The following is a 43743-nucleotide window of genomic DNA, read 5'->3' as shown; positions in this document are numbered from 1 at the left end:
GGATGTGCAACCGGCGGATTGCGGTCCCTAGCCCCGCGTCCGGCGGCGCCCTGTTTCCCGCTTGGTTCGATCGGCGCGCACCCGGATCTGCGGCGGCGACAGTTGTCAAACGTAGCGCGACCTTCGCGAGCCATCAGGCAGTCTTTCCAAAAAGCGCTGAGCGGCAGCAATAGCCAGGAACCGGGTGAGTGCAGCATAGGATTTTGAACCATGGTCATCTGTTGCGAGTTCCGGTGGCTTTGCCCCCATCCTGGGCAGTGCTGTCGCGAGGCAGGGGCTTTCGGACGAAAGGTGGTGCGGGGTTGGACGCTCGACTGCGAGACCGCCGCTGAACTGCGGACCGCACGCCAGGTCGTGGCGGGTCACATGGACCTTTTTTCCTGGAACGGAAGTGGCCCAGATCGAGCGCATCGCAAACGGCCATTGCAAGTTGCGATGCGAGACCTGTCATTCCGGAAAAGAAGCCGAAGAAGCAGCTGACCGTGGCTGGCAACTGCAGGGAAGCGATCCGGAAGGCAACCCGAACTACAGGATCTATCGGCACGGCCGTGGGCACAGGCAGCGAGTAGCCCAAGCAAACATGCAGAGCGGTCGCTTTCAATGCACCGCATGCGGGGAGGGCTGGGCCACCGCGCAAAGCAACCTCTATGCCATTCGTATGGAGCTTCCGACTGGACTGAAGGTGGTCAAGCTCGGCTTCTCGCGCGACCCGCAGTCGCGGCTGCGTCACCAGCTCCTGCTTCAACCCGGAATCCAGGCAGAGCTTCTGCAGACCGTCCCGCAACCAACTCGCCATACCGCGCTGTGTTGCGAAAAGGCCCTGCACCGGGCGCTGAAGAAGTCTCATCCCGACGCGATCATCCCACACGCGCACTTCCAGGACTGGCGATCAGTCAAGACTGAGGTCTACGGGATCGAGATCGAGCCGCTCATCCTGAAGCGCCTCAACGAAATCCGTTAAGAAGAGCGGCGCCCGTGTACTTGGTTCCGGGACAGCTCTGCCTGACACCGGAAACTCCGCGGTGGCCCAGCCCCTTCTCCCGGAAGCAAAGCCCGCACGCTATAGTGCGCGGAGGGCCCCGGCGTGCGCCGCCACACCCACATTCCGGACAGCGCCAACTCTTCCCCCCGGATTCATCCCAAGACCCATTCCGGATCGCGCGCCTGTACCGGGCGCCATGATCCGTACAGTACGGAGACGCCAATGACCCAACCTTCCTCCCAATCTCCCCTTCCCAAGAAAACTGGCGCGAAGCGCCCGCAGTGGTGGGCCTTCGCCCAGGACTGCATCGCGCGATTGCGCGCAACCGAAACCAACATCGTCGACCTTGAACGATGCGCCGCCGCTGGCAACGCTCTGATGGCGTATGACGGCGGCGACAGCCCGAAACCGCCTGCGCGCCGCGCGGCCTCCGGGATGCAGTCGGCCGCCGTGACCATGGGCCGCGTCAGCAGTGCGTCCCATCTACCACCAGAGGAGTGGCACGCCATCGCGGCAGACGGCGGCGATCCCTTCGCCACCGCGGCGAACGGCACCACCCGCGCCGCAATCCCGCTTCCCCTGCGCGACGTGATCCTCGTCGCGCGCCTCGCCGCAACCTTCCAGAATGCAGAGGGCTGGGAGGCGTGCCTCCAACCCGGAGCGTTGACGGTCGTGGTGGGACTCGAACCCACCCTCTCCCTCGGAAAGTTGCTGACTGGCGACATGCTGCCGAATGGCTGGTCGACCCAAAGCCGGGCGCCTAGGTCCGCGCCGCACCCGGTGCTCCAGCTGCCCGACCGGCCGGTCATGGAAAAGGAACTGGAGCGCTTGCTTCACCATCCGGCGCCAATCCTGCTGCCAGTCGGGCGGCAGGAGCACCTGCCAGCTTCCTTCGGCACCGGCGAGACACGCGCGCGCGTTCTGGTCCTGGAAAAGGTGAATGCCGATATTCTCCTCTTTGCCCTGGGCGTCAGCCACAGCGCGACCGGAAGGATCGATGAGGAAAGCGTGCGGGCAATGTTGCCCGACGACGAGAGCCTGGCCAGTTTGGAGGCGGGACATCTGGCTATGGCGTGCCGCGCGCCTGCAGCTCAAGGGGTTGCCAAACGGATCTCGTTGATGACCAAGGCGGCGCCCCCCGGCGTGGTCGCGCGAGAGCGCTCCGGCCCAGCGATCATCGACGGCGCTACCCCTGCTCACGAGGCTGTCCGAAACATCGTGGCGGATCTCGCGGCATGGCAGGCTGGCGAATTGGACTGGAGCGAAATGTCACGCTCCCTTCTGATCCATGGCGCCCCAGGCACAGGCAAGACCTATCTTGCCCGGCAGTTGGCTGAGGCGGCCGGCATCGCTCTGGTCGAGGGCAGCTTCGCCGACTGGCAGGCCCGAGGATATCTCGGACATATGCTTGCCGCGATGATCAAGTGCTTCGACGAGGCGGCGGTTAAAGCGCCCTGCGTGCTCTTTGTTGATGAAATCGACGCGGTCGGGTCGAGCTTCGGCGGCGATCAGCGTGGGATGAGCTACCGGGTTCAGGTTGTGAACGGCTTCCTTCAGCAGATCGACCGTCTGGTCCGCACACCGGGCGTGATCCTGATCGGGGCCTGCAACCAGATCAGCAGACTCGATCCTGCGATCACGCGCCCTGGCCGCTTTGACCAGACCGTGCGAATGCCACTACCGTTGATCGCGGACATCAGCCGGATCCTAGGCAAAGTGCTGGCGGACAAGCTGTCCGAAAGCGAGATCGACACCCTGGCCCGCGCCGCAGTCGGCAAGACCCCCGCCGAACTTGATGCCGCATTGCGCGCCGCCACGGCCGTCGTCATCCGACCTGCTGCGCCGGCTACCTCAGGATCGATCAGCCCAACCCGGAACTGCTCCGCCGTATCGCCGTCCACGAAGCCGGTCACGCGCTTGCAGCCGAACTGCTGGTGCCGGGATCTGTCGTAAAACTCAGCCTCTCCGATCGCGACGGCCGGACCGAGCGCCGTTCGACGTTCGCCGAATTTACGGTCGAGGAAATCGAGACCGAACTGCTGATCCTCATGAGCGGTCGCGCAGCCGAGAGGCTGCTGCTGGGCGATATCTCTGGCGGCGCTGGTGGAGATAGGGAAAGCGATCTTGCCTTGGCAACCAGCTTGGTCCTGCAAATGGACCGGGAGCTTGGCCTTGGCTGTAACGGCGACGGCTGGCTGGGGCCCTCCGAGATGCAAAGGCTGACCGAGCAGGAGAAGCAGAGGGTCCGTGCAAAACTGGGGCAGGCGGAACGCAAGGCATATGCACTGCTCGGATCGAGAAAGGACACTCTTGTGAATATCTCGAACGACCTGGTGCAGCGGCGCGAAATGAACGCCTCAGCCCTGGCACAGTGGTTTGAGGGAACGCCGTCCGACGTCGTGTCTCATACGCCGGTGGACACGGCATGGCAGACCCGGCTCGCAAGACCTTGGGCACCCGTAGTCTCTTGGCTCAGCGAAGGTCCACGTGATTCCGCAAAATTCTCTTTGGGAAAATCCGTGCCAAACTTGAGTGCCCGAAAGCAACGGAGGCAAGATCGCCCTCTTGCCCCCGTGGAGAGGGAATTCTCCACAATGTCAGGGCGCAATCCACATATTTCCAAGCAGTTTCCAGACATGACATGTCCCGTCAGGCGCTCGTCATCGACTAAACTTTCAGGACGCCTTCACACAGGACAACCGCCAGAAAGGGAGGGAACACATGTCCAGACGCACCCCCTTTTGGCCGTCAAGGAAGCAACCGCGGCGCGGATATTGGATATGCGCACGAACGAGTTCAGGAACCTCGTCCAAATCGGCGCGCTGCCGCAGCCCATCGACCTCGCTGGGCAGGTGCTGCGGTGGCGGGTGTCTGGCCTGGAAGCCATCCTGACTGGCACCGTTCCCGACGAAAGCTTCGAAAGTTGAAGAAGCTGGAGCTTCCCTATCTGGACACCATCACCGTGAAGGGGCGTACCTACCACTACTTCGGGAAAGGCAAGACAAGGGTACGTCTCAAGGCGGCGCCCGGCAGCGACGCCTTCCTGCGGGCATACTGGCATCTGCGTCGTGGGCAATCGTCTGCGGCGTCCCGGACGACTTGGGACCCACTGATCGCCAGCTGCTACCAGAGCTCGAAGTACAAGCGCCTCAGCAAGGGGACCGCAGCCAACTACAGACGGCATTGCGAAGCGATCCGTGAGAAGAATGGAGCAAGGGATGTACGTTCCTTCCGGCGCAAACACGCAATCGAGGCGCGCGATGCCTTGCAGGATACCTGGTCGAAGGCCAACGAGCGCGTGGCCGTCCTCTCGATCCTCATGCGCCACGCCGTTAACCTCGAATGGATCGACCGCAACCCAATCGTGGATGTCGAGAAGCTGACGGGCGGCGAAAATGAGCCATGGCCCGAGGACAAACTTATGAGCCATGGCCCGAGAACAAACTGCTCGCCTTCGAAGCAGTATGCGAAGAGCACAGCGTCGAACCCATCATCTATGAACTGGCGATCGGCACCGGCCAGAGGCTTGGTGACTGCATCTCGATGAAATGGGACGACTTCGATAGCGAGTATATGAAAGTGGTTCAGGAGAAGACCTCAGCCAAGATCCAAGTGTACTGCCCGACGCGCCTTCAGCGTTTCCTGGAAACCATTCCCCGGAACGGAACCTTTATTCTTGCGAAGAACCGCACGCAGCACATGGGAAAACGTCAGGTGCAGAAGAGGGTCGAGGATATTCGGAAAGCGATCGGCGTTTTGTCGGGCCAAGGCCGCCTGGCGCCGCATGGCTGGCGGTACACGGCGGCGACCCAGCTGGCCGATGCGGGTGTCGACATGCGCGACATCCAGACCGTAACCGGCCACAAGACACTCTCGATGGTTCAGAAATATACCGCCCAGGCGAACCCAAAAGCGGCCTCCCGAAGGGCCCAGACGGCACGGGAACAGAGCAGAAACGAAACAGGAAAGCGCTAACAAACTGCCGAACTCGCCCGATCAATTGGGCGGCGGCATTACCACTACAGACATTTTCTCTTTGAAATCAAAGTGGTGCGGGTGAAGGGACTCGAACCCCCACGCCTTGCGGCGCCAGAACCTAAATCTGGTGCGTCTACCAGTTCCGCCACACCCGCACAGCAGCACCGAAAAGCCCCGATGCAAACCGCCGCCTTTCGATCCGCGCCCTTCTAGCAAAGCCCCCGGAAGCTGGCGAGCGGAAAAACCGCCCGTAAGGGCCGCTTCGACCCGCAGGCTCCGGCCGTAAGGCTGCCCCGAAGGGAGGCCCTGCGGCTCGCCAAAGGCGCTTTCGCCCGAAAGCCAATGGAATCGCCCGCGTGCCTCTTTCTTCTTGGCGAAAATACCCAATTTCTACCGCCCGAAGGGCGAGCACAGGAAAGCGTGCGCCGCAGGCGCTCTGCCGGATCGGCCTACAGATCGAGGGCGCGGAACACCGCGGGCAAGGCGTCGGGCAGATCCTCGGCGATCAGACCCGGACCGACCCGGCGCGCGGCGTCGGCGTGAAGCCAGGCGGCTTCGGCTGCGGCCTCGAACGCCGGGCGGCCCCGGGCCAGCAGGCCGGTCACGAGCCCGGCCAGCACGTCTCCCGATCCCGCCGTCGCGAGCCAGGGCGCGGCACGGTCGTAAAGCGCCGCGTGGATCGCGGCCCGGCCATCCGGGGCCGCGATCGCGGTATCGGCGCCCTTCAACAGCACCACCGCCCCCGACCGCGCGGACGCCGCCCGGACCGCCTCGATCCGCGAAAAGGCAGGGCCGCGCGCGGGGTGCGCCGCGAGCCGCTCGGCGAGATCGGGGAAAAGCCGGGCGAACTCGCCGCCATGGGGCGTCAGAACGCAGTGTCCATGCAGGCCCGCGACGGGTTCGGCCGTCTTCGCCAACAGGCGAAGCGCATCGGCGTCGAGCACGGCGGGGCGTCCGCTGGCAAGCGCCGCCGCAAGCAGCGCCGCCTCGCGCGGGCCGGTCCCCATCCCCGGGCCGAGGCACAGCGCCGAGAACCGCGGATCGTCCAGCAAGGCTGTCAGATCCTCCGGGCCATCGACCGCGCGCAACATCACCGCCGTCAGATGGCAGGCGCATTCGAGCTGCGCCGCCCCGGGCGCGGCCAGGGTCACAAGCCCGGCCCCCACCCGCAGCGCCCCGCGCGCCGCCAGACGCGCGGCGCCGGTCCGTCCCGGCCCGCCCGCCAGCACCAGCGCGTGGCCGTGGCTGTATTTATGCCCGCCGATGGCCGCCGCCTTGCCGATGACGCGCCCGGGGGCCTCGACCAGCGCGACCGCGCCGGGACAGGCAACGTCCTGGTCGAGCCCGATATCGGCGATGGCGATCCGGCCGCAAAAGGCGCTTCCTTCAGCGGTGAACTGGCCGATCCGGGCGCGGTGGAACGTCACGGTCAGCGCCGCCGGCAGCACGCCGCCAAGATCGCGCCCGCTATCGGTGCAAAGCCCGCTTGGCATGTCGACCGCCAGCGTCCGGCCGCCCGCCGCGCGGAAGACGTCCAGCGCAGCGGCGGTTTGCCCCGCAATGGCCCCGATCCCCCGGCTGCAGCCGCTGCCGAAAAGCGCATCAACCGCCAGATCGGCATCGCCGGAAGACACCAGCCCGGCCACGGTCTCGTCGTCCCAGGGCCGCACCCGGCCCATCGAGGCCCAGCTGTCATGGTTGCGGCGCGCGTCTGGCGGCAGCCGGTCGGGGGCTCCGAACAGGAACAGCTCGATCCGCCAGCCACGCTCGGCCAGCAGGCGGGCCACCACGAAGCCGTCGCCGCCGTTGTTGCCGGGTCCGCACAGCACCAGCGCGGCCTTGGGCCCTGCCTCGAGATCGGGCCATTCGGCCAGGGCCGCCGCGACCACGCCCTCGCCCGCGCGCTCCATCAGTGTCGCGCCATCTGCATCGCCACGCGCCATCGCGTCGGCCTCGATGGCGCGCATTTGGGCAGAGGTCAGAAGCTCGGCCATCGAAACCCTCAAAATTCGTTTCCAAAGCGCTCATTCCGCAGGCATGTCGCCCACTTCCCGGGCAGCGCCCCAAGAATCCATGAACGCCCAACTTGCGCGTCAGCCTAGCCAATTGTGCGCCTCGGGGGAAAGTGGTCTGTCGGGCGTCGAACCATACCAAGAGGGAGTCGCGCGCCGTGAAGAAGATCGAGGCGATCATCAAACCCTTCAAGCTCGACGAGGTCAAAGAGGCACTGCAGGAAGCCGGCGTTCAGGGTCTTTCGGTGATCGAGGTGAAGGGGTTCGGCCGCCAGAAGGGCCATACCGAGCTGTACCGCGGCGCCGAATATGTCGTCGATTTCCTGCCCAAGGTGAAGATCGAGATCGTCCTTCCCGACGATCAGGTCGAGGCCGCCATCGAGGCCATCGTCAACGCCGCCAAGACCGAGAAGATCGGCGACGGCAAGATCTTCGTCTCGCCTGTCGAGCAGGCGATCCGCATCCGCACCGGCGAGACCGGCGAGGACGCCCTTTAAGACACCCGTAACGCATGCGCCGGGTCCGCCCGGCCAGGACGCGACCAAACCTAAGTACAGAGGGGAAGAAGGTCACATGAGCAAAGACACGGTTCTCAAGACCATCAAGGACGAGGACGTCGAATACGTCGACATCCGCTTTACCGATCCGCGCGGCAAGCTGCAGCACGTGACGGTGATGGCCGACCTGGTGGACGAGGATTTCCTGGACGAAGGCTTCATGTTCGACGGCTCGTCGATCGCCGGCTGGAAGTCGATCGAAGCCTCCGACATGAAGCTGATGCCCGACCCGGACAGCGCCTATATCGACCCGTTCTATGCCGAGAAGACGCTTTGCGTGCATTGCTCGGTGGTCGAGCCCGATACCGGCGAAGCCTATGACCGCGATCCGCGCGGCACCGCCGAGAAGGCCGAAGCCTATCTGAAATCCTCGGGCATCGGCGATGTGGCCTATTTCGGCCCCGAAGCCGAATTCTTCATCTTCGACGACGTGCGCTATGCCGTGACCCCGAACAAGGTCGCCTATGCCATCGACGTCGAGCATGCCGCCTGGAACACCGACACCGAATACGAGTCGGGCAACCTCGGCCACCGTCCGACCTACAAGGGCGGCTACTTCCCGGTGAACCCGTCGGACGAAGGCCAGGACATCCGGTCGGAAATGCTGTCCACGATGAAGCGGATCGGCATGAAGGTCGACAAGCACCACCACGAGGTGGCGACCTGCCAGCACGAGCTGGGCATGATCTTCGACAGCCTGAAGAAACAGGCCGACAACCTGCAGAAATACAAGTACGTCATCCACAACGTGGCGCTGGCCTACGGCAAGACGGCGACCTTCATGCCGAAGCCGATGGCGGGCGACAACGGCTCGGGCATGCACTGCAACATGTCGATCTGGAAAGACGGCAAGCCGCTGTTTGCCGGCGACAAATATGCCGATCTGAGCCAGGAAGCGCTGTGGTACATCGGCGGCCTGCTGAAGCACGCCAAGACGCTGAACGCCTTCACCAACCCCTCGACCAACTCCTACAAGCGGCTGATCCCGGGCTTCGAAGCCCCGGTGCTGCGCGCCTATTCGGCCCGCAACCGCTCGGGCTGCATCCGTATCCCGTGGACCGAGAGCCCGAAGGCCAAGCGCGTCGAGGCCCGCTTCCCCGATCCGGCGGCGAACCCCTATCTTGCCTTCTCGGCCCTGCTGATGGCCGGTCTCGACGGGATCAAGAACAAGATCGATCCGGGCGAGGCGATGGACAAGAACCTTTACGACCTGCCGCCCGAGGAACTGGAAGGCATTCCCACCGTTTGCGCCTCGCTGCGTGAAGCGCTGGAAAGCCTTGCCAAGGACCACGACTTCCTGCTGGCGGGCGACGTCTTCACCAAGAGCCAGATCGAAGGCTACATGGAGCTCAAGTGGGAAGAGGTTTACGCCTTCGAACACACGCCCCACCCGATGGAATACAAGCTGTACTACAGCTGCTGATCGGGTCCTTCGGACCGAATTTCGGAAAGGGCGCCTTCGGGCGCCCTTTTTGCGTCCCCTCAGGGATCAGGCCGGGCGCGCCGGATCATAGCCGATCGGATGCGCCTCAAGCGCCGCGCGTTGGGCAGCGCTCAGGCTTTCGGTCGCTACGACATAGGTGTGGATCGAGAACACCACCGCCCGGGTCCGCGGCAGCCGCACCAGCACCTGGCGTTCGCTTCGAAGATAGGGCGCAGGACCGGCCACCTTGGCACGCGGCGCGGCCTCGGGGCGGGGCTGGAAAAGCGCGGGGTCGGTGTAGAAATGCGCATTGGCCCGCCAGAGCGGCCGTCCGGGCGCAAGCCCCGCACACAGCCGGTCGACCCGGGCGGCCAGCATCCCGTCATATTGCGGCACCGGGCCGTGCACGGCGCCCAACGGACGGCCGATCTTTTCGGCCAGCAGCCAGCTTGCCGGAAAGCAGAGAATGGCGCCGGTCAGAACCGGTCCCTCGGGGCCCGGCTGCAGCAGACAGAAATCCTCCTGCACCAACCGCCCCAGCCGGACAAGCGGCGGCCCCTCAAGCGGCACCCGCACCCCGTCGGGGCGCAGGACCTCCGCGGCGCCGATGACGGTTCCGGGACGCGGAGCCAGATCGGCCAGCACGAGATCGTAAAGCTCCCAGGCGGCGTCTTCGGCCTCGGGGCGCATCGCATGCACCGCCTCGCGATGGGTCGCGATCAGCCGGCCGCGCTCGGCCATCTGGGCGCCATAGGCCTCGTCGCGGATCAGCCAGAGATCCGGGGCAAGCGGCTGGATGCCCGGCAGGCGCCGCATCGCGGGCTCGGCCCAGGGGGTGTAGGGCAGCGTTGTCTGAAGGATCGGCGCAGCTTGGGTAATGGGCCGATCAGAGCCCGCGGCGGGCGTCTCGGCAAGTCCCGTCAAGGGACCGAGGCCTAGGCCCGGGGGGGGCCAAAACGAAAAGGGCGCGGCCCGAAGGCCACGCCCTTTCCGAAATGCCGTATCTTGGGGCGATCAGTCGCGGCCGATCAGCCGCCAGACCGCCGGAACCGCCAGCGCGGCCAGCGCCAGTTTCAGCGCGTCGCCCAGCAGGAAGGGCGTCAGGCCCCAGGCCAGGATCGGCTGGTCCCAGCCATAAAGCTGGCCGAGCCAGATCAGGCCCGGCACGTAGAGCACCACGTTGCCGACCAGCATCGCCACGGCCATCCGGCCCATCGAGCGGTCCCATCCGGCGCGGGCGAAGGTGCCAAGCGCCAGGGTGGCCAGCACGTAGCCGACCAGATAGCCGCCGGTCGAGCCCATCATGTAGGTCAGCCCCGACAGTTCGGCCGAGGACCCGGCGAAGACGTCGAAGCCCAGCGCGCCGACACCCATGTAGCCGAGGATAGTGATCAGACCCAGCCGCGGCCCGTAGGCGGCGCCCAGCGTCAGCACCGCGAAGGTGGTCATGGTCATCGGCACCGGGAACATCGGCACCTTGATATGGGCCGCCAGCGCCAGGATCGCGATCCCGGCCACGACCAGAGCCGCGTCCCGCGCCACGCGCAGCGCGCCGTTCCGGGGCATGATGTTGTCGACAAGGACCTTTTCGGTCAGGGCATACGCCATTACGGTCACTCCCGTTGCATCCGTTGCAACCCGTATTGCCCGAGCGGCGCTTCCGGCGCAAGGCCCGGCGGGACGCGACGGTGACCCCCGGCTAAGATTCGGGCCGGTATTCGCTCTCCATCGCATAATTCTTGCGCGGGCCATGCACCTCCCAGCGGCTCGACCAGCAGGGCCAGGCGGCGAAATCGTAGCGGACGCGGTAAAGATCGGGCGCGCAGTCGTGTCGCGCCTCGGGTCGGTCGCCCGGACCCAGCGCATGAAAGAAGCGGCCATCCTCGAAGAAGACCTCGATCCCCGCGGCGCCCGCGCGCCAGAGATAGCGCCGGGTCGCGACCGCCGGGGCCTGACCGGGAAGTTCGAGCCGCCCGGTCTCGTCATAGACAAGCCCCGCATCATCGCGCGCGAAGACCGCCCTGCCCGTCAGCCGCAGCACCTGCCCGCTCAGCCGGTCGTCGATCCGCCGCGTCAGCCGCCAGCATCCCTCGAAATCGCCAAGTTCCGGCACCCTGCCCCCGCTTCTTGCCGCGCCTGAGCGCAGGCGGTATCAGACCGCGAACCCACGTCCAAGCGAAGGCTGCGCCCATGATCCCCCGCTATGCCCGCCCCGAGATGACCGCCATCTGGGACCCCTCCACCAAGTTCCGCATCTGGTACGAGATCGAGGCCCATGCCTGCGACGCCCAGGCCGCGCTGGGGGTGATCCCGAAGGAAAACGCCGAAGCCGTCTGGAAGGCCAAGGACGTGGTCTTCGATGTCGACCGGATCGACGAGATCGAGGCCGTCACCAAGCATGACGTCATCGCCTTCCTGACCCATCTGGCCGAACATGTGGGCTCGGACCAGGCGCGTTTCGTCCATCAGGGCATGACCTCGTCGGACGTGCTCGACACCTGCCTGAACGTCCAGCTGATGCGCGCGGCCGATCTTCTGATCGCCGACATGGACAAGCTGCTGGCCGCGCTCAAGCGCCGCGCCTTCGAGCACAAGGATACGGTGCGGATCGGGCGGTCGCACGGCATCCACGCCGAGCCCACCACCATGGGCCTGACCTTCGCCCGTTTCTATGCAGAGATGGAACGCGGCAGGCGCCGCCTCGTTGCCGCCCGCGAGGAGATCGCAACCGGCGCCATCTCGGGCGCTGTCGGCACCTTCGCCAATATCGACCCCTCGGTCGAAGAACATGTCTGCAAGCAGATGGGCCTGAAACCCGAGACGATTTCCACCCAGGTCATTCCGCGCGACCGCCACGCGATGTTCTTCGCCACGCTGGGTGTGATCGCCTCGTCGATCGAGAATGTCGCCATCGAGATCCGCCACATGCAGCGGACCGAGGTGCTGGAGGCCGAAGAGTTCTTCTCGAAGGGCCAGAAGGGCAGCTCGGCGATGCCGCACAAGCGCAACCCGGTCCTGACCGAGAACCTCACCGGGCTCGCGCGGCTGGTGCGCATGACCGTGGTCCCCGCGATGGAGAACGTGGCGCTCTGGCATGAACGCGACATCTCGCACAGCTCGGTCGAGCGCGGGATCGCGCCCGATGCGACCGTGACGCTCGATTTCGCGCTGAACCGGCTCGCGGGCGTCATCGACAAGCTGGTGATCTACCCCGAGAACATGCTTGCGAACATGAACAAGTTCAAAGGACTGGTGATGTCCCAGCGGGTGCTGCTGGCGCTGACCCAGGCCGGTGTCAGCCGCGAGGATGCCTATCGCCTGGTGCAGCGCAACGCCATGAAGGTCTGGGAACAGGGCAAGGACTTCAAGGAAGAGCTGCTGGCCGATGCCGAGGTCACGGCGGCGCTGAGCCCCGCCGAGATCGAGGAGAAATTCGACCTCGGCTATCACACCAAGCATGTCGACACCCTGTTCAAGCGGGTCTTCGGCGAAAGCTGAGCCCGGCCGCGCGGCGCGTTTCGGGGCGGGAACGCGCCTGCTGATATTTCCGTGAACGCCTGGCCAAGCGATTCGGTGCTATCCTCCCTCCACCTTCAGGAGGGAGATGCACCATGACCACCAGGACGATCCTTGCAGCGGCGGCGCTTGCGCTCGTGCCCGCGCTCGCCTCGGCCGAATGCGGCTGGGAAAAGCGCATCAACGCCAATACCTGCGGCGAAGGCCAGACCTTCGACACGGCCACGGGCACCTGCGTGGACCAAAGCACCAGCTGATCCGGCCCTTGTGCGGCGCCCGGCCGACCCGGTGCGCCGCCCTTTTCTGCGAAACCACCGCAGTTCCGACAAATTTCCCTCACGATGACGGTCTCCGATAACCCCGGCTTAACACCCGGGGATTAACCCTCTTCCCCAAGAAGACGGAGACCCACGTGCAGAGTTTCGGAGCCCCTATCGCCTCTCCCGGCCTGACATCGCGCCAGAAGGCCGCGATCATCGTTCGCCTCGTGCTGAACGAAGGGATCGACCTTCCCCTGCATTCGCTGCCCGCGACGGTGCAGACCGATCTCGCCGACGAGATCGCGAAAATGCGCTATATCGACGGCAACACGCTCCAGGTCGTGATCGAGGAATTCCTGATCGAGCTGGAACAGTTCGGCCTCGCCTTCCCCGGCGGAATCGACGAGGCGATGCGTCTGCTCGGCGATCATCTCAGCCCCGAGGCCGCGGCCGCGATCCGCGCCCGCTTCGGCACCGAACGGGGCGGCGACCCCTGGGCGACGCTGGCCGGGCTCGACCCGACCCGGCTGACCGAGATCCTGCTGGCCGAAAGCCCCGAGGTCGCGGCGGTGGCCCTGTCGAAGCTGCCCAGCCAGATCGCCGCGGCGATCCTTGGCAAGATGCCCGGGCCCGAGGCCCGGCGCATCGCCTTCGCGATTTCGCGCACCGCCGAGGTGCCCCCTGCCGCGGTGGTGCGAATCGGCCGCGCCCTCGCCGACCGGATCAATTCCGCCCCCGAACCGGCCTTCGATCTCGCGCCGGAAACCCGGATGGGCGCAATCCTCGACGTGGCGCCCGCCGCCACGCGCGACGACGTGCTGGAAGGCCTGCGCGAAACCGATGCGGAACTGGCCGAAAGGGTCCGTCAGGCGGTCTTCACCTTCGCCGACATTCCCGACCGTCTGGACGAACGCGACGTGCCGGCGCTGACCCGGGCGATCGAACAGGCCAAGCTCATCACCGCGATGGCGGGTGCCGACGGCAAGACCGGACCGGCGGTCGAGTTCATCCTCAACAACATGTCCCAACGGATGGCCGGCCAGATTCGCGACGAAATCAACGATCGCGGCACCCCCGCCGCAGACGAGACCGAGGCCGCCATGGCCGACGTCATCGCCGCGATCCGCGGCATGGAGGCCGCGGGCGAAATCAAGCTCAGGAAGTCCAGCAAGGCCGCCTGATACCCGGCGGACAAGGCCGAACCGATGGGAGGGGCCAGACCGGCGCTGGCGCCCGGCGGCCCCTGCCCCCCTAGCAGGCCGCTGAAAAAGGTCTCAGCCGCGCCCCTGTCGGCTCGCTCGTCAGGCTCTAACGCGCTGGATTTTCATCAGCTCAACGAGAGAGCTCGAAAAATGACGCCCCTTAGCATCGAAAAGGCGATGGTCGGAGTTTTTCAGCAGCCTGCCAGGCCCGGCCAGACGGCATCGCGACCGAGGGCGGTTTTCAGGGACCGGCACGGTCATATGCGCGGATGATTGGTCCAAACACCCAAACACGCTCCGATCTTTCGGCCTGGCCTGCGAGAGCGCGCCAGAAGGGCTGAACGGCCGCAACCGGCCCTATGGGACGCCCGGGAGGCTGGGATGTGAATGGTCCGATAGGTCCGATCGCTGAGCCCGCCTTTCGAGGCCGCGCCACGGGGACGGTTTCACAGGACCTCGGCCAGATCTCCTTCCGGCGGGGGCTGGCCGCCAAGATCGGCCCGTCAGCTCGTCGGGTCAATGAGCGCGGCCCAGGACGTTGCACCCCGGCAACCGATCTGCAGGATCTGGCCCGAACGGAATGCCCACGCGGGGATGGCCGATGAAATTGACCCGACGGGTCTGCCCTCTGGGCACGGCCTAGACGCCGCGCCCCCGCGACCGATCCAACCGAACCTCCCCGGATGGCTTGACCCCGGGAGACCCGGCAATGAACGAGATCGTCTCTCGGGTCCGCCCTGCCACTCCGACCAACAGCGCCGTCCAGTGCGGCCAAGCCGCGGACCGCGGGCGGCGCAGCCTGCCTCGCCGGTCCCACATCCGGCTCGACGATCCGCACGGGCGGCCCCTTCGGGCGACGCAGCAACGTTCCAGGACCGGCGGCCGCCGAAGACCCCGAACCGTCCCGCCTCGCGCACAACCTGGCCGAAAGAGCCGGTGCTTGCCGGAAGGGCCGGTGCTTGTGGCAGGGGCGCGGGGCGACTATGTCTGCCAGCGCGGCGGGCTGACCCTGACGGGCGGCGGCATCGGGGCCGCATCAGGCATCGCGGCCCCGGTAAGCGGGCAAAGGCACGAAAGGAAACCGGTCCGATGGGCAAGCGGGACAGGCGCGCACGGCGGCTTGGCGACTGGCTGACGGACCGCGTCGCGCGGCTGCTGATCGGCACGGCGCTGGCCCTGCCCTATGAGCGCCGCGTGCCCTTCGGCGGGTGGGTCACGCGGCGGCTGATCGCGCCCGTTGCGGGCTATCGCGCCCGGGCCGAGGCCAATCTGACGCTGGTCTATCCCCAGATGCCTGCCGACGAGCGGCGTCGCATCGCCGATGCCGTGGCCGACAATGCCGGACGCACCCTGATCGAGAACTACTCGACCCGCGCCTTCCTCGCGCGCATGGCGGAGGCCGAGCCGCAGGGGCCGGGACTCGCGGCGCTCGAGGCAGCCCGCGCGGCCGGACGCCCCGCGATTCTGGTCACCGGCCATTTCGGCAATTACGAAGCGGCCCGGGCGGCGCTGGTCGCGCGCGGCTACGAGATCGGCGGGCTCTACCGGCCGATGGCGAACCCGTTCTTCAACGCCCATTACGTCCGCACGATGGAGGCCTTCGGCGGCCCGGTCTTTCCGCAGGGACGGCGCGGCACTGCGGGGTTCGTGCGGCATCTGCGCAGCGGCGGAATGCTTGTGCTGCTGACCGACCAGCATGCCCGCCGGGGAGCCGAGCTGCACTTCATGGGCCAGCCTGCACTGACGGCCCTGTCCGCCGCCGAACTTGCGCTGCGCTACGGCGCCGATCTGATCCCCTTCTACGCCACGCGCCGCCCCGACGGGCTGAGCTTCGATATCGAGATCGAGGCCCCGGTGCCGCCCTCGACCCCGCGCGAGATGATGCAGGCGCTGAACGACAGCCTCGAGGCGCGCGTCCGCCGCCACCCCGAGCAATGGTTCTGGATTCATCGCCGCTGGAAGGTCCGCTGACCGCGCCCGCCCCGGGGGAGCGTCTGCCGGAGAGCCTCAGCGCAGGCGCGCTGCCGCCAGGATCTCGCCCGGTCCGGGGCGCTGCAGGATGGCCACGACCGGTTCGTCTCCGGCGGCCTCGATGCTCATCGACAGCGGGTCGGCGCCGTTCCAGCGCGCCACCGGCGTCCAGGCGTCGACGATATTGGTATAGCGCAGCGACTTGCCCGCATTCTCGCCGCGCTCGATATCGACCATCTGCTCGGGCCGGTAGCGCACGATCTGCAGCACCGCATCTTCGCCGAAAGCTTCGGTCGAGACCGCCGACACCGTCACCGTGTCGCCCTGCCGGGCCAGGCTGAGCGAGACCGGGCTTTCGGTCACGGCATGCGCCTCGATCAGATGGGCCAGGTCCATCGGCCGGTAGCCGACCACGTGATCCTCGCCCTCGACCACCATCTGCGGCGTGTAGATCGACCGCTTGCCCGCGGCATGGGCATAGGCCTTCTGGCGCCGGGTGAAGGCCGGATCGGCGAAGACATCCTTCCAGCCGATATAGTCCCAGTAGTCCACATGCAGCGCCAGAGCGATCACGTCGTCGCGCTTGGCCAGTTCGGCCATCAGCGCATCGGCGGGCGGGCAGGATGAACAGCCTTGCGAGGTAAAGAGCTCGACCACCACCGGGCTCGGATCCGACCGGGCGGGACCGGCAAAGGAAACACACCCCGCCAACAGGACCGTAAGGACTGCGCGCATCAGACTCGCCTTGATTTCCCCTTCGCCCGATCTTCGTACCCAAGCGCCCGGACACCTGCCAATCAAGGATTCGGGAGGGGGCCGTGCGGATCGGCCGCGCAGGACCGGAGTTTGGCTGGACATTTCTGTGCACAACGGTATACAAATCTTGCCGCACCCTCTTGATCGCCCCCGGGGGATCGGGCAAGAGCGTGCAGGTAATTTCGTGAACCGCGCGACACCCTGATGGAGAACGATCTTTCATGCCGATCACCGTTGGACAGGACACAGCCAAGACCCGCAAGACGCTGAGCGTCGGACGCGCCAGCTATGCCTATTACTCGATCCCCGCGGCCGAGGCGGCCGGGCTCGGTGATTTCGGGCGTCTTCCCGCCGCGCTGAAGGTGGTGCTTGAGAACCTGCTGCGCTTCGAGGACGGCAAGACCGTCACCGTCGACGACATCAAGGCCTTTTCGGACTGGGCCGCGAATGGCGGCAAGGCCGCCCGCGAGATCGCCTATCGCCCGGCCCGAGTGTTGATGCAGGACTTCACCGGCGTTCCGGCCGTGGTCGACCTGGCCGCGATGCGCGACGGCATTCTGGGCCTTGGCGGCGATGCGCAGAAGATCAACCCGCTGAACCCGGTCGATCTGGTCATCGACCACTCGGTGATGATCGACGAGTTCGGCAACCCGCGCGCGTTCCAGATGAATGTCGACCGCGAATACGAACGCAACATCGAACGCTACACCTTCCTCAAATGGGGCCAGAAGGCGTTCAACAACTTCCGCGTGGTGCCGCCCGGCACCGGCATCTGCCACCAGGTGAACCTGGAATACCTGGCCCAGACGGTCTGGACCGATACCGATCAGGACGGCGCCGAAGTGGCCTATCCCGATACGCTCGTTGGCACCGACAGCCACACCACCATGGTCAACGGGCTGGGCGTTCTGGGCTGGGGCGTCGGCGGGATCGAGGCCGAGGCCGCGATGCTGGGCCAGCCGGTCTCGATGCTGATCCCCGAGGTCGTGGGCTTCAAGCTGACCGGCAGCATGGTCGAGGGCACGACTGCCACCGATCTGGTGCTGAAGGTCGTGCAGATGCTGCGCCAGAAGGGCGTCGTCGGCAAGTTCGTCGAATTCTACGGCGAGGGGCTCGATCATCTGCCGCTGGCCGACCGCTCGACAATCGCCAACATGGCGCCCGAATACGGCGCCACCTGCGGCTTCTTCCCGGTCGATGAGGAAACCCTGCGCTATCTGACCCAGACCGGCCGCGACAAGGACCGTATCGCGCTGGTCGAGGCCTATGCCAAGGCCAATGGCATGTGGCGCGATGCCGATTACGACCCGGTCTATACCGACACGCTGCATCTCGACATGGGCACGGTCGTGCCCGCGATCTCGGGCCCGAAACGGCCGCAGGATCACACCCCGCTGACCAATGCCGCGCAGTCCTTCTTCAACGTGGTGTCGGATTATCGCGGCATCGACGAAAGCGAGGAAGCGCGCGACATGCTGGCCGAGGCCCCCGCGCCCGATCTCGATGCCGATCCGCGCAAGAGCGCAAAGGTCGAGGGGCAGGAGTACGAGCTGCGCGACGGCTCGGTGGTGATCGCCTCGATCACCTCCTGCACCAACACCTCGAACCCCTATGTGATGATCGGCGCCGGGCTCGTGGCGCGCAAGGCGCGCGAACTGGGCCTGACCCGCAAGCCCTGGGTCAAGACCTCGCTCGCCCCCGGCTCGCAGGTCGTCAGCGAATATCTCGAGGCGGCCGGGCTGCAGGAAGACCTGGACGCGATCGGCTTCAACCTCGTGGGCTATGGCTGCACCACCTGCATCGGCAATTCGGGGCCGCTGGCCGAGGAGATCTCGAAGGCGATCAACGACAATGACCTGATCGCGACCTCGGTGCTGTCGGGCAACCGCAACTTCGAGGGCCGGATCAGCCCCGATGTGCGCGCCAACTACCTGGCCTCGCCGCCGCTCGTGGTGGCCTATGCCATCGCGGGCGACATGAATATCGACCTGACCCGCGATCCCATCGCCCAGGACAAGGACGGCAAGGACGTCTTCCTCAAGGACATCTGGCCGAACCAGGCCGAAATCGCCGAACTGGTCGAGAAGACCGTGACCCGCGACGCTTTCCAGTCGAAATATGCCGACGTCTTCAAGGGAGACGAGAAATGGCAGGCGGTCGAGACCACCGACAGCGAGACCTATGACTGGCCGGCGAGCTCGACCTATGTCCAGAACCCGCCCTACTTCCAGGGCATGGGCACCGAACCCGGCGAGATCACCGATATCGAGAATGCCCGTCCGCTGGCGATCCTGGGCGACATGGTCACGACCGACCACATCAGCCCTGCCGGGTCGTTCAAGGACACGACGCCTGCCGGCAAGTACCTGATCGAGCGTCAGGTGCCGGTGCGCGAATTCAACTCCTACGGTTCGCGTCGCGGCAACCACGAAGTCATGATGCGCGGTACCTTCGCCAATATCCGGATCCGCAACGAGATGCTCTCGGGCGTCGAGGGCGGCTATACCAAGGGTCCGGACGGTAACGAGACCTCGATCTTCGAGGCGGCGATGGCCTGGCAGGAGAAGGGCGTGCCTCTGGTGGTGATCGGCGGCATCGAATATGGTGCCGGGTCCTCGCGCGACTGGGCGGCCAAGGGCACGGCGCTTCTGGGGGTCAAAGCGGTGATCGCCGAAAGCTTCGAACGCATCCACCGCTCGAATCTGGTGGGAATGGGGGTGATTCCCTTCGAGTTCACCGACGGCGACACCCGCAAGACGCTGGGTCTGACCGGCGAGGAACGCTTCTCGATCAAGGGTCTCGCGGGCGATCTGAAACCGCAGGCCCAGGTGCCCTGCACCATCGTCTATGCCGATGGGACCGAAAAGACCGTGACGCTCAAATGCCGGATCGATACCGCCATCGAGAAGGAATATGTCGAGCATGGCGGCGTGCTGCACTACGTTCTGCGCAACCTCGCCAAGGCCGGGTGATCCGCCAAGCCGTTGAAAACAAATCGCCCCGGGCCAAAACCCGGGGCGATGTCATTTTCTGAAACAAAAGTTTTTGTTCCGGCAACCCGGTTCCGCTTTGCGCTGGATCAAGTTTGGGCTATGATAAGTCCATATTGAGGACGATTTTTGACAGATATTTCACAAGACATTTTCAGGGGGGAATTGGGGGACCGTCACAAGACGACAACGGCCTTGATTGCGTGAGACAGGTTGGCGGCTTCGCCGACCGTGGCCACCGCGGCTATTGAGCCGCACCTATTCATCCGACCTGTGCGCTGACGGCCAAACGGCCGTCAGTTCCTGTTGAGGCGCCGGGCTGCGACCTTCGCCCCGCGCAGGCGGGACACTGCCCCCCTTTTCAGGACAGTCCCCCAGTCAAGCTGCGATCCATACGACGATTTCTCCGCGCACGCGAACACCCAAACGCATCGCCGTTCCTTCGTCCACGCCCCGATCGCCGGGCTCTCCCGAATCCAGTCGTCCTTGAGATTGCCAGTGACCTGCTCCCCTCGGAGTCCGCGTTTATGGGTGAACTCTGTTCAGGGTTTGGTCCTCCTTCGACCTTTGGTATCACTCCACGGGGTGAGCCCGTCGAGGATCGTGTTGGGGGCGGTGACGGTTGTAGTCGTCTCTCCACGCCGTGATCAGGCCGCGGGCATGGCGCAGGTTCCAGCAGGGTCAACCCAATGGGCGCGGAGGCCAGCGTTTCTTTCGTCGGCAACACCGACCACACTGTTCCGTTCATGCGCAAGAACAGCGACCTCTTCGAAGCGCTGCCCAGCCAGTTCCACGATTCCGCCTTCAACGACCGCCTGCACGCCTGCCTGCCGGGCTGCGAGATCGACGTCATCCGCGGTGAAATGTTCACCAAAGGCTACGGCTCATCCGGACCGGACGAAGCCGGTCGAGGCGTTCGCGGACCTCCTCTGGTTCCCGACGGGTAGCAGGAAGACCGAAGCCTATCTCGGTGTGGCGGCCTTCGCCATGGCCATGCGCCGCTTGAAAAATGATCTAGGCGGCCTCGACGCTTCACGCGGTCTCGCTGTCATCATGCGCTACACACTGCGCCTTCTGACGCTACAACAATTCCCGCGGGCCACGACGCTGCTCTGCGCGATGGAGGTCAGCCGTCGTGCAGACGACAAGATCTGGGGCACGGAACCATTCATACTCGGCCTCTGGGTCGGCAATCGTGTCACGCCGGGCGCTACCGAGGCGTCACACAAGGCTGTCGAGGCCATTCGAAACAACGACCGCAACAAGTCAGGCATTGCATCACCAGCGCAGCTTACGATCTGTCCTTGGTGAGGTTCGGAGAGTGCAGGCGGGCGCGACATAGAGGTCGACAGGATTGCGGGCCGGACATTGATTCACTGCGGCGATAAGCTCGGCAACTGCGGTTTCTCGAATGCCAAATCCAGCGGGTATACGCGACGCTTGCGCCGCTGCTGGCCTTGATGACGCCGACCGGGCCGTTCTAGGGTCCAGACTCATTGAGTTTCACAGCCAGAACAAGACGGTCGCGGCGAGCATGATCGCAGAGAAGAAGGTCTCCGGGCACCGGTCATATCGAGTTGCGACGCGCCGCCAATCCTTCAGGCGGCCGAACATGATCTCGATGCGGTTGCGGCGCTTGTAGCGCCGCTTGTCGTATTTCACGGCCTTCTTGCGGGACTTCCGGCCGGGGATGCAAACCTTTATCCCCTTGTCGTTCAACGCTTCTCTGAACCAATCGGCGTCATAACCTCGATCGGCGAGCAGCCAGCCTGCTTTCGGAAGGTCGCCCAGCAGCGCCGCCGCGCCGGTGTAATCGCTCACCTGACCGGCCGACATGAAGAACCTGATCGGCAGCCCTTTCGCATCGGCAACGGCGTGCAACTTGGTGTTCATGCCACCTTTGGTGCGCCCGCTCTGGCGTCCGCGCCCCCCTTTTTACCCCAAGGCTTGATGCCGTGCGGTGCGCCTTGAGATATGTCGCGTCGATCATGATCGTCTTTTGCTCTGCACTCTCGGCGGCTAGGCCCACCATGATCCTGGCGAAGACCCCATTGTCGCTCCAGCGCTTCCAACGGTTGTAAAGGGTCTTTGCCCGGCCGTATTCCTTTGGTGCGTCGCACCACCGTAACCCATTGCGATTGATGAAGATTATGCCGCTGAGAACGCGACGATCGTCGACGCGGGGCTTGCCATGCCTCTTGGGAAAAAACGGTTTGAGACGCTCCATCTGCGCATCAGTCAGCCAGTAAAGATTGCTCATCGATCAGGTCTCCTTGCGGAGCCTGAATCACGCCAAAAGCCTGAAATCAATGGGTCTGGAGCCTAACAGGTAAGAACCTTCCTTGTGGGGGTGAAAAGACGCAGGCTTCACGTACCAGTGAACATCCAAGCACGAAACCCTTGTGGGCACCCCAAATCTACCGCGCGAAAACTGTCACTAGATCGGCAATAGATTTCCCTGAGCGGGAAAATATTCAGTGATTTCAAGAGCATATGGCGGAGAGACAGGGATTCGAACCCTGGAGACGGTTTCCCGCCTACACACTTTCCAGGCGTGCGCCTTCGACCACTCGGCCACCTCTCCGTGACAGGCTGTCTACCCTCGGCCGGGGGCGCGATGCAAGAGGAGTTTGGCTGCTCTCGCCCCCCCTGCCCCGCGACCCTCCGGCACGGGACCGGGCGGGATCCTGCCGGGCAGGACGCTAGGCGTCCAGAAGTACCGTCACCCGCCGGTTCTGACGGCCCTTCTTCTCGATCTTGCCAAGGCGGACCGGGCCGATCTCGCCGGTGCGGGCGACATGGGTGCCGCCGCAGGGCTGCAGGTCGACCCGGTCCTCGGCCGTGCCGATGCGGACAAGGCGGACACGACCCGTGCCGCGCGGCGGGGCTACCGACATCGTCTTCACGAGCCCCGGATCAGCGTCGAGCTCGGCCTCCGTGATCCACTCCTCGCCGACCGGCAGGTCGCGGGCGATCAGCGCGTTCAACGCCGCCTCGAGCGCCTCCCTGTCCTCGGGCGCCTCGGGCATGTCGAAATCGAGCCGCCCCTTGTCGGCGCCGATGGCGCCGCCCGAGACCGGCAGCGGAATGACCACCGACAGCAGATGCAGCGCGGTGTGGACGCGCATATGCCCGTGGCGGCGGTCCCAGTCGAGGTGCTGGACGACCTCGGTGCCGACCGGCGGCAGGGTCGCGCCCTCGGGGGCCAGCAACAGCGCCGCTCCTGCCTCGCCCTTGACGGTGTCGGCCACGATCGTCTCGCCGCCCGCCCAGACCAGCCGCCCGGTATCGCCGGGCTGGCCGCCGCCGCGCGGATAGAACAGCGGCGCCGACAGCTCCACGCCGCCCTCGGCATGGGCCACGACCGTCGCGGGCGCCTCTCTGAGATAGGGGTCCTTGCGGTAAAGCGGGTCGGTCATCGGGGTCCATCTCCTCCATCGGCGTCGGCGTCGCCGCCGAGATCGGCGAGCGGCTCGGGCTGGGGTTCGGCGCTCTGGCGCGGCAGGAACGGGCCCGGCGACTGCGGCGCGGGCCGTTCGCGCAGGGTTTCGGGGTTTCTCAGCCAGATGTCGCGCTGGGCGAAGGGGATCTCGATGCCTTCCTCCGCAAAGCGGCGGGCAATCTCATGGTTCAGTTCGGTTCGCACAGAAAGCCCGTAGTTGATGTCGCGCAGTATGACCCGAAGCTCGAATTCCAGCGCATCGGCGCCGAAGCCCTGGAACACCACCAGCGGCGCCGGGTTCACCATCACCAGCGGATGGCTTTCGCCGATTTCCATGAGGATCTTCTCGACCTTGCGGGTGTCGCTGCCATAGGCGACGCCGACCTTGAGGATCACCCGCCCGGTCAGGTTCTGCCGGGTCCAGTTCGTCACCTGCCCGGCGATCAGATCGGCATTGGGCACGATCACGTCGGTGCGGTCGAAGGTCTGGATCCGGGTCGAGCGGACCGAGATGTCCTTGACGATCCCCATCACGCCGCCAACCTCGATCCAGTCGCCCTGGCTGACAGGCCGCTCGATCAGCAGGATGATACCCGAGACGAAGTTCTGAACGATGGTCTGAAGCCCGAAGCCGATACCGACAGACAGCGCACCGGCGACGATCGCAAGCGAGCTGAGGTCGATGCCCGCGGTCGTCACCGACACCACCCCGGCCAGGAAGATCCCGACATAGCCCACGCCCGAGATCAGCGCGGTCTGCCCGCCCGGGTCGATCTTTGTCTTCGGCAGCACGGTCGAGCGCAGCATGCCCTGCACCAGCCGGGTCAGCGCGTAGCCCAGGGCGAAGACCACGACGAAGGTCAGGAAGCTCGTCGGCGAGATCCGAGTGCCGCCGATGCTGTAGCCGGCAGTGAAGCGCGCCCAGAGCTCGGTCAGGTCGGCGATGCGCGCGCCCCAGATCAGGGCCAGCACCGGCATGGACAGCAGCACGAGCATCATCCCGATCAGCACCGGGATCAGATCGCCGCCATTCTCGGGGTCCTCGACATCGCGGCCCATCAGGATGGCATAGATATCGGTCACGAAGCGCTGCAGCAGCAGCAGGAAGCCCACCAGCGCCAGCGTCAGGATCGAGGGATAGACGAAGAAATCGCCCGCCTCGGCATAGCCCACCGCCCCCAGGAGCGGTCCGATCAGCCCGGCCCCGATGGCCGCGCGGCCGAAGAAGGCGGCGACGCGGTTGCGATAGGGCCGCTCTTCGGGGCTTTCGGCGCCGTCGGCCCGGGAATGCGCCAGCAGAAGCTGGCCCATCCGCGACAGCATCAGCCCGGCCAGCAGCAGGATCGGAAAGCTCAGGACCGCGACCGCCTCGGCGGGATAGTTCTCGACCTTGGTCACTTCCTGGGCCAGCATCGCCAGCGCCAGGATCAGCCCGATGATCCAGGAATTGAACCGGCCCTCGGCGCGCCGCTCGGGCGGCAGGGTCAGGATGGCGCGGCTGACGCCCAGCTGGGCGAAGACGCGGCCGCCCAGCCAGCCCGCGGTGAAGATCGTGAAGCCGAGGATCGGCAGGATCTGCGCCACCCGCTCGGTGCGAAGCCCCAGCATCGCCGAGGATTTCAGCGCCCCCGCCAGCAGCACGACCCCCAGCGTCGGCACCACGATCTGCCCGAGCGACGCGATGCCGGAAAAGAGCGTCCGCCCCCGGCCCCGGCCGCGCTGGGCCAGAAACACCGACAGCATCTCCATCCAGCGGCGGCCCCGCACCGTCAGGAGGCCGGCCAGGGCCAGAAACAGCAGCGTCACCGGCAGCGCGCTTTGCATGGTCGCGCGCGCATTGGGATTTTCCCAGTTCGACGACAGCTCGTTGCCGACCTCGACAAGGGTGCCGCGGATCGCGGTCAGACCGGCGGCCCAGTTGACCGGGTTCACCGGCGACGGGCCCAGTTGCAGCAGCTGATCGGCCTGCCGTTCGCGGATGATCTGGTCGATCTCGCGGATCAGGCCGTCGGCCCGGCTGTAGGCCTCGACCGCCTTCAGGCTCGGGGCCTGCGCCTCGTTCAGCTGCTTGGTCAGCTCGGCGCGGCGCTTGGCGATTTCCTGCGGCTCGGTCTCGCCCTCGGCGGGCGGATCGCCCAGCGCCGAGATCTGGTCGCGCAGGGTCTTGACCCGGGCCGAGTTGATGTTCTGCGCATCGAGAAACCGCGTGCGCCAGTCGACCAGTTCGCCGCGCAGCGTGTCGAAAGCGGCCGTCGAGGCCTTGCCCTCGGCCAGGACCTTCTCGGCGCGCGAGGCGACCTTGTTCCACTCGGCGTAATCGGGGCCCTCCTGCTGGGCCTGGGCCTGGGCCAGCGCCGGTGTGGGGAGTGCGGTCGGCAAAACGGCTGTGGCCAGCACGGCCAGCAGCGCAACAAGGAAACGAAACTTCATCCGGCGAACACCTCCGGCATCGACCGTTTGGGGCTGTCCATCCAGGACGGCACGGGCAGGCCCTTCCCGCGCAGGAAGGCGGGATCGAAGAGCCGCGACTGATAGCGCGTGCCGGAATCGCACAGCATGGTGACAATCCTGTGGCCGGGGCCCATCTCGCGGGCCATCCGCATGGCGCCCGCGACGTTGACCCCCGACGAGCCGCCAAGGCACAGCCCCTCCTGCGCCAGCAGGTCGAATACCACGCCCAGCGCCTCGTCGTCGCCGATGCGGCAGCAGAAATCGGGCGTGAAGCCTTCCAGATTGGCGGTGATCCGGCCCTGCCCGATGCCCTCGGTGATCGAAGAGCCCTCGGAGGTCATCTCGCCCGTGGTGTAAAAGCTGTAAAGCGCCGCCCCATGGGGGTCGGCCAGGCCGATCTTCACGCCCCTGGGCTGCAGCGCCATCGCTGTGCCCGCCAGCGTGCCGCCCGAACCGACCGCGCAGATGAAGCCGTCGACCCGGCCGCCGGTCTGGTCCCAGATCTCGGGGCCGGTGCCCTCGGCATGGGCCTGGCGGTTGGCGGTATTGTCGAACTGATTGGCCCAGATCGCGCCATTGGGTTCGGTCTTCGCCAGCGCCTCGGCCAGACGGCCCGAATAGCGCACGTAGTTATCGGGGTCGCGATAGGGTTTCGCGGGCACCTCGACCAGCTCGGCGCCCGCAAGGCGCAGCATGTCCTTCTTCTCGCGGCTTTGCGTCTCGGGGATCACGATCACCGTGCGGAACCCCATCGAGGCGCCGACCAGCGCCAGCCCGATACCGGTATTGCCCGCCGTGCCCTCGACGATGGTGCCGCCCGGCGCCAGAGCGCCGCGCGCCACCGCATCGCGGATGATCCACAAGGCGGCGCGGTCCTTGACCGACTGACCCGGATTGAGGAACTCGGCCTTGCCGAGGATCTCGCAGCCGGTTGCCTCCGATGGCCCTTTCAGGCGCACCAGAGGCGTATTGCCGACCAGATCGGCCAGATCGCTCCGTATCGCCGCCATGTGCGTCTCCCTCTGCCTGCCGGTTTCGCCATTGCTACCGGCGCCCCGGAGGGAACTCAAGCCGGGGGCCGGAAGGCCTCACGGTGACGTGCAAGCCAGAGAAGCGACAGGATGAGCGGGGCATTGCCGATCTCGCCGGTATCGACCAGATCCATCGCCCGCGCGAAAGGCACCACATGGGCGCGGATGTCCTCGCCCTCGGCCGGCACCCCGCCCAGACCGCCCGCCTCGGCCCCAAGATCGGCCTCGCCCACGAACGAGTAGATGTATTCGGCCTTCGCGCCTGGCGAGGTGTAATAGCCAAAACAGCGATGCAGCGCCCCGATCGTCAACCCCGCCTCTTCGAGCGCCTCGCGGCGCACCGTCTCTTCGGGGGTTTCGCCCGGGTCCATCAGACCGGCGATGGCCTCGACCGACCAGACCTGGCTGTCGCCCCGCGCGTAAGGCCCGGCGCGCACCTGTTCGATCAGCAAGACCGCATCGCGGGCCGGGTCATAGGGCAGCACGGTCGCGGCGTCCCCCGTCAGGAAGGCCGCGCGCACCATCTCGTCGCTCATCCGCCCGTCGAAGCGGGTGTGCCGGAAGGTGTATTCCTCGACCGCGAAGAAATTCGCATAGGGCTGGACGCGGGCGGTCTCGACGATATCGCCCGGGCCGGTCGGCTTGCGCAGGGTGGCAGGTCCCGGCTGGCGGGCGCGCAGCGTCGAGGCGGCGCGGGCCAGGATCATCCGGTAGCGCCGCGCATTAACCTCGGGCGGGCGGTCTGGATAGCCCAGCATCACCTCGCGCGCGGCCTCGGTCACCAGATCGCCCCAGCGCGCGCGCCAGGCCTCGATATCCCAGGCCGCGCCGGGCACGAGCCCCGCGCGGTCATGGGCATAGACCCCGGCCTTGATCGGCCCGTCGGCGGTCTCGACCGTGACCTCCTCGCAATCGAAGCCATAACCGCCCTCGTAATAATCGAGCCGCGCGCGGTCTTCCGCCGTCAGCCCGTCGACCAGCAGCCCCTCGGCCTGCCTGCCGGGCTCGGGCAGGATCAGCGGAAAGCTTTCGCCCTCGGCCAGCCGCACGGCATAATCCGCGAGCCGCGCGGGATGCGTCGTCAGCCTGTCTGCGGGGCGGTCCAGCACCCGCGCCAAAAGCGGCAGATGGCACAGCGTGCCGTAAAAGAACATGCGTTCCATGTTCGCGTCCTTCAGGTCCAGAAATGTGAGACGGCTTCGACCGCCAGCCCGGCCAGAACGCCGCCGACCAGCAGCACGCCCATCGCCGCGGGCGAGGTGAAAAGCTGCAGCCCGTAGTCGGCCGCCAGCCCGATCCAGCCCAGCACCGCCGCGACCGGATCGCCAAAGCGCATCTCGACGGTGCGGGCATAGGCCCGGGCCCCGGCATGGATCAAGAGCGCGTAGAAGACCAGCACCACGGTCGTGCGCAGTCCCGCCGTGACCGCCAGCCCATAGCCCTGCCCCGCGAGCCGGCCCATGACGAACCAGCCAGCCAGCGCCCCCACCGCGGCGTTGACGGTAAAGAAATGGCCCAGATCCATGCCCTCGGGAAAGCTCGGCACCAGCGCGACGGAGGCGGACCAGGCCAGCCCTCCGTACAGAAGGAATGCGACAAGCTTGGCGGCGGTGGGCATGGGTCAGGCGGGCATTCGTCAGGTGGGCCGTGCAACGGTCAGTTGGGTCACGTCGCAGTTTCCGCTCTGGAAGGTGGCCGCGCAAGAGGCGAGGTAGAGGTTCCACATGCGCCGGAACCGCGCGTCGAACCCAAGCCGCGCGACATCGTCCCAGCGCTCGTTGAAGGTCTCGTGCCAGCGCCGGAGCGTCAGCGCATAGCTGTCGCCGAATTCCATCGAGCGCCGGATTTCCAGCCCGGCCGCGCTGGCCTGGGCGCGCAGCACGCCGGGGCTGGGCAGCATGCCGCCCGGGAAGATGTATTTCTGAATGAAATCGACGCCCTTGCGGTAAATCTCGTAGCGGCGCTCCTGCACGGTGATGACCTGCAGCGTCGCCTGCCCGCCGGGCTTGAGGCAGTCGGTCACCTGGCGGAAATAGGTCGGCCAGTATTTCTCGCCCACCGCCTCGAACATCTCGATCGAGGCGATGCCGTCATAGCGCCCGGTCTCGTCGCGGTAATCCTGCAGCTTGATCTCGACGCGGTCGGAAAGCCCGGCCTTGGCGATCCGCGCCACCGCATAGTCGTGCTGTTCGCGGCTGATGGTCAGCCCGGTGACCTTCAGCCCCCGCTGTCCGGCGGCATATTCGGCAAAACCGCCCCAGCCGCAGCCGATCTCCAGCACATGATCGCCCGGCGCCACGCCCATCTGGTCGACCATGGCAGCGTATTTCAGCTCCTGCGCGGCCTCGAGGCTTTCCTGCCCGGTGCGGAACAGCGCCGAGGAATAGGTCATCGTCTCGTCGAGCCAGAGCCCGTAGAAGTCGTTGCCGAGGTCGTAATGGTGCGAGATGTTCTTGCGCGCCTGGGTCTTCGAGTTTCTTTGCAGCCAGAAGCGCAACCGCTCATAGGCGCGGATCAGCCCGAGGCCGGGGAACCCGTCGAAGAGTTCGTCGTTATCCGCATGAACGAGATCCATGAAGGCCATCAGATCGGGCGTGGACCAGCCGCCCTCTACATAGGCTTCGCAAAAGCCCAGATCGCCCTCGCGGATCAGCCGGGCGAAGACATCCGGGTCGTGGATGTCCAGCTCGGCCACCGGGCCCGGAGCGCGCGCCTCGGCGCGAAAGCGCCGCCCGTCGGGCAGCACGAAGTCGAGCCGCCCGTGGCCCATGCGGCCTGCGATGTCGAAAACCTGTGCAAAATAGCGCGGCAGGTCGGCCTGCCCCCTGGTACTCGTCAGGACGGTCATCCTGGCTCCCTCGTTCCCTTATGGATTTTTCTGGTTCTGTCCTGCGATTGTGCAGATCGCGCGCCCCACCGCAACGGCCTAGGCCCCCCGCGCCTCATAGGCCGCCAGCGCGCGGCGGCGCCCGGCCTCGGGCGTGACGGCCGGGGCGGGATAGGCATCGCCCGGCAAAAGCCCCCAGGCGCGCGGCACCGCCTCGAAATAGGCCAGCGCGCGGGGGTCGGGGCTCTGGCGCCCCTCGGCGATCCAGGCATCGCGATAGGCGCCGTCGGGGTCGAATTTCTCTGCCTGTGTGATGGGGTTGAAGATCCGGAAATAGGGCGCGGCATCGGGCCCCGAGCCCGCCACCCATTGCCAGCCCATGGCATTCGAGGCCGGGTCCCAGTCGATCAGATGCTCGGCAAACCAGTCCAGGCCCACCCGCCAATGGATCATCAGGTTCTTGGTCAGCCAGGAGGCCGCGATCATCCGCGCGCGATTGTGCATGGTGCCGGTCACATACATCTCGCGCATCGCGGCATCGACGAAGGGAATGCCGGTCCGGCCCCGCTTCCAGGCTATGGCCTCGGGACTGTCGCCCTCCGTCGACCAGGCGAAACCGTCCCAGCCCTCGCGCCAGTTCCGCTCGGCGATATGCGGGCTGTGCCACATCAGATGCCAGGCGAATTCGCGCCAGACCAGCTCCTTGAGGAAGGTCTCGGCCCCGGCCTTGCCCGCGTCCATCGCATTGAGCCCGGCATGCCAGCAGGCACGCGCCGAAATCTCGCCGCAGGTCAGATGCGCCGACAGCCCCGAGGTGGCGTCGGCTGCGGGCCAGTCGCGCCGCTCGGCGTAATCGGCGATCTTGCGGGCCGCGAACTCGTCCAGCCGCTCCTGCGCCGCGGCCTCTCCAACCGGGGCGAACCGCGCCAGCACCGCCGCGCCCCGGCGGAGCGCCGCGCCCATCCGCCAGGTCCCGATCTCGTCGGAGGCGGGCCAGGTGTCGGGCCGGGGGATCATGCCCGGCGCGGGGGCGGGCTCCGGAACCGCGCGGTCGCGCACCGCCTTCCAGTAAGGCGTGTAGACCTTGTAGAACCCGCCCTGCCCGGTCTCGACCGCCCAGGGCTCGAACAGCAGATGCCCGGCGCAGGACCGCGCCTCGACACCGTCTTCGGTCAGAGCCGCCTTGACCGCCTTGTCGCGGGCGACTGAGGCCGGGTCGTAGGCGCGGCTCCAGACCACGGCGGCGGCACCGGTCCCGGCAATCACCCCGCGCAGCACGTCAAGCGCGGGACCGCGCCGCAGGATCAGTCGCGAGCCGCGCGCCGACAGCGCCTGCCCCAGGCATGCGACGCCCTCGCCCAGCCGCCATTTCGCCGCCGCGCCCAGCGCCTCGACCGTTTCGTCATGGATGAAAAGCGGCACGACCGGGCGGCCGGACGCAATGGCACCGGCAAGCGCTGCGTTGTCGCCGAGACGGAGGTCGCGGCGGACCCACCAGATCACGGGCACTTGGTCTGACATCCGGTTTCGTCACATTCCTGATCGGACCCCGCGCAGCAGCGCGGGCCGATAGCCCCATGAAGAGGCCCCTGCCCTCGCACGGGCCCTAGAGTTCCGAATCTAGCGCTTCGATCAGGCGGTCAACCTCCTCGGGCAGGGTGTAGTGCAGCAGGCTCAACCGCAGCACCCCCCGCGCCGGGTCGATCCCCATCGCCTCCAGCACCCGGCGCGCGTAGAAATCGCCGCCGCCCGCCAGAATGCCCCGCCCGGCCAACCGCTCGGCCGCCTCGGCCCCCGGCCGGTCGAGCGCGATCGACACGGTCGGCAACCGCGCAGGCCCCGCCTGCACGGGCCCCAGCACGCGCCACTCGGGGCGGGTCGAGAGATAGTCCAGCAAGGGCTCGAGCACGGCGGTTTCCTGCATCCGGATCATGCCCGCGACAATCCCCGCCCGGGCATGCGCATCGCGCCCGCCCCGGACATGGTGGTCGTAAAGCGCGTCGATATAATCCGAGATCCCGGCCACCGCCGCCACCTGGGCATGATCGGGACCGGCCGGATCGAACCGGCGCAACACGTCCTCGGCATTGAACCAATGGCCCTGATTGGGCAGCTGATAGGCCAGCTCGCGGCGGATCAGCATCACGCCCTGATGCGGCCCGTAGGTCTTGTAGGTCGAGAAAAGGTAGATGTCGGCGCCCAGCGCCGGGATGTCGGGCAGCCCGTGCGGGGCGAAGCTGACCCCGTCGACGCAGGTGAAGGCGCCCGCCCGCCGCACCATCGCGGTGATGCGGGCCACGTCGTTGACCTCGCCCAGAATGTTGGAGGCATGCGGGAAGCAGACCAGCCGCACCGTCTCGTCCAGCAAAGGCTCAAGCGCGTCGGGGTCGAGATGCCCGGTCTCGGGATCGACCTTCCACTCCCGCAGCTCGATGCCGCGCGCCGCAAGCCGCCGCCAGACGCCCGAATTGGCCTCGTGATCCTGATCGGTGACGACGATGGCCTGGCCCGGCTCGATCCAGGCGCCGAAGGCCTGGGCCAGTACATAGGTATTGGCGCTGGTCGAAGGACCGAAATGCAACTCGTCCCGGCCGACGCCCAGATGTGCGGCCAGCCGGGTGCGGGCCTCGTCCATCTCCTCGCCCGCCCGGCGCGATGCAGGGAAGGCGCCGTAGGGCTGAACCTTGCGCTCCTGGTAAAAGCGGTGCAGGCGCCAGATCACATAGCGACAGGCATAGGATCCGCCGGCATTCTCGCAGAACACCTTGTCGCGCAACTCCTTGTACCGGAAGGCCGGAAACTGGTTGCGAACAAATTCGGTATCAAGCGCAACCATTCCCCACCCGGACGCTGCGTGGCCATTCCAACCTGTCTAATCGGCCAAGTGCGGCCACGCAACGCCTTGAAATCCGGAGACTACACCCTAGCCCCCGCCCGAATCACCCTAATGGGCCTCGGCCTGCAGACCTCGGAAGATGGCAAAGCACATCATCAGCAGCACCAGCGTGAACGGAAGCCCGGTCGAGATCACCATCGCCTGCAGCGCCGACAGCCCGCCGCCGACCAGCAGCACGATGGCCACCGCGCCCTCGAAGGTGCACCAGAACACCCGCTGGGGCAGCGGCGCGTCGATCTTGCCGCCTGCGGTGATGGTGTCGATGACCAGCGAACCCGAATCCGACGAGGTGACGAAGAAGACGATCACCAGCACGATGCCGATCACCGAGGTGACCGAGGCCCAGGGCAGCGCCTCGAGCATCGCGAACAGCGACATCGGCGGGTTGTAGCTGTCGATCACCTGCGCCTTGACCGCGCTGTTCACCGGGTCGGACAGCACCTGGTCGATGGCCGCGCCGCCGAAGACTGCCATCCACAGCACGCAGACGAGGCTGGGGATCAGCAGCACGCAGACCACGAATTCGCGCACGGTGCGGCCGCGGCTGACCCGGGCGATGAACATGCCGACGAAGGGCGACCAGGAAATCCACCAGGCCCAGTAGAACGCCGTCCAGCCCTGCATGTAATCGGTATCCTCGCGCCCGAACGGGTTCGAGAGCGCCGGCAGATCCTTGACATAGGCCAGCATGCCCTCGCCGAAATCGGCAAGGATGGTGCCGGTCGGCCCGGCCACCAGCACGAAGATCAGCAACAGAGCGGCCACCACCATGTTGATTTCCGACAGCACCTTCACCCCGCCATCGAGCCCGCGCAGCACCGAGATCAGCGCGATCGCCGTGATCCCGGTGATCAGGAGGATCTGCACCGTCAGATCCTCGGGCACGCCGAAGACATGGCTGAGCCCGGCATTGGCCTGCTGCGCGCCGAAGCCCAGCGAGGTCGCCAGCCCGAAAAGCGTGGCAAAGACCGCGATGATGTCGATGACATGGCCGGTCCAGCCCCAGATCCGTTCGCCGAAGATCGGGTAGAAGGCCGACCGGATCGTCAGCGGCAGCCCTTTGTTATAGGTGAACAGCGCCAGCGCCAGCGCGACCACCGCGTAGATCGCCCAGGGGTGCAGCCCCCAGTGATAGATCGTCGCCGCCAGGCCCATCTCGCGCGCGGCATCGACATTGCCGGGGATCAGGCTGCCATCCTCGGCAAAGGGCGAGGGAGTGCCCAGCGGCTGGGAAATCGCCATGTGATAGACTGGTTCGAGCACCCCGAAGAACATCAGCCCGATGCCCATGCCCGCGGCGAACAGCATCGCGAACCAGCCCGAATAGCTGTAATCGGGCGTCGCCTCGGCACCGCCCAGCCGGACCCGGCCGACCGGCAGCACGATCAGCGCCAGACAGAACAGCACGAAGATGTTGCCCGCGCTGAGGAAGAGCCAGTCGAAGGTCGAGGTCAGGAACGGCCTCAGCCAGCCGAAGACCGCCTCGGCCTGGCCCGGCAAGGCCAACGCGTAGAACACGAAGGCCACGATCGAGAGGCCGGACACCAGAAAGACCGGGTTGTGAATGTCAAAGCCGAACGGACCCAGGCTGCCTTCGATATTGTCCTGACCGATTTCGTAATCGGTCTCGATCAGGTCGACCTCGCCCTCGGGCGCCGGAATTCCCTGATCGGTCAGGTCCTGGGACGTCTGATCGGTCATGTTTTCCCCTTCATGTCTGTGGCGGTCGCCGTCGGTCGCGACCGGTGTCTTCTTCGGTTTCTCGTTCGGGGCCGCCAGACCGGGGCCCGGCCCTATTGGGCGCTAGGGGCGCACCAGCAGGACCGAGGCCTTGGCATGGCTTGCCAGCCTGCCCCCGTGCGACGGGAAGACATGCTCGACCCATCCGGGCACATGGCTCGCCATCACCACCAGATCGGCGCCCGACTCCTCGAGCGCCCGAACCAGCGCCTCGTCGAGTTCGGCCGCCGGGTCCGGGCTGACCATCAGCCGCGAGGAGACCCGGTGACCGTGCCGCTCGGCCTCGGCCGCGGCAAAGGCATCGAGCTTTTCGCGATACGCCTCGGGCGATTGCGCGACCTCGCCCGGCTGCGGCGCGGCCACGGCGACATAGGTCACGCCGATGCCGTAATGCCGCGCCAGATCTCCGGCCACCTCACAGGCGCGCGTCAGCCGGCCGGCATGGGCAAGATCGACCGGCACCAGGATCTGCTTGAACATCGTGCCCTCCTTGCAGTTCGTCATATCTCCCTACGGAGCGGCCCGGACGCAGGACCTGCCCCGGATGGGCTGGGACATCTGTCGTGCCAGGACCGGCCGCGCCGGGAACGCCCTTGGAAAGGCGGCGCTTTCTCGCATCGAACCTTAGGACGTTTTCTTCGAAAGACCAAGCGCGGGGATGAAGGCGCCCGCGGGCAGCTTCTGCCACCCTCAAATCCGGACCCGCTTTATTCATTTAATTTCAATGCCTTGAAAGGATTTTTGCGTCGTCATCCCGGACAGGTGACAGCGCCGTCGGCGCTTCACCTCTCAAAGCAAAGGGCGCGGTGTTTGCCCCCGCGCGCCCATCTCCGCTGCTTGCGGCCAGAGCCTGCCCGGCGCCATTCCGGCTCAGGCCAGTTCACCTCCGCTCCGGCTCAGGCGTTGACGTCGACCACGACGCGCCCCTGCACCTGCCCCTTCAGGATGTCGGCCCCGAGCCCGGGCAGATCCTCCAGCGTCGCGCTGCGGATCATGCCCTTCAGCCGGTCCATCGGCAGGTCCGACGCGATCCGCTGCCAGGCACGCAGCCTGGCCTCGTAGGGCTGCATCACGCTGTCGATGCCCAGGAGGTTGACGCCGCGCAGGATGAAGGGCGTAATCAGCGCGCCCTCGATGGCCGCGCCGCCCGCAAGGCCCACAGCCGCCACCGAGGCGCCGTATCTCATCTGCTTCAGCACCCGGCCCAGCATCGCGCCCGCCACCGGATCGACGCAGCCCGCCCAGATCTCGCTTTCCAAGGGCTTCCGCGTCACCTCGGACAGGTCCTCGCGCGGCACGATCCGGCTGGCCCCGAGATCGCGCAGATAGTCCTCGGACCCGGGGCGGCCGGTGACCGCCGCCACCTCATGGCCCAGATGCGCCAGCACCGCCGTCGCCACCGAGCCCACGCCCCCCGAGGCGCCGGTGACCAGAACCGGGCCATCGCCGGGCTTCAGCCCCTGGTCCTCCAGCGCGATCACCGCCAGCATCGCGGCCATGCCCGCCGTGCCGACCGCCATCGCCGTCCGGGTCGACAGCCCGTCGGGCAGCGGCACCAGCCAGTCGGCCTTCACCCGCGCCCGCTGGGCATAGCCGCCCCAATGCACCTCGCCCACGCGCCAGCCGGTCAGCACCACCCGGTCGCCGGGCTTGTAGCGCGGATCGGCGCTTTGCTGGACCACGCCCGCGAAATCGATGCCCGGCACATGCGGCCAGCTGCGCACCAGCCCACCGCCCGATCCCAGACAGAGCCCGTCCTTGTAGTTCAGCGTCGAAAATTCGACCGCGACCGTGACATCGCCCTCGGGCAGCCGGTCCTCCGACAGATCCTGCACCGCGGCACGGGTCTTGCCCTCCGCATCCTTCTCGACGACCAGCGCTCTGAACATGACTGCTTTCCCTCTTTCCGTCCCCGGGCGTCCCTACCCGATCAGGTCCGGCATCAGAAACAGATCGGTCGGCGCGGTCAACACCCCGGCGGCGGTCAGCATCGCGTGGATCTGGCCGCGGTGATGGGTCTGGTGGTTGAACATGTGAACGACGCAGACCGCGCGCGGCACCACCATCTCGCGCCCCGCGGCCCCCGAATACCAGGCCAGATCGCCCGCAAGACCGGCCTCGGTCAGGCCCTGCGCCCAGCGGCTGATGCGGGCATCGGTGATCTGCCGCTTGGAGCGATATTCCGACCAGTCGGCAACAAAATGGGCGCTGTCGGACAGCCCCACATGGGGCGCCTCCCAGCCGTCGAGCCGCGACATCCAGATGTGATCGGCCCAGAGAAGATGCGCCATCGTGCCCTGGATCGACCCCCAGAAGGCACCGCGCCCGGCCTTGCGGGCGGCCTCGTCCATCCCGGCCACCTCTTCCATCATCGCGCGGTTCTGCCAGCGATTGTATCGCGCCATCAGCCGGCACCAGCCCGCCGTGACCATTGCCTGTCCCATCGGTCCCCGTCCTCTTGCCTGGCCCCCTTTTGGCAGACCCGCGACGCGGAGGCGAGTCCCGCCAATGGTCTTGAGCGGAGCCCGGCGCACCGCTAGCGTGACCTTGCACCCACTCCCAACGCGAGGGACCTCCATGACCGTTCGCCTGATTCTCGCCAGCACCGCGGCCCTGATTGCCGGGTCGGCCGCCTGGGCCACCGACGCCGATCTGCTCGTGTTCGACTATCCCGGCTTCGAGAACGCGGCCTTCCACACCAAGTACAAGGACAAGTACGGGGACAACCCGACCTTCACCTTCTTCGGCGACGAGGAAGAAGCGTTCCAGAAGCTGCGCTCTGGCTTCCGGACCGATGTCAGCCATGTCTGCGCGGGCTCGGTCACGAAATGGGTCGAATCCGGCATTCTCGAACCCTGGGACACCTCGAAAATCCCGGCCTGGGGCGATCTGAACGCCAACCTCAAGGGCACCGACGTGGCCGATACCGGTGCCGATGTTTATTTCGTGCCGACCGATTTCGGCTCGACCGGGATCGCCTATAACACCGAAGAGGTGCCAGCCGAGGACGTGGCCTCGCTCCAGGTCTTCAAGGACCCGAAATACGAAGGCCGCGTGACCCTGCCCGACAATGTCGACGACACCTTCGCGCTGGCCTATCTGGCGACCGGCACCACCAACTGGACCCATGCGACGGATTCCCAGTTCGACGCGGCCGTCGAATGGCTGCGCGAGGTGCATCCGAACCTGCGCACCTACTGGACCGACCCGGCCGAGCTGGCGCAGCTTCTGGCCTCGGGCGAGGTGCTGGTGTCCTGGGCCTGGAACGAGACCCTGCCCACGATGGCCGAACAGGACTTCCCCATCGGCTTCCAACGCGAGGCCAAGGAGGGCTCGTCGCTCTGGCTGTGCGGCTATGTCGATCTGAAGGACGGCCCCGGTTCGGAAGAGAAAGCCTATGACTTCCTGAACGCCATGCTCGACCCCGCCGCGACCCAGGCGCTTCTGGATGCGGGCTATGGCCAGTCGAACGACAAGGCAATGGCCGAGATCGGCGATGAGGCGCTGACCGCCGTCGGGCTCGGCCCGATCGACGTGCCGGTGCTGGCGCAACTGCCGATGCCGGGCGAGCTGCGCGAAAAGCAGTCGGCGGCCTTCGAGAAGATCAAGGCGGGCTTCTAGGGCCCGACGCCGCCGAGGCGGAAGCGAAAACCGGGGCGGCGCTCCTGCCGGGGCGCCGCCCTTTCCGTTGACGCGCAGGCCCTGCACCCCGGGCATGGCCGGTGAGCAGCGTTGTCCTGAGGTCCGCCGACCCAGTTCTTTTTTTGCGGATCAGGGCGGCTTGACGTTCCGGATCGCCGCGTGTCGCGAAACACGCGTGTTTCCGCGGCAGACGCACAACGAACAGGCGACCTTCAAAACGAATCGGATTAGTGTTAACAAGACCTTGCGGCCTTGCGTCGCGCGTCGGGCCGCCACAGCTTTGGGGCGCAATTCATGAGGTGACGAGATGACCAGATTTGCCCCGAGCGCCGCCTTCGTCCTTGCCCTTCTTGCCGGTCCCGCAGCCCTTGCCGCGCCGGGTTTCGGGCCGCTGATCGACCCTCCAGGTCTGGTCGAGGCGCAGGCCACGGTCGCGCCGCTTGTACTCGATATCCGCAGCGGCCCCGATGGCGCCGCCCCGGTCTTCGAGGCCGGCCATATCCCCGGCGCGGTCTCGGCGCCCTACGGGCTGTTCCGCGGCCCGGCCGACAATCCCGGCGCACTGATCCCCGAAGACCGGCTGACCGAGGTGCTGCGCAGCCTCGGCGTGACCCGGGACCGGCCCACCGTGGTCGTGCATCAGGGCAGCGACCCGTCCGATTTCGGCGCGGCCGCGCGGGTCTACTGGACGCTGAAATCGAGCGGGGTCAGCCCGCTTGCGATCCTGAATGGCGGCATGACCGCCTGGAGCGCTGCCGACCTGGCGGTCGAGACCGGCCCGGCGCTTGCCCCCGCGCCCAGCGATATCGAGGTCAGCTTCAGCCATGAGTGGCTGGCCACCACCGAGGATGTTGAGGCCATCGTCGCGGGCGACGCGCCCGGCGACCTGATCGATGCGCGGCCCCAATCCTTCTGGGCGGGCAATGCCAAGCATCCGGCGGCGGCCCGGCCCGGCACCCTGCCGCAATCGCGCTATTTCACCCATTCGGGCTGGTTCGGCAGCGACGCGCCCGCGCTGATCAAGCCCGATCTGGTCCCGGAGCTCGCCACCGCCAACGGCTTTGCCCCGGGCGACCGGCTGGTCTCGTTCTGCAATACCGGGCACTGGGCCGCGACGAACTGGTTCGCGCTCAGCGAACTGGCCGGGATCGAGGGGGTCAGGCTTTACCCCGAGTCGATGGTCGGCTGGACCCGGTCGGGGCATGAGACCGCGAACCTGCCCGGCCCGCTTCGCAATCTGTGGAACCGCGTGACCGGACGCTATTGACCCCATGACCGACAGCAGCCAGACGATGACCGCGTCTTCCCGTATCCTTCCCCGAACCGCCGGTCTCGGCCTGTGCGCACTGGCGGTTCTGACCGTGGCCGCGATGGCCGGGCCGCGCTCGGGCGCGCTGCTGATGATCGGGCTCGGCTTCGGGCTGGTACTCGAGGGGCTGCGCTTCGGCTTTACCGGCCCCTGGCGGCGGATGATCCTGCAGCGCGACGCCTCGGGGCTGGTGGCGCAGATGGTCTGCCTGGCGCTGGTCGCGACCGCGGCCTTCCCGATGCTGGCCAGCCATCCGGGCGAGCTTGTGGGAGCCCATGCCCCTGTCGGCTTTGCGATGGTCGGCGGCGCCTTCGTCTTCGGCGCCTGCATGCAGATCGTGCTGGGCTGCGGATCGGGCACACTGGTGAATGCCGGATCGGGCAATCTTGTCAGCGCGGTCGCCCTGCCCTTCTTCTGCCTCGGCAGCTTCTTCGGCGCCTATCACCTGGTCTGGTGGACCGAGCTTGGCGCGCTGCCGGTCGCCGCGCTGACCGGCACCGAGGGGCTGGCGCTGACGCTGGTGCTGCTGGCCTCGGTCGCGGGGCTTGCGATGGCGCTGGCCGATCAGGGCAAGCGCGCGATCCCGGCCCGCTACTGGCTGGCGGCGGTGCTGCTGGCCGGGCTGGCGATCCTGCATCTGGCGGTCGCGGGCCAGCCCTGGGGCGTGGTCTACGGTCTGGGGCTGTGGGTCGCGAAGGGCGCGACGGCGCTCGGCGCCGATCTGTCGGGCTCGGCCTTCTGGTCGGCCCCCGGCAATGTCGAGCGGCTGCGCGAAAGCGTGCTGACCGACGTCACCTCGCTGACCGATCTGGGGCTGATCGCGGGGGCTGCTCTGGCCGCGTTCTGGCGCGACGGGCTGACCGGGCGGATCGCCGATCACCCGGCGCGGGCCTGGGTCGCGGTGGTGATCGCAGGGTTCCTCTTGGGCTATTCCTCGCGGCTTGCCTTCGGCTGCAATATCGGCGCCTTCTTCTCGGGGATCTCGACCGGCAGCCTGCATGGCTGGGCCTGGTTCGCGGCCGCCTTCACCGGGTCCTGGTACGGCATCCAGCTTCGCCCCCTTCTGGGGCTCGAGGCGCGCAGATGACCCGGCGTCCGGTCGTTCTGACCCTTCTGGTCGCAGTGGCGGGGTTTCTCGCCATCGACCTCGTGCGGTCCGCCCCGCTTGATCCCTATCTTGCCCCGGCGCTTTTCGCGCTCGGCTCGGGTCAGGCGGCGGGCGGCGCCCATTGTGCGGCCCTTCCCGCGCGCTGACCCCCTTGAAGCGCGCGCCTCCCCGGCCTATCTTTGGACCGTCCCGCAAGGGACTATGGCAATAAACGCGCCCGTAATAAGCGGATCGGACCCGGGGGCGGTACCCGGCGGCTCCACCAAATATCCCACATTGGCGGGATCCTGGGGCCGAAACAGGATCGACGGACGTCTAAAGGGGTTAGCTTTTGCCCGGTGAGCTACCACCGTTATCGGTGCAAGCATGATAGTTGCCAATGACAACCGTGCTCCGGTGGCGCTGGCTGCGTAAGCAGTCCGCAAAACCAAATCTTAAGCCCTTGCGTCTAGCAACGTAAGGCGGGGTTCGCAGGTACCTGGCAACAGAAACCTGCACTTCCCCCCAGTGTCGAATGATGCATCTCGGGCAAGCCCGCCGCACTACCAGCCGCCGGTCAGCGCCCGCCGCAAAAGCCCCGCCCGGCGCACGACTTCCGCCTCGTCCAGCCCGCCGCCCAAGACGCGGTCGGGTCGGGCCGCGGCTCGCCTCAGGACCCCTTCGGTGCGCCAGGCCGTCCGCGCCGCCGGAACCGCACGCGCCGGAAGCCCGGTCGCACGCGCAGCGGCCAGCCGCGCAAGCCCCGACCGGGCCAGATCGGCAATGGCCTCCGGCCGATCATCCGGCAAGGGCCACCGTCCCCGCGCCAGAAGCGCGGGCACCGCCAGAAACCAGCCCGCAAGCCCCATGGCCAGGCCCAGATCGGCCAGCACCGCCTGCCCGTCTTCGGCGCCCAGTGCCCGGGCGGCCGCCCCCATCAGCCGGCCGGAGGTGGCCGCCAGATGCGCCTCGAGGGCGGCGCCATCGGCGAAGGGCTCGCGATAGGCGTCCCAACGCCGCGCCTCGACCAGCGGCACCAGATCGCGGGCGGCCTCGGGCGACAGCACCTCGGCCAGCGGCGTCGCCACCTCGTGGCGGCGCACGGGGCCGCCGCCCGCGATTTCCTCCAGCGCGTCCAGCCACCATTGCAGCCGCATCTCGGCGATCAGCGGCTCTTCTGTCACCCAGGGCGCGCGCGCCACCTCGACATTGAAGGCATAAAGCGGCAGAAGCCGCGCCCGCGCCGCGACCGGGGCCGCCATCACCGCCAGAAAGCGGTCGGGATCGCCCTTGCGGACGATCTCGGCGCAGGCCTCAAGCGTCATGGCCGCCCGCGTCGTAATCGGGCGCGCCGTCGCGCACCAGTTTCCAGATCACCGCGTCCAGCAGCGCCTCGAACGAGGCATCGACGATATTGGGCGACACCCCCACGGTGGACCAGCGCCGCCCCGCCCCGTCCTCGCTGTCGATGATGACCCGGGTCACGGCCTCGGTGCCGCCATTGGTGATGCGCACCTTGAAATCGACGAGCCGCATGTCGTCGATGAACGCCTGATAGGGCCCCAGATCCTTGGCCAGCGCCCGCCACAGCGCGTTGACCGGCCCGCGATCGTTGCCCTCGGCATCGAGGCTTTCCGACACCGACAGCTTGCGTTCGCCATCGACATCCAGAACCACGACCGCCTCGGACAGGGTCACCACCCGGGCGGGGTCGAGCCGACGCCGTTCGACCGTCACCCGGTAACGCTTGATCCGGAAGAAGGCGGGCAGCCGGTCCAGCACCCGGCGCGCGATCAGCTCGAAGCTCGCCTGCGCGGTGTCGTAGGAATAGCCCTGCCCCTCGCGCGCCTTCACCTCGTCGAGGATCCCGGCCAGCCGGGGGTCGTCCTTCGCCACCTCAAGCCCGGCCTCGGCCAGACGGCGGCGCAGGTTCGACTGCCCGGCCTGGTTCGACATCGGAATGACGCGGCTATTGCCGGTCGCTTGCGGCGCGACATGTTCGTAGGTCGTGGGGTCCTTCAGGATCGCGCTGGCATGGAGCCCCGCCTTGTGCGCGAAAGCCGAGGACCCGACATAGGGCGCGCTTTTCTGCGGCACCCGGTTCAGGATTTCGTCCAGCAGTCGCGAGGCCCGGGTGATCCCCGCCAGCGCCTCGGGCGTGATCCCGGTCTCGAACCGGCTGGCATAGGGCTCTTTCAGCAAGAGCGTCGGGATCAGCGTCGTCAGGTTCGCGTTGCCGCAACGCTCGCCCAGCCCGTTCAGCGTGCCCTGCACCTGCCGCGCGCCCGCGTCGATGGCCGCAAGACTGCCCGCGACCGCATTGCCGGTGTCGTCATGGGTGTGAATGCCCAGCCGGTCGCCGGGAATGCCCGCCGCGATGACCTCGGCGGTTATCCGGCCGATCTCGGGCGGCAGGGTGCCGCCATTGGTGTCGCACAGAACGATCCAGCGCGCCCCCGCCTCCAGCGCGGCGCGGCAGCAGTCCAGCGCATACCCGGGATTGGCCTTGAAGCCGTCGAAGAAATGTTCGGCATCGAACAGCGCCTCGCGGCCCTGCGCGACCAGATGGGCGACGGATTTTGCGATATTCTCGATATTCTCGTCCAGCCCGATCCCCAGCGCCGTGGTGACGTGGAAATCATGGGTCTTGCCAACCAGACAGACCGCCCCGGTGCCCGCGTTCAGAACGCCCGCCAGCACCTCGTCGTTTTCGGCCGACCGCCCGGCCCGCTTGGTCATGCCGAAGGCGGTGAAGGTGGCACGGGTCTCGGGCCGCGCCTCGAAGAAGGCGCTGTCGGTCGGGTTCGCGCCGGGCCAGCCGCCCTCGATATAGTCGACCCCCAACTCGTCCAGCACATGGGCGATGCGGATCTTCTCGTCGGTCGAGAACTGGACGCCCTGCGTCTGCTGCCCGTCGCGAAGGGTGGTGTCGTAAAGATAGAGGCGGTCTTTCATTGGGACGTTCCGCATTGAAGATCACCCCGCCCGGGCCTCTGGCCCGGGCAGCGCCCGACCCGTCCCCGAGGGGCGGGTGCTTTCACCGCCCTCCCCTCGGGCCTGGCGCTCGAACACAGCCACCGTATATTCATTCCAGTTCTACCCCATTGAGCGTGGCCAGATCAAAGCTGTCGAGAATTTCCGCGTCCGCATCCGCGTTCTTTGTCGCCCGTAGTTCCAGCCCACCGAGTAAAGCAGCCTTTCGCAGAGCATCAGCGGCTGGATAGTTTCGGTCGCGCCGAAGCCCTGCCCATCGAAAGGCAAGCTTCCAAGCCAGATCGATTTCGTCCGACGAGCGATTTCCACTCCATCCGAGACCAACCATCAGACCATCTTCAGACCTATCTTCCTTGCCTTTGCACCACCAATCAGAACTCGGCGTTAGACCAAGCAAATCGAGCGCTGCTCGTAATTGTGCCCCTTCGCCATGTGTCGCCAGCATATGAAGCCCTCGGATTGCTTCAGGCGTATTGAGATCGTTGACAAGGCTAGGAACAACGGAATGGAGGCCGTAGGGATTAGGCTGTTCAGGTTGGGACAACCTAAACCATGTGCGAAGGGTCTCTTTCGCTTCACGCGCCTTTTCGTCGGTCCAGTCCATCGGACTACGATAATGTGTCGACAGGAACACGAGGCGGATCACCTCGCCCGGCACGCCCTGCTCCAGCAGATCC

39 protein-coding genes, 2 tRNA genes, 1 other RNA gene and 1 pseudogene (1 of these 43 running past the window's edge) are annotated in these 43743 nt (G+C 66.7%); 19 read left to right on the top strand and 24 right to left on the bottom strand.

What is annotated here, in order from left to right; translation table 11 throughout:
* Nucleotides 1-391: 391 nt before the first annotated feature.
* The 5 genes from C8N38_RS06520 to C8N38_RS06505 all read left to right on the top strand — a co-directional run bounded on the left by C8N38_RS06520 (nt 392) and on the right by C8N38_RS06505 (nt 4957).
* Nucleotides 392-961 carry a hypothetical protein gene (locus C8N38_RS06520; protein WP_146176233.1) on the top strand — a complete coding sequence of 190 codons (570 nt, stop codon included), beginning with the start codon at nt 392-394 and terminating at the stop codon, nt 959-961.
* Nucleotides 962-1204: 243 nt separating this feature from the next.
* Complete coding sequence (locus tag C8N38_RS06515) at nt 1205-2935, top strand: AAA family ATPase (protein ID WP_108025060.1); 1731 nt, start codon at nt 1205-1207, stop codon at nt 2933-2935.
* A complete protein-coding gene (locus C8N38_RS06510; RefSeq protein WP_170120301.1) occupies nt 2917-3909 on the top strand; it encodes a M41 family metallopeptidase in 993 nt (330 codons plus the stop codon). Before C8N38_RS06515 ends, C8N38_RS06510 begins: the two co-directional genes overlap by 19 nt.
* On the top strand, nt 3906-4529 hold the full coding sequence (locus tag C8N38_RS21810) for a hypothetical protein (protein WP_245895543.1): 624 nt from the start codon (nt 3906-3908) through the stop codon (nt 4527-4529). The genes C8N38_RS06510 and C8N38_RS21810 overlap by 4 nt, the downstream gene beginning before the upstream one ends.
* Nucleotides 4526-4957: a tyrosine-type recombinase/integrase gene (locus tag C8N38_RS06505; protein ID WP_245895541.1), complete on the top strand. Its 432-nt coding sequence runs from the start codon at nt 4526-4528 to the stop codon at nt 4955-4957. The genes C8N38_RS21810 and C8N38_RS06505 overlap by 4 nt, the downstream gene beginning before the upstream one ends.
* A gap of 73 nt (nt 4958-5030) precedes the next feature.
* Here C8N38_RS06505 and C8N38_RS06500 read toward each other — a convergent pair.
* Together C8N38_RS06500 and C8N38_RS06495 are read right to left on the bottom strand one after the other, a co-directional pair.
* Nucleotides 5031-5115: transfer RNA gene (locus C8N38_RS06500), tRNA-Leu, on the bottom strand.
* A gap of 294 nt (nt 5116-5409) precedes the next feature.
* Nucleotides 5410-6954 carry an NAD(P)H-hydrate dehydratase gene (locus C8N38_RS06495; protein ID WP_108025054.1) on the bottom strand — a complete coding sequence of 515 codons (1545 nt, stop codon included), beginning with the start codon at nt 6952-6954 and terminating at the stop codon, nt 5410-5412.
* A 176-nt stretch (nt 6955-7130) separates the two neighbouring features.
* On the opposite strand from C8N38_RS06495, the gene C8N38_RS06490 reads away from it, so the two are divergent.
* Together C8N38_RS06490 and glnA are read left to right on the top strand one after the other, a co-directional pair.
* The gene (locus C8N38_RS06490; protein ID WP_075785018.1) at nt 7131-7469 is read left to right on the top strand and encodes a P-II family nitrogen regulator; all 339 of its coding nucleotides are present in this window, start codon (nt 7131-7133) and stop codon (nt 7467-7469) included.
* Between the two features lie 76 nt (nt 7470-7545).
* Complete coding sequence (gene glnA, locus C8N38_RS06485; protein WP_108025052.1) at nt 7546-8952, top strand: type I glutamate--ammonia ligase; 1407 nt, start codon at nt 7546-7548, stop codon at nt 8950-8952.
* 66 nt (nt 8953-9018) lie between these two features.
* On the opposite strand, the gene C8N38_RS06480 is transcribed toward glnA, so the two are convergent.
* The 3 genes from C8N38_RS06480 to C8N38_RS06470 form a co-directional block, all read right to left on the bottom strand.
* Entirely contained in the window at nt 9019-9876 is an 858-nt protein-coding gene (locus C8N38_RS06480) for a heme-dependent oxidative N-demethylase family protein (RefSeq protein ID WP_245895539.1), read from the bottom strand.
* A gap of 90 nt (nt 9877-9966) precedes the next feature.
* Nucleotides 9967-10518 (bottom strand): biotin transporter BioY, encoded by a 552-nt coding sequence (locus C8N38_RS06475; protein WP_245895558.1) that lies wholly within the window; start codon nt 10516-10518, stop codon nt 9967-9969.
* A gap of 133 nt (nt 10519-10651) precedes the next feature.
* A complete protein-coding gene (locus tag C8N38_RS06470; protein WP_108025046.1) occupies nt 10652-11065 on the bottom strand; it encodes a DUF6314 family protein in 414 nt (137 codons plus the stop codon).
* A gap of 77 nt (nt 11066-11142) precedes the next feature.
* On the opposite strand from C8N38_RS06470, the gene purB reads away from it, so the two are divergent.
* The 4 genes from purB to C8N38_RS06455 all read left to right on the top strand — a co-directional run bounded on the left by purB (nt 11143) and on the right by C8N38_RS06455 (nt 15901).
* Nucleotides 11143-12450 (top strand): adenylosuccinate lyase, encoded by a 1308-nt coding sequence (purB, locus tag C8N38_RS06465; RefSeq protein ID WP_108025044.1) that lies wholly within the window; start codon nt 11143-11145, stop codon nt 12448-12450.
* Between the two features lie 113 nt (nt 12451-12563).
* Entirely contained in the window at nt 12564-12725 is a 162-nt protein-coding gene (locus C8N38_RS21510) for a hypothetical protein (RefSeq protein ID WP_165828132.1), read from the top strand.
* A 155-nt stretch (nt 12726-12880) separates the two neighbouring features.
* Nucleotides 12881-13909: a flagellar motor switch protein FliG gene (locus tag C8N38_RS06460; protein ID WP_108025042.1), complete on the top strand. Its 1029-nt coding sequence runs from the start codon at nt 12881-12883 to the stop codon at nt 13907-13909.
* 1110 nt (nt 13910-15019) lie between these two features.
* The gene (locus C8N38_RS06455) at nt 15020-15901 is read left to right on the top strand and encodes a lysophospholipid acyltransferase family protein (RefSeq protein ID WP_108025041.1); all 882 of its coding nucleotides are present in this window, start codon (nt 15020-15022) and stop codon (nt 15899-15901) included.
* Between the two features lie 36 nt (nt 15902-15937).
* Here the strand turns inward: C8N38_RS06455 and C8N38_RS06450 are convergent, their stop codons facing one another.
* The gene (locus C8N38_RS06450) at nt 15938-16636 is read right to left on the bottom strand and encodes a DUF1223 domain-containing protein (RefSeq protein WP_108025039.1); all 699 of its coding nucleotides are present in this window, start codon (nt 16634-16636) and stop codon (nt 15938-15940) included.
* A gap of 242 nt (nt 16637-16878) precedes the next feature.
* Here C8N38_RS06450 and acnA point away from each other — a divergent pair, with 242 nt between their 5' ends.
* On the top strand, nt 16879-19629 hold the full coding sequence (acnA, locus tag C8N38_RS06445) for an aconitate hydratase AcnA (RefSeq protein ID WP_108025037.1): 2751 nt from the start codon (nt 16879-16881) through the stop codon (nt 19627-19629).
* A 543-nt stretch (nt 19630-20172) separates the two neighbouring features.
* Here the strand turns inward: acnA and C8N38_RS22275 are convergent.
* Nucleotides 20173-20319 (bottom strand): annotated as a pseudogene (locus C8N38_RS22275) (integrase core domain-containing protein); the annotation flags it as partial.
* Nucleotides 20320-20336: 17 nt separating this feature from the next.
* Between C8N38_RS22275 and C8N38_RS06440 the strand changes: the two are divergent.
* A complete protein-coding gene (locus C8N38_RS06440) occupies nt 20337-20594 on the top strand; it encodes a BREX system Lon protease-like protein BrxL (protein ID WP_245895538.1) in 258 nt (85 codons plus the stop codon).
* 40 nt (nt 20595-20634) lie between these two features.
* Complete coding sequence (locus tag C8N38_RS21615) at nt 20635-20958, top strand: hypothetical protein (RefSeq protein ID WP_215731093.1); 324 nt, start codon at nt 20635-20637, stop codon at nt 20956-20958.
* Between the two features lie 192 nt (nt 20959-21150).
* Here C8N38_RS21615 and C8N38_RS06430 read toward each other — a convergent pair.
* The 14 genes from C8N38_RS06430 to C8N38_RS06365 form a co-directional block, all read right to left on the bottom strand.
* Nucleotides 21151-21907 (bottom strand): IS5 family transposase gene (locus C8N38_RS06430; RefSeq protein ID WP_108025035.1). Its coding sequence is split into 2 segments (ribosomal slippage): nt 21151-21583 and nt 21582-21907, totalling 759 coding nucleotides; the frame shifts between segments, so codons are not numbered across the junction.
* Nucleotides 21908-22141: 234 nt separating this feature from the next.
* A tRNA-Ser gene (locus C8N38_RS06425) sits at nt 22142-22231 on the bottom strand.
* 118 nt (nt 22232-22349) lie between these two features.
* On the bottom strand, nt 22350-23066 hold the full coding sequence (locus C8N38_RS06420; protein ID WP_108025033.1) for an alanyl-tRNA editing protein: 717 nt from the start codon (nt 23064-23066) through the stop codon (nt 22350-22352).
* A complete protein-coding gene (locus C8N38_RS06415; RefSeq protein ID WP_108025031.1) occupies nt 23063-25519 on the bottom strand; it encodes a DUF3772 domain-containing protein in 2457 nt (818 codons plus the stop codon). Before C8N38_RS06415 ends, C8N38_RS06420 begins: the two co-directional genes overlap by 4 nt.
* Nucleotides 25516-26550: a cysteine synthase A gene (locus C8N38_RS06410; protein WP_108025029.1), complete on the bottom strand. Its 1035-nt coding sequence runs from the start codon at nt 26548-26550 to the stop codon at nt 25516-25518. Before C8N38_RS06410 ends, C8N38_RS06415 begins: the two co-directional genes overlap by 4 nt.
* Nucleotides 26551-26606: 56 nt before the next feature.
* On the bottom strand, nt 26607-27734 hold the full coding sequence (locus tag C8N38_RS06405; RefSeq protein WP_108025027.1) for an NUDIX domain-containing protein: 1128 nt from the start codon (nt 27732-27734) through the stop codon (nt 26607-26609).
* Between the two features lie 11 nt (nt 27735-27745).
* Complete coding sequence (locus C8N38_RS06400) at nt 27746-28189, bottom strand: TrgA family protein (RefSeq protein WP_108025026.1); 444 nt, start codon at nt 28187-28189, stop codon at nt 27746-27748.
* Between the two features lie 18 nt (nt 28190-28207).
* Complete coding sequence (locus tag C8N38_RS06395) at nt 28208-29419, bottom strand: SAM-dependent methyltransferase (protein WP_108025024.1); 1212 nt, start codon at nt 29417-29419, stop codon at nt 28208-28210.
* Nucleotides 29420-29497: 78 nt separating this feature from the next.
* Nucleotides 29498-30919 (bottom strand): cryptochrome/photolyase family protein, encoded by a 1422-nt coding sequence (locus tag C8N38_RS06390; RefSeq protein ID WP_108025022.1) that lies wholly within the window; start codon nt 30917-30919, stop codon nt 29498-29500.
* 85 nt (nt 30920-31004) lie between these two features.
* On the bottom strand, nt 31005-32234 hold the full coding sequence (locus C8N38_RS06385; RefSeq protein WP_108025020.1) for an aminotransferase class V-fold PLP-dependent enzyme: 1230 nt from the start codon (nt 32232-32234) through the stop codon (nt 31005-31007).
* Between the two features lie 108 nt (nt 32235-32342).
* Nucleotides 32343-33995 (bottom strand): BCCT family transporter, encoded by a 1653-nt coding sequence (locus tag C8N38_RS06380; protein ID WP_108025018.1) that lies wholly within the window; start codon nt 33993-33995, stop codon nt 32343-32345.
* Nucleotides 33996-34097: 102 nt separating this feature from the next.
* Nucleotides 34098-34514, bottom strand: coding sequence for a universal stress protein (locus tag C8N38_RS06375; RefSeq protein ID WP_108025016.1), 417 nt, complete (start codon nt 34512-34514; stop codon nt 34098-34100).
* Between the two features lie 416 nt (nt 34515-34930).
* On the bottom strand, nt 34931-35923 hold the full coding sequence (locus tag C8N38_RS06370; protein WP_108025014.1) for an MDR family oxidoreductase: 993 nt from the start codon (nt 35921-35923) through the stop codon (nt 34931-34933).
* Nucleotides 35924-35956: 33 nt separating this feature from the next.
* Nucleotides 35957-36478, bottom strand: coding sequence for a DinB family protein (locus C8N38_RS06365; protein WP_245895536.1), 522 nt, complete (start codon nt 36476-36478; stop codon nt 35957-35959).
* A 133-nt stretch (nt 36479-36611) separates the two neighbouring features.
* Here C8N38_RS06365 and C8N38_RS06360 point away from each other — a divergent pair, with 133 nt between their 5' ends.
* The 5 genes from C8N38_RS06360 (at nt 36612) to ssrA (ending at nt 40592) form a co-directional block, all read left to right on the top strand.
* Nucleotides 36612-37655 carry an ABC transporter substrate-binding protein gene (locus C8N38_RS06360; RefSeq protein ID WP_108025010.1) on the top strand — a complete coding sequence of 348 codons (1044 nt, stop codon included), beginning with the start codon at nt 36612-36614 and terminating at the stop codon, nt 37653-37655.
* 328 nt (nt 37656-37983) lie between these two features.
* Nucleotides 37984-38943 (top strand): sulfurtransferase, encoded by a 960-nt coding sequence (locus C8N38_RS06355; RefSeq protein WP_108025008.1) that lies wholly within the window; start codon nt 37984-37986, stop codon nt 38941-38943.
* Nucleotides 38944-38947: 4 nt separating this feature from the next.
* Entirely contained in the window at nt 38948-40072 is a 1125-nt protein-coding gene (locus C8N38_RS06350; protein WP_108025006.1) for a YeeE/YedE thiosulfate transporter family protein, read from the top strand.
* Nucleotides 40069-40239, top strand: a complete 171-nt coding sequence (locus tag C8N38_RS21505; protein ID WP_170120304.1) for a hypothetical protein — start codon at nt 40069-40071, stop codon at nt 40237-40239. Before C8N38_RS06350 ends, C8N38_RS21505 begins: the two co-directional genes overlap by 4 nt.
* Nucleotide 40240: 1 nt before the next feature.
* Nucleotides 40241-40592, top strand: a transfer-messenger RNA (tmRNA) gene (gene ssrA / locus C8N38_RS06345).
* Between the two features lie 43 nt (nt 40593-40635).
* Here ssrA and C8N38_RS06340 read toward each other — a convergent pair.
* The 3 genes from C8N38_RS06340 to cysS all read right to left on the bottom strand — a co-directional run.
* Complete coding sequence (locus C8N38_RS06340; protein WP_108025004.1) at nt 40636-41397, bottom strand: squalene/phytoene synthase family protein; 762 nt, start codon at nt 41395-41397, stop codon at nt 40636-40638.
* Nucleotides 41387-43027 (bottom strand): citramalate synthase, encoded by a 1641-nt coding sequence (gene cimA, locus C8N38_RS06335; RefSeq protein WP_108025002.1) that lies wholly within the window; start codon nt 43025-43027, stop codon nt 41387-41389. The genes C8N38_RS06340 and cimA overlap by 11 nt, the downstream gene beginning before the upstream one ends.
* Nucleotides 43028-43157: 130 nt before the next feature.
* Nucleotides 43158-43743: the final stretch of a cysteine--tRNA ligase gene (gene cysS / locus C8N38_RS06330; protein ID WP_108025000.1), read on the bottom strand. 881 nt of this gene lie beyond the right edge of the window; 586 of the gene's 1467 nt are visible here — the last part of the coding sequence; its start codon lies off the right edge, out of view — the gene reads right to left on this strand; it ends in the stop codon at nt 43158-43160.

The sequence above is a fragment of the Rhodovulum kholense genome, assembly GCF_003053725.1.
GTDB classification, from domain to species: Bacteria; Pseudomonadota; Alphaproteobacteria; order Rhodobacterales; family Rhodobacteraceae; genus Rhodovulum; species Rhodovulum kholense.
This window is presented reverse-complemented; position numbering and strand designations above follow the sequence as displayed.

Coding starts and splice junctions, on each gene's coding strand:
- C8N38_RS06515 (WP_108025060.1), top strand. CDS start 1,205: ATGACCCAACCTTCCTCCCAATCTCCCCTTCCCAAGAAAACTGGCGCG.
- C8N38_RS06505 (WP_245895541.1), top strand. CDS start 4,526: ATGAAATGGGACGACTTCGATAGCGAGTATATGAAAGTGGTTCAGGAG.
- C8N38_RS06495 (WP_108025054.1), bottom strand. CDS start 6,954: ATGGCCGAGCTTCTGACCTCTGCCCAAATGCGCGCCATCGAGGCCGAC.
- glnA (WP_108025052.1), top strand. CDS start 7,546: ATGAGCAAAGACACGGTTCTCAAGACCATCAAGGACGAGGACGTCGAA.
- C8N38_RS06475 (WP_245895558.1), bottom strand. CDS start 10,518: ATGCCCCGGAACGGCGCGCTGCGCGTGGCGCGGGACGCGGCTCTGGTC.
- purB (WP_108025044.1), top strand. CDS start 11,143: ATGATCCCCCGCTATGCCCGCCCCGAGATGACCGCCATCTGGGACCCC.
- C8N38_RS21510 (WP_165828132.1), top strand. CDS start 12,564: ATGACCACCAGGACGATCCTTGCAGCGGCGGCGCTTGCGCTCGTGCCC.
- C8N38_RS06455 (WP_108025041.1), top strand. CDS start 15,020: ATGGGCAAGCGGGACAGGCGCGCACGGCGGCTTGGCGACTGGCTGACG.
- C8N38_RS06450 (WP_108025039.1), bottom strand. CDS start 16,636: ATGCGCGCAGTCCTTACGGTCCTGTTGGCGGGGTGTGTTTCCTTTGCC.
- acnA (WP_108025037.1), top strand. CDS start 16,879: ATGCCGATCACCGTTGGACAGGACACAGCCAAGACCCGCAAGACGCTG.
- C8N38_RS06440 (WP_245895538.1), top strand. CDS start 20,337: ATGGGCGCGGAGGCCAGCGTTTCTTTCGTCGGCAACACCGACCACACT.
- C8N38_RS21615 (WP_215731093.1), top strand. CDS start 20,635: ATGGCCATGCGCCGCTTGAAAAATGATCTAGGCGGCCTCGACGCTTCA.
- C8N38_RS06420 (WP_108025033.1), bottom strand. CDS start 23,066: ATGACCGACCCGCTTTACCGCAAGGACCCCTATCTCAGAGAGGCGCCC.
- C8N38_RS06415 (WP_108025031.1), bottom strand. CDS start 25,519: ATGAAGTTTCGTTTCCTTGTTGCGCTGCTGGCCGTGCTGGCCACAGCC.
- C8N38_RS06410 (WP_108025029.1), bottom strand. CDS start 26,550: ATGGCGGCGATACGGAGCGATCTGGCCGATCTGGTCGGCAATACGCCT.
- C8N38_RS06405 (WP_108025027.1), bottom strand. CDS start 27,734: ATGGAACGCATGTTCTTTTACGGCACGCTGTGCCATCTGCCGCTTTTG.
- C8N38_RS06400 (WP_108025026.1), bottom strand. CDS start 28,189: ATGCCCACCGCCGCCAAGCTTGTCGCATTCCTTCTGTACGGAGGGCTG.
- C8N38_RS06395 (WP_108025024.1), bottom strand. CDS start 29,419: ATGACCGTCCTGACGAGTACCAGGGGGCAGGCCGACCTGCCGCGCTAT.
- C8N38_RS06390 (WP_108025022.1), bottom strand. CDS start 30,919: ATGTCAGACCAAGTGCCCGTGATCTGGTGGGTCCGCCGCGACCTCCGT.
- C8N38_RS06385 (WP_108025020.1), bottom strand. CDS start 32,234: ATGGTTGCGCTTGATACCGAATTTGTTCGCAACCAGTTTCCGGCCTTC.
- C8N38_RS06380 (WP_108025018.1), bottom strand. CDS start 33,995: ATGACCGATCAGACGTCCCAGGACCTGACCGATCAGGGAATTCCGGCG.
- C8N38_RS06375 (WP_108025016.1), bottom strand. CDS start 34,514: ATGTTCAAGCAGATCCTGGTGCCGGTCGATCTTGCCCATGCCGGCCGG.
- C8N38_RS06370 (WP_108025014.1), bottom strand. CDS start 35,923: ATGTTCAGAGCGCTGGTCGTCGAGAAGGATGCGGAGGGCAAGACCCGT.
- C8N38_RS06365 (WP_245895536.1), bottom strand. CDS start 36,478: ATGGGACAGGCAATGGTCACGGCGGGCTGGTGCCGGCTGATGGCGCGA.
- C8N38_RS06360 (WP_108025010.1), top strand. CDS start 36,612: ATGACCGTTCGCCTGATTCTCGCCAGCACCGCGGCCCTGATTGCCGGG.
- C8N38_RS06355 (WP_108025008.1), top strand. CDS start 37,984: ATGACCAGATTTGCCCCGAGCGCCGCCTTCGTCCTTGCCCTTCTTGCC.
- C8N38_RS06350 (WP_108025006.1), top strand. CDS start 38,948: ATGACCGACAGCAGCCAGACGATGACCGCGTCTTCCCGTATCCTTCCC.
- C8N38_RS21505 (WP_170120304.1), top strand. CDS start 40,069: ATGACCCGGCGTCCGGTCGTTCTGACCCTTCTGGTCGCAGTGGCGGGG.
- C8N38_RS06340 (WP_108025004.1), bottom strand. CDS start 41,397: ATGACGCTTGAGGCCTGCGCCGAGATCGTCCGCAAGGGCGATCCCGAC.
- cimA (WP_108025002.1), bottom strand. CDS start 43,027: ATGAAAGACCGCCTCTATCTTTACGACACCACCCTTCGCGACGGGCAG.